A 57,671-nucleotide genomic window follows, 5' to 3' on the forward strand; every position below is an offset into this window, starting at 1 on the left:
GCGGTGACCCCGTGACCGCCGCCGGATGGCCGGATCAGAAGGGGCCGGATCAGTAGGACAGGCCGCCGGGGCTGCCCACGAGCGCCGCGCCGTGGCCGCTCAGCCAGCCCTCGGCCGCGGCGGCGTGCTGGCTGAACGTGTGCATGTCCCGGAAGCGGCGCTGGACCGGCGAGGCGTCCCGGGCCACCTGGCCGCCGCCGGAGCGGTAGCAGGTGTCCACCACCGACAGCGCGGCGTCGGTCACCCAGGTCAGCGTGGCCGAAACTCGTGGGCCGATCGCCGCCAGCCCGGCCGGATCGTTCGAGCACAGCGCCCACACCTCGTCGGCGGTCGACTCCAGCAGCGCCCGCGCGGCCCGCAGGCTGAGGTCGGCCCGGCCCAGGTTCGCCTGGAACAGCTGGCTGTCGGCGAGCCGCGCCCGCGCGTACAGTCGCTGTTTTCCGGATGTGGCGAGCTCGACCGTCGCGTCCAGCGCGCCCTGCGCGATGCCGACCGCGACCGCACCCAGGTGCAGGATGAAATGGGTGAGCGGCGAGGTGAACCCCGGACCGGGGATCGACGGCGTCCCGGCGAACAGATCGAAGGTGTGCTCCTCCGGCACCCGGACCCCGCGGATCTCGACGTCGTGCGAGCCGGTGCCGCGCAGGCCCAGCACCTGCCACGTGTCGACCACCCGCGCCTGCGAGGCGGGCACCAGCACCGAGCGCATCAGCGGCGTCCCCGGGACGGGCCCCGGCCGCGGGTCGCCGTCGGCGCCGAGCACCACACAGTTGCCGAAGATCCAGTCGGCGTGGGTGCTGCCGCTGCCGAACGCCCAGCGACCGTCCACCTGATACTCGTCATTGGCCGGAACGGCCGTGCCTTGCGCGTTGAAGCCACCGGCCACGATCACGTCGGGCCCGGCCGCGTACATCTTGTCGAACGTCTCCCGGTTCAGGAACGCCATCAGCTGCGGCGTCTCCGAGCCGATCATCACGGTCCAGCCGACCGCGGGGTCCGCGGTGGCCAGGGCCTCCAGCACCGCCATCCCGGTGCGCAGGTCGATCTCGTGCCCGCCGTGCGACCGTGGCACGAACATCCGGAAGAAGCCCGCCGACCTCAGCTCGTCGACCAGGTCGGACGGCAGCCGCCGTACCGCGTCCAGCTGCTCGGCCCGGGCCCGCAGCGACGGCGTCAGAGTACGCGCGCGATCGACCAGTTCGTGCATTTCGTTCCCCCCATGAGGTGTCTCCGCTGACCGGCGCTCATCACCGTGGACGAGCGTCCCGGATCGCCGGGGACAACTGTCCCGGCCGGTCGGGATGGAACGGTAGGGACATGTCGGGAAGCTGTCGTCCGCCGTGATACGGATCCGGCCTCACCCGCCGGACGGACCCCGGGTGGGGTCACCGAGAACGGTGACGTCCGGCGCCACCACAGGGTGGGTGGCATTGCCGTGTGCGGTGACGCCTGGTGTGACTGCTGGGTGGGTGGCGTTGCCGTGTGCGGTGACGCCTGGTGTGACTGCTGGGTGGGTGGCGTTGATGGGTGTGGTCACGCTGGTGTGACTGCTGGGTGGGTGGCGTTCGTGGGTGTGGTGACGCCCGGCGTGACCGCTGGGTGGGTGGCGTTGCCGTGTGCGGTGACGCCTGGTGTGACTGCTGGGTGGGTGGCGTTGCTGAGAGCGGTGACGACCGCCGCGACCGCCGGGTGGGTGGCGGCCCCGCGCCGGAACGCGACCCGGGTACGCCGCCGGGTGGCCAACGCGGTCAGCCGGACACCGGCGGGTGGCGGGACGGCCGCCAGTTCGGGCACCAGAGAGACACCCTGGCCCGCGGCGACCAGCGCGAGGACGGTGGCGAAGTCGTCGGCGTGATGACGCGCCCGCGGCGTGAAGCCGGCGGCCCGGCAGACCCGCTGGGTGACCTCGTGGCACAGCGTTCCGGGAGTGGCGAGAATCCACGGCCGGGTCGCTGTTTCCGCCAGCACCCCGCCGGCCGTCTCCGCGGGTTCGGCCAGGAAGACGGTCTCCCTCAGCAGCGGCACCGAGTCCAGCGCCGGATCCGCCTCGGCCGGCGCGATGTCGTAGTCGTGGAGCAGGCCGACGTCGAGGGTGCGTTCGCGCAGCGCGGCCGGAACCGCGACCGGGTCCAGTTCGGTGACCATCAGCTCCAGCGCCGGATGGTCGCGGCCCAGGGCCACCAGCGCCTGGGGCAGCAGCGTGCGGACGGCACTCGGGAAGGCGCCGATCCGGATCGGGCCGGCCGGCCCGGTTCGGACCGCGGCGATCGCGGCATCCGCCTCCTCCAGCGCCGCGAGCACCGTCTCGGCGTGCCGCACCAGGACCTGTCCGGCCGCGGTGAGCGCCACCCGCCGGCCGGTGCGCTCGAGCAGCGGCACACCGGCTTCACGTTCCAGCGCCGACAGCTGCTGGGAGACCGCCGACGGGGTGTACGCCCGGGCCTCGGCCACCGCGGCGATGGTGCCGAGCCGGTGCAGATCACTGAGCAGGCGCAGACGTCGCACATCGAGCATCAGTTCAGCTTACGGTTTCCGGTAGAAACGTGAACTGGACCTTACGCTGCGACCGCCGGAATGCTGGACCGCATGCTGAACGGGATTCTCGTACCCCTCATCACGCCCTTCGACGATGCCGGCGCCGTCGCGCTCGGCGCGCTGGAACGCCTCGCCCACCAGGTTCTCGACGACGGCGCGTCCGGGCTGGTCGCGCTCGGCACCACCGGTGAACCGGGCTCGCTGGACCCCGGTGAACGGCGGGCGGTCGTCGACGTGGCCGCCCGGGTGAGCCGTGAACGCGGAACGACGCTGCTGGTGGGGGCCGGGACGACCCTGCCGGAGGGAGCGATCGCGCTGACCCTCGTGCCACCGTTCGTCCGGCCGGGGGAGGAGGGCGTGGTCGCCCACTTCGCGGCCGGCGCCGGGCCCAGAGTGATCTACCACGTGCCGTACCGGACCGGTCAGGAGCTGTCGGCCGCGACCATCCGGCGGCTGGCCGCCATCCCCGGAGTGCTTGGCATGAAGTACGCGACCGGCGCCGTCGACGCCACGACCATGGCTCTGCTCACGGACCCGCCGCCCGGGTTCGCGCTGCTCGGCGGGGACGACGTGCTGATCTCGCCGATGCTGGCGCTGGGCGCGGACGGCGGGATCCTGGCCTCCGCGCACGTGGCCACATCGTCGTTCGTGGAGCTGTTCGAGACATGGCAGGCCGGAGACGTCAAGGCCGCCCGCGCCCTCGGCGCCCGGCTCGCCGGAGTGTCCACCGCGCTGTTCGCCGAACCCAACCCGACGGTGATCAAGGCGGTCCTGCACGCCCAGGGCCGGATCCCCACGGCGGCGGTTCGGCTGCCGCTGCTGCCCGCCGGACCCCTAACATCGGCTGCTGCGTATCGCCTGGTCAACCGATAGCGGACCGGATCCGGCGCTGGTGCGGTCGTTTCCCGCCGAGCAGCCGTCCGCGGTCGCCGACGCCGGCGATCTGCTCGTCACGCTGACCGAACATCACGAGGACTTCGACTGCCATCTCGGCGACCTGCACGACCGGCGCTGCCCGCCGGCCGGCCTGCGGATCTGGGACAAGACCTCCGGACGGCCGCTGCGGACCGTCTCCGGCGTCAACCCCGGCGGTACGGGCAATCCGATGCTGGTCACGGCCGTTCTCGACGGGCGTACGGTGGCGGTGGTCGGTCTTTGGCGGGAACCGCCCGTGATGCTGGACCTTGCCACCGGCGACCGGATCGGCGTGCTCCCCGGCCACGAGGACGCCATCGACGTGCAGGCGCTCGCCCTAGCCGGAACCGACGTGGTGACCGCCGGGTGGGACGGCATCCTGCGGATCGCCGGCCGCGACGTGGCCTTCGAGACCGGGGAACGCTCGAACGCGCTGGCGGTCCTGGACGTGCCGGGGCGGCGCGCCGCCGTGGTGACCGGGCGCGACGCCGTCACCCTGTGGGACCTCACCGACGGCGCCCCGCTCGGCCGCCTCGACGTCGACGCGCACGCGCTCGCCACCTGGCCCGGCTCGCCGTCGGTGGCCGTTCAGGACCGGGCCGGCGGCATCGTGCTCTGGGACACGGCGACCGGCGCTCACCACCATCCCGCGACGCCACCGGTCCGCGAGTTCGGCCGTCTCGGGGCGGTGACCACACCCGCCGGGCGCCGGCTGCTCACGCTGGACGGCGGCAGCGCGGTCCACCTGTGGGACGTGGCCGCCGACCGGGAGTTCGGGGCGCCGCTGCGCGGACCACTGCTGGGCGCCCAGGTGATCGCCGCCGGACCGGGAACCCTGATCGCCGCGTCCGCGGACGACGACACCGTCTCCCTGTGGCGGCTTGGCGAGAACCGGGCGCCCGAGGAGATACGCAGCCCCGGCGACATCCGCCGGATCGAGGTGACCGCGGACGGCTGGGTGGTCGGCGACGGCGGCCCGGTGCGGTGGCGGGTCGCGGACGGCGTACGCGGGCCCGGTGGTGGTGATTTCCCGTCGGACCAGCCACTTCGTGTCCGGCTGGACGGCGAACTGGTGGCGACCTTCCACGGCTCGCTCGGCGGTGTGCGGCTCACCGGCGACCGTACGATCGAGCATCCCTATCCGCCGCGCGGAGCCGCCGCCGGCCTGCTCGCCGGGCGCCGTGCGATCGCCGTGAACTGGATGTTCGGGCCGTTCACCGTCTACGACCTGGACACCCTCACCGAGATCCCGGCGCCGGCGGACGTGGCGATCGGCGAATCGCCCCGGGCCTGGGCCGGCGACGCCGTGGTGACCGTGCGCCTGGGGGAGGTGCTGGCCCACGACATGCGGACCGGCGTGATCACGCCACTGCAGCCGAAGGAGGACGAGCCGGTCACCGCGCTGGCCGCGTTCGGGACGGTCGTCGCGGTCGCCCGGACCGACGGCACCGTGGCGATCGTGGACGTCCCCACCGCCCGCGAACGTGACCGGCGCACGTTCCCCTTCGCCGCCACCGCCCTGACCTGGGTCCCGACCGGAGAGCTGATCGTGGCCGTCCGCCGCGACCTCTACTGCGCGGTTCCCCTTTTGAACTAGCCTCCTAGGATGCTCTAGGCGATGTGCCCGCTGACGCCGCCGGACCGAAACCGCCAGCCTCGATGGTGACGTGGGGACGGAGGGGGCACCACGGTCTTGGTAGTCAGGTGCGGGCGACAAGGGCTACGGCCTCGGTGGTGACGTGCGGGCGAGGAGGCAACGGTCGGCGGTGACCTGCGGGCCAGGGGGCTATAAGGCCTCGGTGGTGACACGAGGGGCGAGGGGGACCACGGCCTCGGTGGTGAGGCGGTCGCCGGAGAGCCGTGGGCACGGTGGGGCAGTTGGGCTCCTGCGCCGCGAAGGTTTACCCGACATATGCGGTTGGGTGGACTAGAAGGCCTTTAGCATCAATCGGGACTTTTTATCCGTTTTGGAGGTTTCGGTGAGGCGACGGGGCATGCTGGCGGCGGCCGGGGCGGCGGTGCTGGGTTCGGCCGGAGCGCCGGCCGGGGCGGCGCCCGGCGGAAAACGGGCGGTGCGTGTGCGTACCGGAATGGATCTTCTGGCCGCCGAGGGGTGGGCGAGGCTCCGTGGCGAGACCGTCGGGGTGGTGTCGAACCTGACCGCGGTGGACCGTGAGTATCGGCATCTCGTCGACCGGATGCATGCGGCCGGGGTGCGAATCGGTGGGATCTTCGGGCCGGAGCACGGGTTCCGTGGGGCGGCTCCGGTGGGCGGCGGGGCGGCCCGGTCCACCGATGCGCGGACGGGTTTGCCGGTGTTCGACGGCTATCTGGCCACCCCGGAGGACTGGGCGCGGCTGTTTGCCGAGGCGGGGGTCCGGACCGTGGTGTTCGACATGCAGGATGTCGGCGCCCGGTTCTACACCTACATCTGGACGCTGTACGAGTCGATGGCCGGCGCCGCCGCGGGTGGGCTGCGCTATGTGGTGCTGGACCGGCCGAATCCGATCGGTGGGCGGGCTTCCGGCCCGGTGCTGGATCCGGCGTTCGCGTCGAGTGTGGGGCGGAAGGAGATCGTGCTGCGGCACGGGATGACGGTCGGTGAGCTGGCCCGGTTCTTCCAGGGGGAGTGGTTGCCGCGGGTTCGTTTGGAGGTGGTGGCGTGCGAGGGCTGGCACGGTGGTCTTTTCGCCAGGGACACCGATGTTCCGTGGGTGATGCCGAGCCCGAACATGCCGACGCCGGAGACGGCTCTGGTCTACCCGGGGACGTGCCTGTTCGAGGGGGTGACGTCGCTGTCGGAGGGGCGGGGCACGACCCGGCCGTTCGAGCTGGCCGGTGCTCCGGGCCTGGACTTCCGGTGGCGGGACCGGTTGGCGGCGCATGATCTGCCGGGCGCCGAGTTCCGGGAGGCGTACTTCCAGCCGCGGGTGGGGAAGTTCGAGGGCCTGTTGTGTGCGGGCGTCGAGGTGCGGGTCAGTGATCCGGCGGTGTTCGATCCGATCGGTACGGCGGTGGCGATGCTGTACGAGGCTCGGAAGTATCCGGGCTTCGCGTGGCGGAACGACAGTGGTGCGCGCCGCCCGTTCTTCGTGGATCTGCTGGCCGGTGGTTCCCGGTTGCGGACCATGCTCGATGCCGGAGCGACGGTTTCCGACGTGGTCGGCGCTTGGCGATCGGAGACCACGGCGTTCGAAAAGCGCCGTCGTCCCTACCTGCTCTACCGGCGCCCCGCGCGGTAAGCCCCGCCGCGATCTCCGTCAGCTTGCTGTCAGGGCTGTTTCGGAGAGGGCTTGAGGCAGCAATGGGAGCCAGCCGAAGAGGACCGGCTGGCCGTCAGGGCTTTCGGAGGGCGCGAGACATCTCTGGGAGCCGGCCGGAGAGGGCAGGCTGGCTGTCAGGGCTGTTTCGGAGCGGCTTGAGACATCTCGGGGGAGCCAGCCGGACCCGGTGGCCCTTGCGGCTGGTGCCGCACGGTCTGGCTCAGCGCGTACCGGGGAAGGGGGTTGTGGCGATGGCGCTGAGGACGAGGTCGAGGCCGAGCTCGAAGGCGCGGTCGGCTCGTGGCCGGCCCTGGCCGGCGGCTTCGATGGCGGCGATCAGGACGGGGTTGCGTGCCTGGGTGGGGTCCCAGACCTGGTCGGGTGCGGCGATGTCGAGGGCGGAGCCGATGACGAAGCTGTCCAGGACGGTGATCACGTCGAGGAGCTGGGTTGTCGGGATTCCGGCGGTGTGGAGGACGGTGGCCATGTCGTCGTACATGTGAACGACGTCGGGGGAGGAGACGGTGTGTGCGGTGAGCATGGGGATGAGGCGGGGGTGGCGGGCGAAGGCGTCGCGGTAGCGGCGCAGCAGGGCGCGCAGGGTTTCGGGCCAGGTGGGCAGGGTGGGCGCCGCTGGCGTTTCGGCGAAGATGAGGGCGCGCATCGCCTCGATGATCTCGGTTTTTCCGGCGACGTGGTTGTAGAGCGAGGACGGGCGGACGGAGAGGGCGGCCGCGACCTCGCCGAGGGTGAATTCGCCACGGGCGTCGACGAGGGCGAGGGCGGCTCTGGCGATTTTGTCGATCGACAGTTTCGGCGTGGCGGGGCGTGGCATGGGGACCCCTCTTGCGTCGTCGTGCGGGTGCCCACCATAGTAAAACGAATGTCGTTCGTTAATGGTCTGGGTGATCCATGGAACTGATCCGGTCCGCCGTGTTCGACTCTCCCGCTCGTGTCGACGAACCGGTCCGGCCGCCGTTGCGGGTCGGCCTGGTTCAGCACCGGTGGCGGGAGGACGGCGCCGAGCTGCGTCGGGTCCTCGCCGAGGGGATAGCGACAGCGGCCGGATCCGGGGCCCGGGTGGTGTTCCTGCCAGAGTTGACGCTGTCGCGGTATCCGGCGTTCGAGGAGCCCACCGGCCGGCCGGCCGACCTGGCCGAGGATCTGGAGTCCGGGCCGACCGCGGCGTTCGCGGCCGCCATGGCCACCGCGCACGGCGTCTTCGTGCACGCGTCGCTCTACGAGGACGCCGATCTCGGTGACGGTCTCGGCTACAACACGGCGATCCTGGTGGATCCGTCTGGCGCGATCGTGGCGAAGACCCGCAAAACCCACATCCCGGTGACCGAGGGCTATGTCGAGGACCGGTATTTCCGCCCCGGCCCGGCCGAGGGCGCCTATCCGGTGCATCGGTTCCTCGGCGCCGGGATCGGGATGCCGACCTGCTGGGACGAGTGGTTCCCGGAGGTGGCCCGGTTGTACGCGCTGGGCGGCGCCGACCTGCTGGCCTATCCGACGGCGATCGGTTCCGAGCCCGACCACCCGAATTTCGACACCCAGCCGCTGTGGCAGCAGGTGATCGTCGGGAACGCCATCGCGAACGGGCTGTTCATGGTGGTGCCGAACCGCACCGGTGACGAGGGGCGGATCACCTTCTACGGTTCGTCGTTCATCGCCGACCCGTACGGGCGGATTCTGGCCCAGGCGCCGCGTGGCGAGGAAGCGGTGCTGGTGGCCGATCTGGACCTGGACCAGCGCCGGGACTGGCTGACGCTGTTCCCGTTCCTGCGGACGCGGCGGCCGGACACGTACCGGGGTCTGGCATGAGCTGGCGGATGCCGGCCGAGACCGAGCCGCACACCTGTACGTGGATGGCGTGGCCGTCGTCGGGTTACACCCTGGGTGACGACCCGGACGAGGCGCGGCAGGCGTGGGCGTCGGTGGCGCTGGCGGTGGCCGAGTTCGAGCCGGTCCGCATGGTCGTCGACCCGTCGGCCCGGCGGGAGGCGCGCGACTGGCTGGGTGGCGCCGTCGAGTATTTCGAGGCCCCGCTGGACGACGCGTGGATGCGGGACTTCGGCCCGACGTTCGTGGTCGGCCCGGACGGGCTGGGCGCCGTGGACTGGGTGTTCAACGGCTGGGGGCGGCAGAGTTGGGCGACGTGGGAGCGGGACGCGCGGATCGCCCGCCGGGTCGCCGAGTGGGCGGGCGCCACGGTCGTCGGCTCGGAGATGGTCAACGAGGGTGGCGGGATCCATGTCGACGGCCGGGGGACGGTCCTGGTGACCGAGACGGTGCAGCTCGATCCCGGCCGTAACCCCGGGTGGACGAGGCAGCGGGTGGAGGGTGAGCTGCGCCGCACCCTCGGCGTGGCGAAGGTAGTGTGGCTGCCGCGTGGCCTGACCCGGGACTACGGCGAGTTCGGCACGCGCGGGCACGTCGACATCGTGGCGACGATGACCGCTCCGGGGACGGTGTTGCTGCACGTCCAGCCGGATCCGCGGCATCCCGACCACGCGCTCGGGCCGCTTCTGAGGGATGCGTTTCCGCGCGACTGGACGATCGTCGACCTGCCCGCGCCGGAGGGCCTGGAGGACGACGGCGGGCCAGTTGATCACTCATATGTGAATCACCTAGTGTGCAACGCCGGTGTCGTCGCCTGCACGTTCGACGATCCCCGGGACGCCGCCGCGCTCGACATCCTGGCCGCCGCCTATCCCGGCCGCCGGGTGATCGGGATCGACGCCCGGGCGGTCTTCGCGCGGGGCGGTGGCATTCACTGCATCACCCAGCAGGAACCGGCCATACCTGGAGGACTCTCGTGACCAGCGACCCCGACTACGACGTGGTGGTGGTCGGCGCCGGCGTCACCGGGCTGACCGTGGCCAACCGGCTGCGTGCGGCCGGCCGTGACGTGATCGTGCTGGAGGCCCGTGATCGCGTCGGCGGGCGGCTGCTGACCGAGACGGTCGACGGCGTACGTCTGGAGGTCGGTGGCCAGTGGGTGTCGCCGGACCAGACCAGTCTGCTGGCGCTGCTCGGCGAGCTGGGCCTGGAGACCTACTCCCGGTATCGGGAGGGCGAGTCGGTCTACATCGGGCGTGACGGGGTGCGGTGCACCTTCGAGGGCGAGAAGTTCCCGGTGTCCGAGCGGACCGCTGACGAGATGGACCGGCTCACCGTCGTTCTGGACAAGCTGGCCGCGGAGATGGATCCCCTGGAACCGTGGAACCATCCGGACGCCGATCGTCTCGACCGGATCTCGTTCGCCGCCTGGCTGGCCGAGCAGACCGACGACGCCGAGGCGCGCGACAACATCGGTCTCTACATCGGGCCGGCCATGCTGACCAAGCCGGCGCACTCGTTCTCGGCGTTGTCGGCGGTGCTGATGGCGGCGTCGGCGGGCGGTTTCAGCCATCTGGTGGACGCCGATTTCATCCTGGACCGGCGGGTGGTCGGCGGGTTGCAGCGGGTGCCCCTGGCTCTGGCCGGCCGGTTGCCGGCCGGGACGGTGCGTCTCGGTGAGGCGGTCACGAAGGTGGAGTGGGACGCCGACGGTGCGACCGTGTTCACCGGGCGGGGCCGCTACCGTGGCCGGAACGTGGTGATGGCGGTGCCGCCGACCCTGGTGAGCCGGGTGCAGTACGTTCCGGCGCTGCCGCCGGTGCAGGCCCAGATGCGCCAGCACATCTCGTTCGGCCTGGTGATCAAACTGCACATCACGTACGAGAAGCCGTTCTGGCGGGAACTCGGCCTGTCGGGTACGGCGTTCAGCCCGTACGCGCTGGTCCACGAGGCGTACGACAACACGAACGAGGACGTCGCCGGCGAGACCCGGGGGACGCTCGTCGGCTTCGTCTCGGACGTGAAGGCGGACGGTCTGCTGGCCCTGGACGCGGCGGAACGCCGGGCGCGGGTGCTGGAGTCGCTGGCCGCCTACTACGGTGAGCAGGCGCTGAAGCCGGTGCACTACTACGAGAGCCCGTGGATGGCCGACGAGTGGACGGTCGGCGCGTTCGGCACCAGCTTCGACATCGGGTCGCTGACCCGCTACGGCCGCCATCTGCGTTCGGACGTCGGGCCACTGGCTTTCGCCAGCAGTGACATCGCCGGCCTGGGGTTCCAGCACGTCGACGGGGCCATCCGCATGGGTGAGGCGGTCGCGGCCCGTCTGCTCTCCTAGCCCGTCCGGGCCGCGGCGCGGATGCGGGTCGCGGTCCGTGCGGCGGGCGCGGCGCCGTCCACACCAGATCAGACCTTCACGGTACGGGCGCCGCGCGCGTGCGTGTCTTTCTGCCGGCGGTCGAGGTGCTGGCGGTCGAGGTGCCGACGGCCGAGATGTTGACACCGTCAGCCGTGGTGGTGATGGCCGGCGGGGATGGTGCGGGGGACGAGGTGTTCGGTGCCGGGGTCGACGATCACGAACTGGCCCATCATGCCCTTGTCCTCGTGGCGCAGCAGGTGGCAGTGGTACATGTACGGGGTGACCGGGTCGGTGTGGCGGCCGAACCGGACGGCCAGGCGTACCTTGGCGTGCTTTTTCAGGAACACGGTGTCCTTGGGGCCGGCCAGGTGGGCCGGTGGCGGTTGGCCGTCGATGTCGAGGATGGTGAACGCCACCTCGTGGATGTGGAAGTTGTGGGCGTAGGTGGTGTTGTCGATCTCCCAGATCTCCACGGCGCCGGCCGGGACCACCTCGTCGATCCGGTTCATGTCCATGTCCCGGCCGTTGATCTCCGAGCCGGACAGGGTGAACCTGCGGACCCGTGCGCTCGGTGGCGGGATCACGGCGGCTGGGCCGCCGAGTGTCTGCGGTAGTGGCTTCGACGGTTGCAACGCGGCGGCGGCGACGACCTTGAGCAGCTTGAAGTCGTCCTCTTCCGGGTCGTTGGCGTCTCTGCGGTTCTCGCCGATGCTGTCGAGCACCACGGTCTCGCCGGGGGCGAAGCCGGCCACGATCTCGATCCGCTCGCCGGGGCTGATCTTCACCCGGTCGGCCGGCGCCGGGGCCGGCAGCAGGCCCGCGTCGCCGGCGACGACGTGGAACGGACGGTGGTCGGCGAACCCGATCCGGTAGACGCGGGTGTTGGAGGCGTTGAGCAGCCGGAACCGTACCTGCGAGGTGGTCACCTCGACGTACGGGTCGATGGTGCCGTTGATCATGATGGTGTCGCCGAGCAGGCCGAAGGTGCCGTTGTCGACCGGGCCGGTGACCAGCCGCCCGTCGTCGAGGATCTTGTCCTGGACGATCAGGGGGATGTCGTCGATGCCGTAGTCCGACGGGAGGGCCGGCCCGCCCGGTTCGTCGATGAGGAACAGCCCGGCCAGCCCGCGGTAGACGTGCATCGCCGTGCTGCCGTGCGGGTGCGGGTGGAACCAGGTGGTGGCGGCCGGCTGGTCGACGGTCCACTGCGGGGTCCAGGTGGCGCCGGGTGCGATGCTCTGGTGCGGGCCGCCGTCCATCCGGGCCGGCAGGCGTATGCCGTGCCAGTGCAGGGTGGTCGCCTCGGGCAGCCGGTTGGTGACGGCCATCCGTACGCGTTCACCGCGTTTCGCGCGGACCGCCGGCCCGAGATGGCCGCCGTTTATCCCCCACGTTCCGTGGTCTCCGGTCTGTAGGTTCAAATCGAATCGGCGGAATCCGTCCGGGTCGATTCTCGACGGCGCCAGCGGTGGGATGTGCAGCCGGTTGGCAAAGCTCAGCGGCTGTCTATTCGCGTCGGAACAGCCGCTGAGCAGTGGTGCGAGAACGGCCAGGGAAAGGAGACTTCTGCGTTTCACGATTTCTATCGTGGCGTTTCATCAACGTCGGTGAAATCGGTGGTGTCCCGGAAACGCGCGTACATCCCGGGATGTATTCAGGGCAGCCAGCCGGGCCGGATACGACCGGACTCGTAGGCCAGCACCACCATTTGGGCGCGGTCGCGCAGGCCGAGTTTGGCGAGAATCCGGCTGACGTGGGTCTTGGTGGTCGGGTAGCTGATCGCCAGCCGGGTTGCGATCTCCTCGTTCGAGAGGCCGGCCGCGACCAGGTCGAGGATCTCGGTCTCGCGGCCGGTCAGGGCGGCCAGTCGCGGGGCGGGCGGCGGGGTGAGCCGGCCGGCCGTCTCGGCGATCAGGCGGCGGGTCACCGACGGGGCGAGCAGGGCGTCGCCGCGGGCCACCACCCGTACGGCGTGGATCAGCTCGTCCGGTTCCAGGTCCTTGAGCAGGAATCCGCTGGCGCCCGCGCGGATGGCCCCGTACACGTACTCGTCGGATTCGTAGGTGGTGAGGATGACGACCCGGACGCCGGCCAGGTCGGGGTCGGCGCAGATGCGTCGGGTGGCGGCGAGCCCGTCGGCGCCGGGCATGCGGACGTCCATCAGCATCACGTCCGGCCGGGCGGTCCGGGCCAGGTCGACGGCCTGTGTGCCGTCGGCGGCCTCACCGGCGACGGTGATGTCCGGTTCGCCGGTGAGGATGGCGCGGAATCCCGCCCGTACCAGTGCCTGATCGTCGGCCAGGGCAACGGAGATCATCGCGTGCCGTCCTCGGGAAGGGCGAGGGGGATCCGGGCGCGGACCTGGAATCCGCCACCGGGCCGTGGCCCGGCCCGCAGGTCGCCGCCGAGGCCGGTGGCGCGTTCGGCCATGCCGCGCAGACCGTTGCCCTCGGTGACGGCGGCCGGGGCGGATCCGTCGTCGGTGACGGTGACCAGCAGGTCCGGGCCGTCCACGAGCAGGGCGACGTCGGCGCTGCCGGCGGCGGCGTGCCGGATCGTGTTGGTCAGCGCCTCCTGGACGATCCGGTAGGCGGCCGCCTGTACCGCGGCTGGAACCGTGGTGTCCGGCGGCGGCCCGGTGACGTGCACGGGCAGGCCGGCGGCCTCGGTGCGGCCGGCCAGTTCGGGCAGGTCGGCGAGGCCCGGCTCGGTGTCGCGCAGCATGCCGAGTACCGTGCGCACCTCCCGCAGGGCGTCCCTGCCGGCGGCGCGAATGGTGCGCAGCGCCTCGAACGCGCCGTCGGGTTCCCGGGTGTGCAGGGCGGCGCCGGCCTGCACGGTGATCATCGACAGTTGGTGGGCGAGGACGTCGTGCAGTTCGCGGGCGATGCGCAGCCGTTCCTCGGCGGCGCGGCGCAGCGCCTCGCTCTCCCGGCTCGCCTCGGCCAGGGTGGCCCGCTGTTCGGCTTCGGCCACCTGCCGGGCGCGGCCGCGGGCCACCTCGCCGAGCGCCACCGGCAGCAGCAGTATCGGCGTGATCCCGATGAGCGCCTGGATCGGGTCACCGCCGGCCGCCGCGAACACGGCCGTCATCAGGGTCGCGGCGGCGCCGGCCGGGATCGGCCCACGTTCGCGGGCGGTGGTGTAGAGGGCGACGACCAGCGCCAGGATCAGCGGCGCGTCCGGGAAGCCGAGCGGGTAGTAGAGCAGCGTCGCGGTCGCGGTGACGGCCAGCACGGTGACCGGGAAGCGCCGCCGCCACAGCAGCGCGGCGCAGGCGGCGCCGATCAGGGCCGCGCCGGCGGGAAGCAGCGGCCGGGCACTGCCGGCGCCGGTCAGCGCGGCGGCCACGGTGAGCGCGGCCACCGCGGCGGCGATCACGGCATCCCGGGGCGGCCGCACCCGTTCAGAGTCCCATGTGCAGGCGGATGCTGGTGCCGTCCGGGCCGGTGTGGACGCGGACCAGGTCGCAGAGCCGGTTCGCCAGGAGCAGGCCGCGGCCGCCCTCGGCGTCCGGTGGTGGCGGGATCCGCCCGGCCAACGGGTCGGCCAGACAGCCGTGGTCGTCGATCTGGCAGACCAGCCGGCCGGCCTCGGTCCAGATGCTGACGGTGCCGTCGCCGCCGGTGTGGGCGATGGTGTTCTCGGCGAGTTCGTTGACGGCGATCAGCAGGTCGCCGCCACGATCGGGGTCCAGGTGGCCGGCCTCGGCGGTGACGAACCGGCGGACCGCGGCCAGGTCGGTGGCGTGCCGGTAGGTCAGGGTCGCGGCGGTGACCGGCACTTTCGGCAGCGGCTGGTTGAAGGTGGCGGCCGTGGCGTACGGGTCGTCGTACCAAGGGCTGGGCCGCCGGGCACCGTCGACGATCATCACCGGGTGGGTGCGCCACGCGTCGCGGACCCGGGCCGGATCCAGGCGGCCGACGTCGTACGGACAGAGGATCGTCACGTCGCGGGCCGCGAACACCACGTTGATCAGCGCCTCGTGGGCGGCGCAGGCCGGGTACTCCAGGTTGGTGCGGCCGGGCCAGACCGGCTCGCCGACGATCGACACGCGGCGGCCCGGATGGGCGGCCAGGAACGCCAGCAGCACCCCGGGGATGATCCGGCCCGGGTTGCGCCCGGCCACCGTCATGTCGGCGAACGTCACCTGGCCGGCGACGTCGGTGAGCGTCTCGCGCAGCGCCGCCAGGTTCGGTGGCGGCACCGCGACCAGGACGGCCTCGCCGGCGCCCACCGCCTCCCGGACGAAACCGGTGACCGCGGACAGGTATCGGGCGCGGCTGTCGTAGAGCAGGCCGGGATGGTCGAGGACCGCTCCGTCGCCGGTGGCGGTCAGGGTCATGCGTTCGGTTCCACGTTCGTGTCCGGGGCGGTCGATGTCAGTGGCCGGCGCACCCTCGCCGACGGTGCTCCACCGGTGGACTCTACTGCCCGGAACCGGCGGTCACTCGAACGAGGGGTGCCGGAATCCGGCCGGCGCAAGATCGCGACCGTCGGTGCGGTGTGCCGTTGCATGAAGGAGGAGACGAGACGATGAGCCTGCCGGATCTGAGCACCTACACTCCGCAGCGGTCCATGCCGGACGCGGAGTTCGAGGGCACCGCCGTGCCCGGGTTGCGCGCTGACTATTTCCGGCGGGTGGACGGCGATCGCGTCGCGTCCGTCGGCCGGTACCGCTACCGGGGCCGTGATGTGCTGATGGCCTGGGGCTATGCCGACGAGAAGCACTGCCGGCGGCACGCCGTGCACGACCCGGAACGCGGGTGGCAGGACGTCGTCGAGGGCTGCCCGGACGTACGGTTCGTCCGCGACGGCGACGGGCCGGTCGTGGGGGTCGAGGTCCGTGCCCCGGGTGACCGCTGGCTGCGTGCCTGAGCCGCACCTCTCTCGGGGTACGCGCCACGCGTGCCCGGATCCGGCCGACAGTCAGCCGGGTGCCCGTTGCCGGGCGGGCTTCGCCGAGGCGGTCAGCCGTGCCCACCGCCCTGGTGATCCGGGGGATCACCGCGCCGTGCCGAGCCCGTGTCGCCGGTCGTGAATCCGTGGACCGCCTCGGCGAAGACGGCCGCCGCTCGTGCGGCGACCTGGTCGTCCGGGCCCGCCCACAGGTCGTCCAGCCAGGGGCCGGCGAAGAGGCCGACCAGCGTCGGTGTCCCGTCCGCGGCGGTAGCGTCCAGCCATTCGCTCACACAGTTCTCGCCGGGACCGTGCACCCGGTAGTAGCCGGCCGGCCGCACCGGCCAGAACCGCCTGTCGCATCGCAGGATCACCTTCTCCACCCGGCCCATGCCGAGCCGTTCGAGGGCGGTGCGGTGGGTGACGGGAAGCGGCGGGTCGAACGTGATCGCGCCGCCGGCGAGCACCCCGACCGGCGCGGTCACGATCACGGCGTCCACCCGCGGGTCGTCGTCGAGGGTCACGCCCTCCGGGCCGGTGCGGACGAGGTGGACCGGCCGGTTCAGCCGGATGTCGAGGTTTTCGGCCAGGTGGTCGACCAGGAGCCGGTAGCCGCCGACGATCCAGCGGTCGCCTTCGCCGACGCCCGGCTCGAAGCCGTGCCGGGCGCTGAGCCAGGACAGCGGGGCGCCGGAGTCCATCACGATCTCCGCGTCGACGAACCGGCGGATGTCGTCCGGTGTCCACCTGCCGGGATCGGCGAGCCAGCCGTCGAGCACCTCGGCGATGCCGGCCTGCTCGGAGGCGGCGGCCAGGCGGGCCCGCAGCTCGTCCTCCAGACCGTCCGGGATCGTGTAGGGGGCGCCCAGCACGAGCGGGTCGGTGAAGTCGGTCGGGACCATCGGCAGGTCCAGCCGCTCGGCGAGCCGGGCCAGGGTGTTGTCGTGGAACTGCTGCAACCAGTTGGCGCCCAGGTCGAAGCCGAAGCCGCCGACCCGGGCGGGCGCGGTCCGGCCGCCGACGCGGTCGCGGGCCTCGAGGACCCGCGTCCACACGCCACGGTCGGTCAGGGTGCGTGCCGCGGCCAGGCCGGCGATGCCGGCGCCGATCACGGCCACCCGGGAATGTCCCTGCTCGGCGGCCCAGGCTCCGGCGGAGACCCCTTCCTCGTACGCTCCGTGCGTCATCGCCGCGCGAGTGGCATGGGTGGCCTCCCCGGCGATCCGCAGGCGTGATCCGATCGGGGCGCCGAGGTCGGTGCGGTGCCGTGGTGTGCCGCCCCGGCCGATCAGGCTCCACGATCCGCGCGCCCAGGGGTCGTCGCCCCAGCGGGAGACCGCCGACGCAACCACCCCTTGCCAGATCGACATGCTCGGGAGCGTACGTGAAGCGTCATGATGGAGCTGTGGGGCTGCCGGGGCCGCAGTGGCGTGACCGATGACCTGTGCCCGAAGTCTGGGACCTGCGCCCGAAGTCTGGCCAACAACGTACTGGTGAGTAACAATCACTCCGCGTTTTGAACTGACGGCGCGCGTCGAACGTTTTCATGGTCAACATCTACCGAGGAGTCGACGTGGACATCGGTGTAATCAGGGACCCGGATCCGGGCGAGCGGCGGGTTGCCGCCACCCCAGCCACCGTGGCGCAACTGGTCAAACTGGGCTACCAGGTGGTGGTGGAGCCGGGAGCGGGCGCCGCGGCGTCGTTCTCCGACGAGGCGTTCGCCGAGGCCGGCGCCACGATCGGCGACCCGCTGACCGCCGACATCGTGTTCACCATCAACCCACCGCCCGCGTCCCGGCTGGACGCACTCGCGCCGGGCACCACCCTGATCGGGATGCTCAATCCGCGGCTGAGCCCGGAACTGGTCGAGGAGCTGGCCCGCCGCCCGATCACCGCCCTGTCGATGGACGCGGTGCCGCGCATCTCCCGCGCCCAGTCCCTGGACGTGCTGTCCTCGATGGCCAACATCGCCGGATACCGTGCGGTCGTCGAGGCGGCGCACGCTTTCGGCCGCTTCTTCACCGGCCAGGTCACCGCGGCCGGCAAGGTCCCGCCGGCGAAGGTGCTGGTGGCCGGCGCCGGCGTGGCCGGGCTCGCGGCCATCGGCGCGGCCGGCAGCCTGGGCGCCGTCGTCCGGGCCACCGACCCGCGTCCCGAGGTCGCCGACCAGGTCCGCTCGCTGGGTGGCGAGTACCTGTCGGTCGAGGCCGCCGACGTCGAGGTCTCCGCCACCGGGTACGCCAAGGAGATGTCCGACGACTACAACGAGCGGGCCGCCCGCCTCTACGCCGAGCAGGCGAGCGAGGTCGACATCATCATCACCACCGCGCTGATCCCGGGCCGGCCCGCGCCGCGCCTGATCACCGCGCGGATGGTCGCCGCGATGAAGGCCGGCAGCGTGATCGTCGACATGGCCGCGGCCAACGGCGGCAACGTCGAGGGCACGGTCGCCGGCGAGGTGGTGGTGACCGCCAACGGCGTCACCATCATCGGCTACACCGACCTGGCCGGCCGGCTGCCCGCCCAGGCCTCCCAGCTGTACGGCACCAACCTGGTCAACCTCATGAAGCTGATGACCCCGGAGAAGGACGGCCAGCTCGTCCTGGACTTCGACGACGTGGTCCAGCGGTCCATCACCGTGGTCCGCGACGGCGAGCTGACCTGGCCGCCGCCCGCGGTCTCGGTGTCCGCGGCCCCGGTGGCCACCGCCGCCCCGGCCGCCGCGCCCGCGCCGGTCAAACAGCGCAAGCCGTTGCCGAGGCTGCCGCTGATCGGTACCGCCGCGGCCGCGCTGTTCCTGCTCACCGCCCTGGCCCCGGCCGCCCTGCGCGGGCACCTCACGGTCTTCGCGCTGGCCATCGTGATCGGCTACTACGTGATCGGGCACGTGCACCACGCGCTGCACACCCCGCTCATGTCGGTGACCAACGCGATCTCCGGGATCATCGTCGTCGGCGCCCTGCTGCAACTGGGCCACGGCGGCAGCCTCGTGACCGCGCTGTCGTTCGTCGCGATCCTGCTGGCCAGCATCAACGTCTTCGGCGGATTCGCGGTCACCCGCCGCATGCTCGCCATGTTCACCAGGAGCTGACCCGATGACCATCGAAGCCGCGGCGCAGGCCGCGTACATCGTCGCCGCCCTGCTCTTCATCCTGGCGCTGGCCGGCCTGTCCAAGCACGAGACCGCGAAGGCCGGCAACACGTTCGGCATCGCCGGCATGGCCCTGGCCCTGCTGGCCACCGTCGGCCTGGCCGTCGCCGGCACGCTGCGCCCCCTCGACCTGGCCCTGCTGCTGACGGCGGTCGTGATCGGCGCCGCGATCGGCCTCTACCGGGCCGCCAAGGTCGAGATGACCGGCATGCCGGAGCTGATCGCCCTGCTGCACAGCTTCGTCGGCCTCGCCGCGGTGCTGGTCGGCTGGAACGGCTACCTGCACGTCGAGGCGCACCTGACCGGCGCGGAGGCGGTGGCCCTGGACGGGCTCGGCGTGCTCGGCATCCACAGCGCCGAGGTGTTCATCGGCGTCTTCATCGGAGCGGTCACCTTCACCGGCTCGATCGTGGCGTACCTCAAGCTCTCCGCCAAGATCAAGTCGAGCCCGCTGATGCTGCCCGGCAAGAACCTGCTCAACCTCGGCGCGCTGGCCGTCTTCGCGGTCCTCACCACCTGGTTCGTCGTCGACCCGCAACTGTGGCTGCTCGTCGCGGTCACCGTGATCGCGCTGGCGCTCGGCTGGCACCTGGTCGCCTCGATCGGCGGTGGCGACATGCCGGTGGTCGTGTCGATGCTCAACAGCTACTCCGGCTGGGCCGCCGCGGCCGCCGGATTCCTGCTCGAGAACGACCTGCTCATCGTCACCGGCGCGCTGGTCGGATCGTCCGGCGCCTACCTGTCGTACATCATGTGCAAGGCGATGAACCGGTCGTTCCTCTCGGTCATCGCGGGCGGCTTCGGCATCGAGGCCGGTCCGGCCGACGACAAGGAGTACGGCGAGCACCGCGAGATCACCGCCGAGGGCGTGGCCGACCTGCTCGCCGCCGCGAGCACGGTGGTCATCACCCCGGGGTACGGCATGGCCGTGGCCCAGGCCCAGTACGGCGTCGCCGAGCTCACCCGGGTGCTGCGCGACCGTGGCGTGGACGTGCGGTTCGGCATCCACCCGGTCGCCGGCCGCCTGCCCGGCCACATGAACGTGCTGCTCGCCGAGGCACGCGTGCCGTACGACATCGTGCTCGAGATGGACGAGATCAACGACGACCTCGCCGGTACGTCGGTCGTCCTGGTCATCGGCGCCAACGACACGGTCAACCCGGCCGCCACCGAGGACCCGTCGAGCCCGATCGCCGGGATGCCGGTGCTCAAGGTGTGGGAGGCCGAGGACGTGATCGTGTTCAAGCGGTCGATGGCCTCCGGATACGCCGGTGTCCAGAACCCGCTGTTCTTCCGGGAGAACACCGCGATGCTCTTCGGCGACGCCAAGGACCGGGTCGAGGACATCCTGCGGGCGGTGACCGAGCGGGTCGGCTCCCGCTGAGACGACAGCGCCCCGGCCGCGGACAGCGGCCGGGGCGTTTCCGGCGCCACCCCGCGCGCTCAGCCCGGCGGGCGCGGCAGAGGCGTGACCAGCGGCGCGGATCGCGCGGACCAGGCGGGACGGTCCCGGTGCGGTCGGGCGCGGGGTCGCCCGTACCGGATCAAAGGGGGTAACGCCGCGCCAGGACGCCCAGAGCGAGCTCCGCCCAGGCGATGTTCTCGCGTTCGAAGCTGATGCCGCGCTGGAGGGTGAGGTACGGGCCGAGCCGGTTGCCGGTGGCCAGGAACTCGTCGTCGGTGCGGTCGCCGAGGATGTCGCGAAGCCGTTGCTCGTAGCCTTTCAGCCGGCTGCGGCTGGCCTCGCGGTGTTCCACGATCGAGGCCCGCACGCTCGCCACGTCGCCGTGTGCCAGCGCCTCGACCTGGACGAGCAGCTCGTCGCGGACCGTCGTCGGCTTGGGGGAGCGGCGGGAGAAGGCGAGCAGCGCGGCCCGGCCCTCGCCGGTGACCGAGAACAGCCGCTTGTCCGGCCGTTTGTCCTGCTTGACGAGGCGGGCCGAGAGCAGTCCCTCGGCCTCCATCTTCTCCAGCTCGCGGTAGAGCTGCTGCGGCGTGGCCGTCCAGAAGTTGGCGACCGAACTGCGGAACTTCTTGGCCAGGTCGTACCCGGACGACTCACGATCGGCCAGCGCCGCCAGCAACGCATTCCTCAAAGCCACGCCGAAATCCTACGGACGGCTGCGCGGCTGGAACGCCGGCGTGCTCTTGGACATCACGGCCTTGCGCAGGATCTTGGTGTTCGGCAGCGCGAGCAGCCGGATCTGCGCGCGGCGCTCGCGGGCGAAGGTACGCCGTGCGCTGCTGGTCAACGCGCCGTCGACCAGGCGTTTCGCGGCGGCCAGCGCGTCCGGCGACCGGGTCAGCAGGCTCTCGGCGAACGCGGTCGCGGCCTTGACCGGATCGTCGGCCACCTCGGTGACCAGACCCAGCCGCTGCGCCTCGGCCCCGGAGATCGTCTCGGCGGTCATGGTGAGGCGCTTGGCGACATCCGGGCCGGTCACCTCGGTGAGGCTACGGATCCCGGACATGTCGGGGATGATGCCCCACTTGCCCTCGAGCACCGACCACTTCGAATCGGCGGTGGCGTACCGGAAGTCGGCGGCCAGCGCGATCTGGACACCGCCGCCGTAGCAGTGGCCGTGCACCGCCGCGATCACCGGCACCGGGATGCGCCGCCACGCCCAGCAGGCCTCCTGGAAACGGTTGGTGCCACGCCACGGGGCCGGGATGAACGCCTGGACGATGCGACCCGGGGTGCGCATGGCGGCCGCGATGTCCAGACCGGAGCAGAACGAGGGTCCCTCGCCAGCGATGATCACCGCGCGGAGGGTCCGGTCCTTCCTCAGCCGGCGAGCGACGGTGATCAACTCGTCGAGGGTGTCGAGGGCCAGGGCGTTCAGCTTGTCCGGGCGGTCGAGCCGCACCTGAGCGATGCCATTCTCGACGCTTACGCTTACGTATCTCATGACATGTCCGTTTCTTAGAGGCGCGCGGCCAGCTCGGTCGCCTGTTTGATCGCCCGCTTGGCGTCCAGCTCGGCAGCCACGTCAGCGCCCCCGATGACGTGCACGCTCACCCCGCGTTCGGTCAGCGGCGTGGCCAGATCCCGCACGGACGTCTGCCCGGCGCACAACAGCACGGTGTCCACGGCCAGGACCCGCGGCTCACCGCCGACCGTGATGTGCAGACCCTCGTCGTCGATGCGCTGGTACTCCACACCGCGCAGCATCTGCACCCCGGCGTCCTGCAGCGTCGCCCGGTGCACCCAGCCGGTCGTCTTGCCGAGCCCCTTGCCGAGCGCCGTCTCCTTGCGCTGGAGCAGGTGCACCGTACGCCGCGGGGTGATCTTGACCTTGGTGGTGAGCCCGCCGCGGGCGGTCTGCGGATCGGTGACCCCCCACCGCCGCATCCACTCGTCGAGTGGCTCGTTCGCCTCGTGCAGCAGGAATTCCGCCGCGTCGAAACCGATCCCGCCGGCCCCGATGATCGCCACCCGCTCGCCCGCCTCGGCCTGCCCGCTGATCACCTGCTGGTAGGTGACGACCTTCGGGTGCTCGATGCCGGGAATGGCGGGAACCCGTGGCTCGACCCCGGTCGCGACCACCACCTCGTCGAATCCGGCCAGCTCCTCGACGGTCGCCCGGGTGCCGAGCCGCAGCGTCACCCCGCGGACCTCGATCATGTGCCGGTAGTAGTCCAGCGTGTGCGCGAACTCCTCCTTGCCGGGAATCCGCGCGGCGAGCCGGAACTGCCCGCCGATCTCGGCGTCCGCCTCGAACAGCTCGACCCGGTGCCCGCGCCCGGCCAGCTCGATCGCCGCCGCCAGCCCGGCGGGCCCGGCGCCGGCCACGGCGACCCTTTTGACGGTACGGGTGGGAAGCAGCCGCAGTTCGGTCTCGTAACCGGAGCGCGGGTTCAGCATGCAGGTGGCCCGCTGGTTCTTGAACGTGTGGTCGAGGCACGCCTGGTTGCAGGCGATGCAGGTGATGATCTCGCGTTCCCGCCGCTGCTCGGTCTTGACCACCCACTCCGCGTCGGCGAGCAGCGGCCGGGCCATCGACACGAGGTCGGCGTCGCCCGCGGCCAGCACCTGTTCGGCGGCTTCCGGCCGGTTGATCCGGTTGGACGCGACCACCGGCACCGACACTTCGGCGCGCAGTTTCCCGGTGACCCACGTGAAAGCGCCACGCGGCACCGAGGTGACGATGGTCGGGATCCGGGCCTCGTGCCAGCCGATCCCGGTGTTGAAGATCGACACCCCGGCCTCTTGCAGCTGCCTGGCGAGGTCGACGGTCTCCTCCCAGGACTGGGCGTCGTCGACCAGGTCGAGCAGGCTGATCCGGTACTGCAGGATGAAGTCGTCGCCGACCAGCTCCCGGGTGCGGCGCACGATCTCCAGGGGGAAGCGCATCCGCTTGGCCGCCGAGCCGCCCCACGCGTCGGTCCGGTCGTTGGTCCGCGCCGCCAGGAACTGGTTGATCAGATAGCCCTCGGAGCCCATGATCTCGACGCCGTCGTAGCCGCCCCGGCGGGCCAGCAGCGCGGCCCGGGCGAACGCCGTGGCGGTCCGGTCCACCTGCCGGCTCGACATGGCCCGTGGCCGGAACGGCGTGATCGGTGACTTCTTCGCCGACGCGCCCAGGGTGAACGGGTGGTAGCCATACCGTCCCGCGTGCAGCACCTGCAACAGGATCTTGCCGCCGTGCTCGTGCACCGCGTCGGTGACCACCCGGTGCGCCACCGCGTGACTCTCCCGGGTCATCCGGCTGCCGAACGGCGCCAGCCACCCCCGCCAGGTCGGCGCGTAACCGCCGGTGACCATGAGCCCGACCCCGCCGCGCGCCCGCTCGGCGAAGAACGCGGCCAGTTTCGGCAGGTCCTGATGGCGGTCCTCGAGTTTGGTGTGCATCGACCCCATCACCACCCGGTTGCGCAACGTGGTGTGGCGGAGGTCCAGAGGGCTCAGCAGGTGCGGGTACCGGCTCGCGGCGTCAGTGCTGCTCACGGGCGCCAATATACAAAGAATTGCATAGTAAAGAAAGTGACTATGGGCCGGTTCCTCAACTGCCTCCGCCCACCGCCGATCGCACTGGCTGTACCGGAAACGGCGAGAGAAGGGCGGGGCACCGTGGGGGAACTCGTAGCCGTGGCCAATCGGTCACTCTCCGTGGCTACGCGGGGGATCCGAATGCCTTTTCAGGCTGCTGGAGGCCCGAGTCCTGAATCACACACGGTGACATCCGGTGGATTTGTCCCTCAGCCCGACGGATACGCTTCGGCGGCTATGCCGGAAATCCACCAAGATCGAACGGCTGTCCCGAGCCGCCGCAGACTGGCACTCGTCCTCGGTGCGGTGCTCGTGCTCCTGGTCACCGTCAACATCGCGGCCAAGTACGGGCCGCCGCGCACCGGCCTGATTGTCGGGCCGCTCGTGGCCGCGGGGCTCATCCTGCTCGGCCGCCGCGCCGGGCTCACCTGGCACGACATGGGGCTTTCCCGGCGTACCCTCGTCCCCGGTCTGAAATACGCGGTCGGGGCGGTTCTCGCCGTCGCCGTGGTGTACGCCATCGGCGCCGCCCTGCCGTTCACCCGCGGCGCCTTCGACGACGTCCGCTACCACCTGCACCTGCACGCCGCCCTGCTCACCGCCTTCGTCGTGGTGCCGCTCGGCACCGTGCTGCTGGAGGAGGTCGCCTTCCGCGGCGTCCTGCACGGCCTGATCAGCCGCCACCGCGGCGCGATGTGGGCGAGCATCACCTCGTCGGCGCTGTTCGGCCTCTGGCACATCCTGCCGTCGCTGCGCCTCGCCAAGGCCAACCACGGCGTCGGCGCGGTGCTCGGCACCGACGTCGCCGGCCAGATCCTGGCGATCGTCGGTGCCGTCGCCTTCACCGCGGTGGCCGGCCTGCTGCTGTGCGAGCTGCGCCGCCGCAGCGGCAGCCTCCTCGCGGCGGCCGCCCTGCACTGGGCCACCAACGGCCTGGGCCTGCTGATCACCGCCGGCCTCGCCGCCTTCCGCCTCGCCTGACACCGCGCGGCGCCGTTCGGCGCCCGATCCAGGCCGGGACGGAAAAGTTCTCAGGTCGGGCGGCGCGGCTTCGATGATCACGCCATGCGCCCGATCCCCCGAAATGCCGTCGCCGCGGCCGCCGCGTTGGGTGTTCTCCTCGCGCCGTCCACCGCCCTCGCGGCCACCGCCCCGCACACGGCCACCGTGCCCGGCACCTTCACCCGTGTCGTGCTCGACGGTGACCTGTCCACCCCCGGTGGGCAACACACCACCGGCACGGTGACGCAGCCCGTCGTCACGATCGACGGCACCATGCTGCCGCTGCCCGCCGCCGCCGCGACGGGGCTGCGCCCCGACTCCACCGTCGAGGTGACGGTGACGACACCGGCCGGCGTCGACACGCCGGCCGAGGTCGCCGCCGCGGTCGACGACGGGCAGGCGACGATCGTCGACGCCGATCCCGCCCCGGTCGCCGCCGCGCTGCCGGCCGGCAAGGCGGGCGCGCACACCCTGACCGTGCTGCCGGTGTACTGGACCGCTCCCGACTCCCAGACCCCGGCGACGCTGCGTGCGACCGCCGACCGGACGGCCGCGTACTGGGACGAGCAGACCGCCGGCGGGATCACCGTGCCCACCATCGACGTCCGGAACTGGGCGAGCATCGCCGATCCGGGCACGTGCAACTACACGGCGATCGCCAACGCGGCACTCGCCGCCCACGGCGTACCGGCCTCGACCAGCCGCAACCATGTGCTCATCTACTTCCCGGCGTACAGCTCCTGCGGCTGGGCCGGGCTCGCCACGGTGCCGGGCGGCCAGATCTGGATCAACGGATACGGCGCCGCCGACGCCTGGGAGCACGAATTCGGGCACAACCTGGGTCTCGGCCACGCCAACTCCCTCGACTGCACGCAGAGCACGGCCACGGTCGCGCTCAGCACGTCCTGCACGGTCGGCAACTACGCGGACTACGACGTGATGGGCTACGCCCGCTACGGCGACGGGTACACCCTGAACACGGCGCTGTCCGACGTGCTCGGCACGCTGGACGACCCGGTGACGGCCGGCGCCGGAAGCCTGGTCACCCTGCCCGCGGTCACGTCGGTCACCGCGCCCCGGGCGGTCAAGGTGCCGCTGTCCGGATCGACGCTGTACCTGGAATACCGGCCGAGGACCGGCCGGGACGCGAACCAGCCCGCCGGCTGGGCGGGCGTCCAGGTGCGGCAGCTGCTCACCGGCAGCAACCAGTCCCGCATCCTCAACATGAACCCGACCGCGGCCAACAGCCGCGCACTGCCGGTCGGCCTCCGCTGGGCCGTGCCGGACACATCGCTCACCCTCACCGTCGAGCAGATCGACGCCGCCGGGGCCCGGGTGCGCATCGGCAACCTCTACAACGACACCACCGCGCCACCCGCACCGGCCGCTCCGGTCTTCACCGGAACCGCCACCGCCGGGGAGTACGTGTCCGGCGCGGTGACCCTCTCCTGGCCCGCCGTCATCGACCCGGAGTCCGGCATCGCCGAGTACCGGGTGACGGTCAACGGGCAGACGACGACCCTGCCGCGCACCCAGACCACCTTCAAACTGGCCCCGGTCAGCGGCGCCGTCACCGTCTCGGTGACCGCGGTCAACAAGGCCGGCATGGCCGGAGCCGCGAGCCCGGCCGTCACGATCCGCGGTGACAACGCGGCGCCGACCGCTCCGGTCATCGAGGCGCCGGCCGCCGGCCAGACGGTGGGCGCCACGGCGACGCCGCGCTGGACGGCGGCGACCGACGCCGACTCCGGTGTCGCCCGCTACGAGATCGCGCTCGACGCCACCCGGGTGGCGACCGTGAACGCGCCCGCCACCTCGGCGGCCGTGACCCTCCCGCCGCTGCCCAACGGGCAGCACACGCTGACCGTCACCGCCGTCGACCGGGTGGGCAACCGCGGTGCCGCGGCGACGGTCCGGGTGACGCTGTCGCGGACCGCCGTCGGCGCGCCCACCAAGGTCAAGGCGGTGGGCGACCCGGACGGCTCGGTCATCTCCTGGACGGCCCCCACCACCCAGCCGAGCGGCTACGACATCTTCGTCGACGGCACGGCCACGACGACGCTGCCGGCGACGACGACCAGCTGGCGGCTGGCCAACGGTCTCGCCGACGGCACCCACGTGGTGGGCGTCCGGGCCCGCGACGCGATCGGCAACGTGTCCTCCACGGTGACCGCCAAGGCCGTCCTGGACACCACCGCGCCCACCCAGCCCAAGATCTCGGCACCCCGCCCGGGCGCGGTGGTCACCGGCAACAAGGTCTCCGTCTCCTGGCCCGTCGCCGCCGACCCCCAGTCGGGGATCGCCGCCTACGTCGTCGAGGTCGATCACGTGCCGGCCGCCCGCGTGGCCGGCACCACGCGCACCGCGACCGTCACGGTCGCGGACGGGTCCCACCACATCGGCGTCATCGCGGTCAACGGCAACGGTCTGCGCTCGGCGGCCGCCGATGCGCTGGGCGTGACCGTCACGGCCACCCCGACGGCCCCGGCCCCCGCGAAGATCACCTCACCCGCGTCCGGGAAGGCGACCAACGCCGGCCACGTGACCGTCACCTGGACACCGGCCGTGGACGGTGGTGGCCTCGCCCGCTACGAGATCATCCTGGACGGTCAGCCGGCCGCCGCCGTCGACGGCACCACGACCACCGCCACCGTGCCGCTCGGCCCGGGCGTCCACACCCTGGCCGTCCGGGCGACCGACCACAGCGGTCTGGCCGCCACGTCGGCGACCGTGAAGATCACGGCGGATGTCGTGGCGCCCACGGTCGTCGCGCCGACCGTCCGGCTGCGCACCGGATCGGCCGCCGGCGGGGTGCCGGTGACCCTGACCGCCTCGGCGACCGACGCCATCGGCGTGTGCGTGATCACCGCCACGGCGAACGGCACGCCGGTCGCGACAGCCAAGGCCGCGAGCCTGAACGTGTCCACCGTGCTGCCCGACAGCACCAGCCCCACCAGCATCGTGGTCACCGCCACCGACTGCGCCGGCAACGTCGCCACCAGGACCGACGCCGTGTCGCTGACCGCCGTCCCGGAGACCGCCGGACAGCTCAGCGGCGCGTGGGGCACGCTCAGCCGGGCCGAGTACGCCGACGGCGCGGCGACGTCCGCGTCGGCGGCCGGCGCGGCCGCGTCCCTGACGCTGACGGGCACGCAGGTCGCCTGGATCGGGTCCCGCAGCGCGACCTCCGGCGTGGCCACCGTCTACCTGGACGGGCAGAAGGTGGCCACGGTGGACACCCGCGCGACGACGACCGCGCACCGTCAGGTGCTGTGGGCCCGCGCCGTCACTCCCGGCACGCACACGGTCAAGATCGTCGTGGCGGGCACCGCCGGCCGGCCGGCGGTCGTGGTGGACGGCTTCGCCGTGATCTCCTGATCCTCGCCGGCGTCTCACGATCGGGCCACCACCGTCTCGCCGTGGTGGCCCGATCCGTGAACGCCTGCCGGATCGCGGAAGCGGCAGAACCGATCACCGGCGGTGCGGCGGCGCCGCACCGCCAGTTGATCAAGCACGCATATGATGGCGCGATGCTCGATTCCGCCCTTCTCAAAGCCGCCGAGGACGCCAGCGGCTTCATGCCCGCCGACGAGGGCCGGGCGCTCGCCGAGGCGGCGCTCGCCGTCACGGTCGACGGTCCCCTGCTCGAGGTCGGCAGCTACCTGGGCAAGTCGACCCTGTACCTGGCCGCCGCCGCCCGCCCCCGCGGGACGACCGTCGTCACCGTCGACCACCACCGCGGGTCCGAGGAACACCAGGCCGGCTGGGAGTACCACGACCCCACCCTCGTCGACCCGGCGATCGGGCTGATCGACACGCTGCCCGGCTTCCGGCGGACCATCGCGGCCGCCGGCGCCGAGGACGTGGTGACCGCCGTGGTGGCCAGATCCGAACACTTCGCCCGGATCTGGACGACCCCGCTGGCCTTCCTCTTCCTCGACGGCAGCCACACCGACGAGTCCGCCCAGCGCGACCTCGCCGGCTGGGCGCCGCACCTGGCCGTCGGCGGGGTCCTGGCCATCCACGACGTGTTCCCCGACCCGAACGACGGTGGCCAGGCCCCCTACCGCATCTACCGGCAGGCGCTGGCTACCGGTTCCTACTCGGAGCTTGCCGGCCAGGGCTCGCTGCGGCTGCTTCGACGGGACCACTGAAGATCTCCGACCGCGGGTGGGCGCCGTGCAGGGCGTCCACCGCCAGCACCACGGCCGCGGCCGTCCAGGTGGTCCGCTCCACCGGCCACCGCACGCCGTCGGTGAGCACCAGCCCGGTCCAGTACGACCCGTCCGCCTCCCGCAGGTGCTGCATGGCCGAAACCAGCTCCTCGGCGGCGTTCCGGTCACCGACCGCATGCAGAGCCAGGGCCAGCTCGCACGTCTCCGCCCCGGTCACCCACGGCCGGTCGGACACGCAGCGGGCACCCCGCCCCGGCACCACGAACTCGTCCCACCGGTCGCGCAGCCGTTCGCGGGCCGGTTCGCCGCGCAGCGCCCCGCCCAGCACCGGGTAGTACCAGTCCATCGAGAACCGGTCCTTGTTGGCGAACGCCACCGGATGCCGCCGGATCGTGTGCCCGACCAGGTCGGCGGCCAGCTCCCAGTCCGGCTGCGGCTCGCCCAGCCGCCCGGCGATCGCCGCCGCGCAGCGCAGCGCCTGATGAACGCTGGAGTTGCCGGTCAGCAGCGCCACCCGATCCGGTTGGCCGTCCGGGCCCACCGCCCACCAGATCTCGCCACCCGGCGCCTGACAGCCCACCGTGAAGTCCACGGCCCGGCGCACCGTCGGCCACATCCGCTCCAGGAAGGCGTCGTCGCCGGTGCACAGCCAGTGATGCCAGGCGCCGACCGCCACGTACGCCGCATGGTTGGTCTCCGCGGTCGCGTCAGCGACCACGTCGCCCGCCTCGTAGCGTGCCGCCCACGTGCCGTCCGGCCGCTGCGTGCGGCGCAGCCAGTCGTAGGCGGCCTCCGCCTTCGCGGTCTCCCCACCCACGTCCAGCGCCATCGCCGCCTCGACGTGATCCCACGGATCCAGCTGCCCGCCGGCGAACCACGGGATCGCCCCGGACGGCTCCTGCTCGGCGGCGATGCTGGCGACCGTGGCGAGAACGTCGTCGGTGCTGAGCACTCCCGCCAGGTCAGGCAGCGACACCCGCGGCCACCTCCTCCTTACGGAGGTAGATCACCACGCTCTTTCCGATCAGCGGGTTGAGCGCCTGCTCCAGCACCCGGGTCAGCGCCGGCCGGTCCACGATGTCCCAGACCAGAAGCTTGTGGTACGCCCGGGTCGGCGCGGCGTCACCGATCGCGCACTTCAGCCACCAGTACGGGCTGTGCAGCGCGTGCGCGAACCCGTTACCGGTCACGGTCAGCCCCGCGTCCCGCAGCCGGCCGGACAGCTCGTCCTCCTTGTAGATGCGGACGTGGCCACCCTCGTTCGCGTGGTACTCGTCGGACAGCGCCCAGCACACCCGCTCCGGCAGCCAGCGCGGCACCGTCACGGCGGCCAGCCCACCCGGCTTGAGCACCCGGGTCATCTCGGCGATCGCCGTCACGTCGTCCGGAATGTGCTCCATCACCTCCGAGGCGATCACCCGGTCGAAACTGGCGTCCGGGAACGGCAACGCCAGAAGATCTCCGCGTACGGTGGTGGCGCTCGCCGCGGCCGGCGCCTCCCCGGCCATGTCCATGGCCGCGCACCACTGCCGGGTGGTGCCCAGATCCTTCTCGCTGAGATCCAGCGCGACGACGTGCGCGCCGCGCCGGTACGCCTCGAAGGTGTGCCGGCCCTCGCCGCAACCCAGATCCAGGACCCGCATCCCCGGACGCACGTCCAGCCGGTCGTAGTCGACGGTCAACATGTTGTTCCCCTTACCTGCCCTTCGCGGCGATCGCGTCGGCATACCACTGCGCGGTCCGTACCGCCGTGTGCCGCCACGTGAAGTTCTCGACCGCACGGCGGCGGCCTTCAGCGCCCAGCCTGCGGCGCAGGTCCTCGTCGTCGAGCAGCCGCCCGATCGCGGCGGCCAGCGCCCCCGCGTCCCCCGGCGGCACATGCAGCGACGCCAGCCCGTCCGGCCCGGCGACCTCCGGCAGCGCGCCCGCGGTGGTCACCACCAGCGGCACCCCGCACGCCATCGCCTCCACGGCGGGCAGCGAGAAACCCTCGTACCGGGAGGGCACCGCCGCGACCGTCGCTGACCGGAAAAGATCAGCCAGCTCGTCATCACTGATCCCGGAGACGAACCGCACCACCCGATCGAGCCCGAGTCGCGCGATGGCCCGTGCGGCGGCCCCTTCCGGCCGTGCCGAGCCCACGACGACCAGCTCCACGTCCCGTTCGGCGCGCAGCTTGGCGACCGCCTCGATCAGTTCGCTGAGCCCCTTGAGCGGCACGTCCGCGCTGGCCACGGCCACGATCCGGCCCACCTTGGCGCGGTCGCCGGAGGCTCCTCCCTTTCCGGACGGGCCGAATGCGCCAGCCCTCTCGTCCGCGGAGCCGAATGTGTCAGCCCTTTCGTCCGCCAGGCGGAGCGTGCCGGTGCCGGGCTTCTCCCTGGGTACCGGGCTGAACGTGTCGGTGTCGACGCCGACGCCGATCACCCGCAGCCGCTCGGCCCGCACTCCGAAGGCGTCGACGATTTCGTCCCGCGCCGCCCCGGAAACCGTGGTCAGCCAGGGCAGACGCCGGGCCACCCGGCCCTGCATCCGGGTGAACGCATACCACCGCCGCAACGACATCCGCCGCTTCCAGTCCGGCGCGGCGGCCAGTTCGAGATCCCGGTCGACGGTGATCGGATGGTGAATCGTCGCCACCACCGGCGTGCCCGCCCGGCTCAGCGGCAGAAGCCCGTACCCGAGGCACTGATTGTCGTGCACCACATCGAACTCGCCGGCCCGCCTCCGCAGATGCCGCCAGGCCCGCAGCGAGAACGTCAACGGCTCCGGAAACGCGCCCGTACACATCGCAGCCCACTCAAGAGCATCGATGCCATCCTTGAACTCCGACCACGACGGCGTCCGAAACGGATCAGGCTCGCGGTAGAGATCCAGGCTGGGCAGCTCAGTCAGCCGCACCCCTTCATCGAGCACCGGCAGCGGCGGCCCCGAGATCACCTCGACGTGGTGACCCAACGCGACGAGTTCCCGGGACAGGTGCCGGACATAGATCCCCTGGCCCCCACTGTGCGGTTTGCTCCGATATGAGAGCAGGGCGATGCGAAGCGGCTCGGAGATCACCCGATGACCCTAACGAGCGATCACCAGCCCCCCGACATGGGGATTCGATCTTCAAATCCAAACCCCGACCCTCCCCGGTACGCCGACCCGAACCGTCCCCCAAAAGCAGCCCCACCTCCCCACCAACCCGCGCCTCTCCAACCCGCGCCTCTCCAACCCGCGCCTCCCCAACCCGCGCCTCTCCAACCCGCGCCTCCCCAGCCCGCGCCTCTCCAACCCGCGCCTCGCCAACCCGCGCCTCGCCAACCCGCGCCTCGCCAACCCGCGCCTCGCCAACCCGCGCCTCGCCAACCCACCCCCGCCGCGGTCTTAAGCCACCCGGCATCACCACCACCGCCCGCGCCAGCCGAAACACGTCCCGCTGGTGGTGTGACAGCCCGCCCTGCTCACCGCACCCGCCCCAACCCGCCGGCCGACAGGACCAGCCCCAACCGCTTAGCGTGTCGCTTCCACGGTCAAGCTCGCGGCAGCGACCCGTCCCGGCCCGGTCGGAACGGCTCACCACCGCCCTCGACAACAAGCCATGCAAGCTCCGGCGACCTTCCGCGGTCCGGGTGAACGCTGCGCGTCCCGCGCCCATCAGACAGCGCGACCAGGGACCAAGGCACCCACCGCACCGCCGAAGGCCACACCCCACCCGAGACAGCCCGCAACCTCAAACGCTGCAGCCGCGCAATCTTGGACGTTTCCCCACCGCTGAGGGTGGCCGATCGTCCAAGATCACGCCGCATGGGGACGATGTCAGTCGCTACCCGGTCGCGTCGGTCGCGCCGGTCGCGTCTCCGCGATCTTGGGGGCTTCTCCACCGCTAGGGGTAGCTGATCGTCCAAGATCTCGCCTGGCGGGGTGGTGTCAGCGGCTGAACACCCGCGTCTCCAGCTGCTCTCACGGATCTTGGACGCTTTCCTACCGCTGAGGGTGGTCGATCGTCCAAGATCGCGCCTGGGGGTGGTGCCAGCGGCTGAACACCCGCGTCTCCAGCTGCTCTCACGGATCTTGGATGTTTTCCCACCGCTGGGGGTGGTCGATCGTCCAAGATCGCGCCTGGCGGGGGTGGTGCCAGCCGCAGTGGGTCGGGTGCGTGAGCGGCGTTACGGCAGTGAGGCGAGCGATGGGTGCCTGCCATGCCGGAGCGTTGGACTGGTCAGCCGCGTGGCGTGTTGAGCTGTCCAACCGCGTGGCGTGCTGGGGCGTTGGGCTGGTCAGCCGCGTGACGTGCCGGAGTGTTGGACCGGTCAACCGCGCGGCGTGTCGGGGCGGTCATTTCGAGCGTCGCGGCGCCGGCTGGCCTGGAATTTGCACCGGATGTCGGTGCAGGTGGTCGCTCGTCGGCGAGCGGTGGCGCTTCGCCCGGCCGCCGTCGGGCTGTGGCATTACCCCTGCTCCTGTTCGATCGGAAGCCGTGATCGGTGGTCGTCCGGCAGCCCACCGCTCGGGTGCCTTCCAGCCCGATGCCGTGTCCCGTGACCTGGCGGTCGCCATCCTGAACGCGCTGTCTACCGAGCAGGGCTGGCCGTTACCGCCGACCTGCTCGACGGGCGCTTTGCGGGCGGTCGACGAATACTCGCCGACCCGCGACGGTCCTACGGTGCCGGTTCGCGACGGTCAGCGGAACGTCCAACTCTGATTATTGCCGCCGATGCACATGGTCACCACGACGGCGCGGGCCGGCTGGGCTCCTGAGTAGGGATCGGTGAGGCACTGCCCGTTCGAGACGTTGCGCAACACCCCGTTCCCGAACAGCTGCCACTGCCCGGTGGTCCGGGTGTCGCAGCGGGTGAGATGCACGGTGCCGTCACCCACCAGGTAGGCGCACATGTCCAGGACCTCGAGGGTGCGATCCGCGTTGAGCTGCCACCGCTGCGGGCTGGTGCCGTTGCAGTCGTCGACATGAACCTCCTGGTTGTCCTCGGCGGAACCGCCCCGCAGGTCAAGACATAACCCGTTGCCGGTGACGAGCAGGCCACTCCCGGTCGTGATCGGGCTGGGTAGAAGCGAGATCGGCGGGGCCGGAGCCTCTGCCGACTTCGAGGCGCTGGGCGCTGCCGAGGCGGTGGCCGACGCATTCGCCGCCGGTTGCGTCGCGGACTGGCTCGGGCTCCTCGGCGCGGTCGGAGCGGCGCCCCCGTCACCGTCGCCGCCCTCGCCATCGTTCGAGTTCTCCGTCGGGCTCGCCCCGGTGGCTGAACTCGCCGAGTTGGCAGGCCCCACTGCGGCCGGCAGCGACTGAGCGGGCATGGACGCCCAGTGTTCCTGTCCCTCACCCGGCCGGAGCAGCGCATAACCGGCGACGGTAGCGACTGCGGCGACCCCGGCGCCGATCAGCAGAAGCGGCCGGATCCGCCGCTCCTCCCTGGCATCGGAACCATCGGTCTTCCCAGCCGAAACGATCGGCAGCAACTGTGTGGGTGGCTCCTCTGGTGCCCGCTGGGCCGGCCAGGTCGCGGCTGACGGCGCTGATTCGTCGTGGTCCCCATCCGGCAGAACGAACGGACGCACCAACAACGGATCACGATCGTTGCCCCGATCATCGCCCACTTGGCGTTGCCACCCCCCGGTCGAGCACCGGTGACCCAACTTACCGCCATTCGGCCACCGCCGTGGGGGCCCGTTCGGCCGATGCGACCCACTCCCGCATCGCGCCGGGCCGTCCACGCAGGCCGCTTCGCCTTCCCTACGGCCAAATTCCCACGTCGACCAAGCCCGCCACATTGCGCGAACCCAGACCATGCCGTGCTACTCCACGCCAGGTGCGCCCCACCGTGCCTGACCCCACCACCCCGTCACGCCCCGGCCCAGCTTGAGCTCCGGCCCGGCTACGGCTCCGACGCCGACCCCGCCCCGGCCTGGCCGGCCCGCTCCGCCCGGCCCCGGCCCGCCCGGCCCCGGCCCGCCCGGCCTTGGCCCCGGCCCGGCTCCGGGGGGGCGGGCCCGCGCGCGGGGGGGGGGGCCCGGGGGCGGGGGGGGGGCCCCGGGCCCGGGCCGTGGTGCCCGGGACCGTGCGCCGGAGGTCAGGCTTTCCAGAACGGGCGCTTCTTCTCCGGCTTGCCGGCGGCGAACGCCTCCAGAACCCGGAGCGCGGTTGCCCACCTGTCCTCGAGGGACGAGTCCCCGCGGAGGACACCGATCAGGTCGCGGACGGCGGTGAGCTCGGCATCGGTCAGCGGCTCGATCAGCACGGCGAGACGGCTGGCCAGGTCGTCAAGCAGATCGCGACGGTCAAGAGCAGGCTGTTGGGCCGCCTCGCGGAGCCGTGCGACCTCGACCGCGGCCAGTTCCCGGAGTTCGCCGATCGGCATGGCGCTCTGCGCGGACTGTAGCGAGCGGGCACGCCCGCCACGCCCGACCGCGGCCGGTGGGCCGGAGGGGCGTCGTAGCCGGGCGAAGGCACGCGCTGGTTGTGCCAGCTCGATGTTGTCGGCTGCTTCCTCGGTGGTGGCGCCTCCGGTGACTTTCGGTGCGGCGAATGGTTGTGCTCCAGCCGGTGCAGCGCCCCCGACCGGTGCCCCGGACGTCGGTGCGGCACTGCCCGGTGCCCCGCCATACGGACCCTGCGCGCGCTGTGGCGCGAACGCGGGCCGTGCGGGGGCAGGTGCGATAGGCGGCGGCAGCGGTGGCATGCCAGCCGGCGCCGCGGGCGCCGCCTGGTCGGGGAACGGCGACGAGGCGGGTGCGAAGTATTGGGGCATCGGCGCCGCGGGCGCCGGGCTCTCCCAGCCGGACGGCATCTCGACCGGCTGGGTGATCCTGCGTTGGTGACCGCCGTCGTTCACCACACGATCGTCCACCGCGATGTAGGAGGTGAACCGGCAGAGAACCCCGAACCGCAACGACGTCCCGAGGATCTCGGCCTCCAGGGAGCGGTCACCGGCCGCAAACGCATCCTCGAGATCGCGAAGCCGTGCCCGTGCCCAGACCGAGGTGACCGCCGGCTCCGCACTGGGCTGGACCGGCACCGCCGCCCGGAACTCCTGGTCGTCGCGAGTGCGCCCGGTGACCGTGAGCGCACCCTCGACGGCTCCGGTGAACCGGCCGGTGATGACCAGCGGGACTCCGGGGTAGAGGCCTGGCAGACGGGCAGGACTGCGGGTGCCGTCGATCGGGGTGAAGCCGTCGCCGGTGACGGTGAGACCCGTGACGACCGGAGCGCCGATGCGGCGGTGGATCTGCTCCATCGCCTCGTCGAGCCGATCCTCGCTTTCCACCAGCTCGGCCCGGCCCGCGCCGAGTGCGGCGAGCCGGCCGAGGAAGCCGGCATTCACCGCACGGTCGATGCCGACGGTGTGCACCCGAATCGTGCCGATGAGAGGCGCCACCTGCTTGACGATCTGGTCTTCGTTCCCGACCTGACCGTCGGTGACGAGAACCAGGACACGGTCACGGCCGGGGCTGTCGGAGAGCATCGCGAGGGCGGTGGTGAGGGGCTTGAGCAGCTCTGTGCCACCGCGGGCCTGGGCGTGGGTGAGGTGTTCGACGGCTCGGTACCGATGACGGTCGGTGGCCTCGGCCAGGCCGGGGCCGAGGTCGGCCGGCTGGTCGACCTCGTGGTCGAAGGTGAGGACGGCGAAACGGTCGCCGGCGGTCAGGGTGTCGACGACTCGGGCTGCGGCGCGCCGGGCGGCCACCATCTTCCAGCCGCCCATGCTGCCGGAGCGGTCGAGCAGCAGCACCACGTCCTTCGGCCGGGGTGGTGTGCCGGCCTCCGGCGGGAGAACCACGAGCTGGTAGGTGCCCTGATCGCCGTCCTCGTCGGCGACGGCGACCGCGGACTCACCGCCGGCGGCGTAGGCGAGCCGGAGGACGAAGTCACGGTCGGCCCGCTCGCCGGGGTCGATCCGCAGCGTCCCGCCGTGATCGGTGACGGTGTGCAGACTGGACCTGACCTCGCCGAGCTCGAGCCCGGCCGTATCGATGTCGACCGTGAGAGACAGGCGTAACGGGTTGGGGAAGCCCGGCAGAAGCACCGGTGGGGAGATGCGGGACGCGTCGGGCACATCACCGGTGTCGGCCTGCTGCCCGTCGCCGGTGTAGGGCCCCGGCAACGGGTGGCCGGGGACGTATCGCGGTGCCACGACCAGCGGGAAGCGGAAGGTCGCGGCGCCGTCCTCATACGGCAGGGGGCCGGCCAGTCGCAGTCGCACCGTGACCCGCTCGCCGGGCAGGATGTTGCCGACCCGCATGGTGAAGACGTCCGGGCGCTCCTCCTCGGCGATCGACGCCCGCCGGCCGCTCGCGATCGCCTGGTCGTACTGTTCGCGGGCGGCACCGCGTTCGTGCAACTCGGCGGTGACGGTGCGGTCGGCGGCGGTCATCGTCATGCCGGTCACCGCGGCCCGATCGGGCAGGGGGAAGACGTAGGTCGCCTCGAGCGCGGTGTCGTGGGCGTTGACGAACTCGGTGGTCAATTCGGTGCGCATGAGCAGCCCGCTGATCGAGGCCCGGACGTCGAGGCGGTCGAGCGGAAGGTTCCCGCGGTCGGTGCGCAATGCGCCGAGGCCGGCGCCCGGCATGGTCCGGTGACGCTCCAGCTCTGCCGGCCCCATCGGGTTCACTGAAATGCTCATTCGCTTCTCCCATCGGTGAGCCCGCGTGCCGCGAGCAGGTCGAGCAGGGGACGGGCAGCCGCGGCGATCTCGTCGCGGTCGACCTCGGTGACATGGCGGGGCAACAGCAGGATCACGCCTCCGCCGAGAGGCATCCCGGTCAGCAGGGTCTGTGGGCGGTGCGCTGGTGGCGGCGCCGACTCCGGCTCCAAAGCGGCGACGGCCTCGGCCAGCGCCCTGCGGGTGGAGCCGGGAACCGGCTCGGGATCGGCGGGAGCGGCCTTCCAGAAGTCGGGCCGGGCCGGAGCGGGCGCCGCGGCGATCGGATCCTCCAGCAGGCTGCCGGGGATGCGCGCCACCTCGGCCAGTGTCTCCTCCGAAGCGCCGGACAGCTCCTCCTGAATCTCGGCGAGCGTGCGCCCGGAGGCTTGCCGTCGCTTGATCGCCACCAGTTGCAGGAGGTGACGGGGCCCGTACAGAACGGTGCGCCCCCGCGTGCCGAGAGGCCGGTCGACCAGGCCGATGGTCGTATACCACCGGATCGACCTGCGGTCGGGCAGCTCCCGGACGCGGCCGTTGGGGGCGCCCGGGTACTCCGCGGCTAGCGCCGCGCTGACCCGCTCGACCAACTGCTCCATCGTCCACATGTCCCGAGAATGACACTGTCATCGTGACAGTGTCAATGGCATGATGGCGGGGCAGGACGAGACGGCCGGTGGCCGGAGGAAGGAGCGCCATGAACGGGGACGCGCTGCTGGGCGGGTTGCGGCTGGTGACTTTGTCGCACGTCAACGACCCGGCGCGGGTGAGCGTCTATCCGGGCGATCCGCCACCTCGTCTGGAGACCGTGGCCCGGCTCGAGCCGGACGGCTTCTACCTGCAGACGGTGTTCGCCGGCGAGCACACCGGCACCCATTGGGGAGCGCCCGGCCACTTCACGCCGGGTGGGTTGCTCGCCGACGAGCTGACCCCGGAGGATCTGTTCCGGCCCGCGGTCAAGATCGATGTACGGCGCCGGTGCGCCGCCGATCCCGGCTATGCGGTGACCGTCGCCGACCTGGAGGAGTGGGAGCAGGGGCACGGCCGCATCCCCGGCGACTCGTTCGTGGTGCTCTGGACCGGCTGGGAGGAGCGATTCGGCACCGAGGCGTTCCTGCCACATCCGGGGTTCGCGCCGGAGACCGTCCAGTGGCTGGCCGACACCGGCCGGCTGGGCGAGCGCGGTGGCACGGGGACGGACGCGTTCAGCCCGGATGTCAGCACCGACACGAGCTTCGCCGTCTCACGGGCGGTCTACCGGCGCAGACGAATCAGTCTCGAGGTGCTCGCGAATCTTGCGAGTCTGCCCACCACAGGAGCCTGGGTGCTCTGTGGCGGGCAGATCAACAAGGCCGGTTCCGGGTCGACCGCCCTGATCTACGGGGTGCTCCCGCCGTCCTGATTCCCAGCAGCGGGCTGATAGGGCTTGCCATCGACCTTCAAGGTGTAGGGGGCGTAATGAGTCACCGTGCCGGTGGGCTCGTCGTAGGAGATCACCGCGACGACCTTCGGGTAATGGCGGACCCTGGCCTGGCGGTCCAGCGAGACCACTTTGGCCTTGCCGGCGTCGAGGCCGACCAGCGAGACGTGCCAGTCGTGAACCGGCGTGGGATGCACCTCGGTCGGCGACTTCCAACCCTCGAGCGTGTCGGTGGCCAGTTCGGTGGCGCCGACCTTGACCTCGGAAATGTGCCAGCCACCGATGTTCACGGCGCTGTCGCTGACATAGCGGAAGCCCAGGAGCACCCGTTTCCCGGCGTACGCCTTGAGGTCGTAACTCAGGGTGACGTCGGTCCCCTTGCCGGTGATCGCCGGGCCGAGGGGCCCTTTGACCGTGCGCTCACTTTCGAGCATCTGGTAGGTCTTGCCGCCGTCGGCCGAGACCATGACGTATCCGTAGTCGAAACGATCCTCCAGGCCGTAGGTGGTCTTGAAACGCAGGACGGCGTCGGTCTGCGGGATGTCGACGAAGCGCACCGCGCCCTCGTCGGTGTCCGGGGTGTCGCCGGAGAAGAGCTTCCCCGCGTCCAGCGTCCACGCCAGTGGAGTCGGTGGAAGGGTCCGCGCGCCGTCGAAGACCACCGTCCGCCATCCGCGTGGCAGCCGGACGTAATCGGCGCCGTTGGGCGGCGCACCCGCCGATCCGTAGGCGGAGGGGTTGTCGAGGTTCACCGTCGAGTGCACGCTGGCCGAGGTCACCCGGTCCCGGGACGCGCCCTTGAGAATGCTGCCCGCTTCGTCGGTGACCTTGTCGACCAGCGTCATGACCTGGAAATCGTGCAGGACGTCGTAGAGTTTCGTCCCGCTGGGCAGTGCCGCAGCGATCGCGTCCAAGCCGTGATGTTCCTTGTCCTGGTGCAGCTTGGAGTGGAACTCCGCCCCGAAACGGTCGCTCAGGTACAGCATCAACTGGTAGGTCTGACCGTAGTCGGCGAGCAACTCGTCCGGGGTCCCCTCGCTCCAGAGGTTCAGCGAGTTCGCCGGGCCGCCGCATTCGCGCGGGTTCGGATTGAAGTCGGTCTTGACGTTGCCGAAACCCTGGTAGCAGACGATGTGGTTGTCGAAGCCGCGGTGGTAGACACCGATTCTCGAGTCCACATAACCGGTCAGCGTCTGGGCGTAGTCGGCGAGACCCTCATTGATCCACACTTCCTCGTCCGGGTCGGTGTAGTAACTGAGCAGGTGCTGCCACTCGTGGGCGAAGGTCGACTCGTACATCCGCGGCCGGGCCGGCCGGCTGATGCACACGTCGTCGTTGGGCTCATGCTTCGGATTCGCGCCGGTGCGGTGCTCCCAGTCGTAGGCGTCGATCGTGATCACGTTGCGGTCGAAGAGCTCATTGAGCTGCTCGGAGAAGAAGCCCGAGACGTAGGTCTGATGCTCCGGGAACTCGTAGTAGTTGTCGTCGCGGATGTTGTCGACCAGTGTGACGGTCCGGTTGCCCGTGCCGGTGAAATCGCCCGGCAGGCCGGGGTTCGTGCCGTTCCGGTCCGGCGGAGTGCTGAACGCCTTGGTCTCGCGAGGGTAGATGACCTCGTCGAATTCGCGTACCAGCGCGGTGACCTGGGCGTCGGTGATCTCGGTGGAGTTCTTGCGGCAGTCGTTCTCCGGGAAGGCGATGTCCTTCGCGACCCAGACCTCGATGTGCTCCCCGACGCCACGCAACGTGTAGTCCTTGCGGTAGACGTCGCCGTCGATCTCGTTGAGGCCGGCCCAGCTGCGGACCGTGCCGACCGGTGGGGTCTGCACGGCGATCCGCGCGCTGGGCCGTGGTCCGTAACTGGCGGCCGGGAGCGGGCTACCGTCGAGGGTGAGCCGGTCCAGATCCGGTTCCCGTGTCCCCACTCCGAACGGATCGCGAAATCCGGACGGGGTGGGTTGCGGGACGGTCAGTGGCGTGGCCGGTGCCGGGCCCGTGAATAACGGGATAGAAGCCGTTATTGCTGCGAAGGTGGCAAATAGGGTACGCGTCACGTCTCGGCACGCTACCGCTGATCGTCGGATCGTGATGCCAACACCGGCCGTTGTGGATCAGGAAACCTCCCGGCGGAGCACACGAATGGTGCCCAGGACCAGCGGAAGCGCCACCCAGACCCCGACCGAGACAGCCAGTCGGGCCCACTCTCCGGAAGTCATGTCCGGCTCCGTCAGGGCCTGCGAGGTGACATTGAGATCCAGCCACTCGGCCGCGTCACGAAGGCCCTTGATGGTTTCCCCCAGGATCGTCCAGACCGTCGGAAGGGCGAAGTAGATGACGATCGCCAGCGGCGAGTTCAGCAGCAGCGCGCCGAACGCGACACCCATCAGTACGAAGATCACCTGGAGGAGAAGGCTCTGCCAGATCAGCGAGGAATCCAGGGACCACGACCCGTCGCCGCCGAGGGCCGAGGCCAGCACGTTGGCCCCAGCCGCCAGAACGGCGGTCGCAGCCGTGGCGGCGATCGCGATCAGGATGGCTGCGGCGATCTTCGCGATCAAGACCCGGCCACGAGCCGGCACCAGGGTGAAGGTGGCCAGCGCGCTGCGCTGCGACCACTCGCTGGTCACCGAGAGGATGCCGAGCACCGGCAGCAGCACCGACGAGGGGAGCAGGCCGAAGGAGTACAGCGCGCTGAACGTCTGCTCCTCGTCGGCGGCCCACCCCAACAGGACCGCCGAGGTGGCAACGGTGGCCAGACCGATCACGATCAACAGCCAGGACCCGGCGCGGGTGTCGGCGAGTTTGCGCAGCTCCACGACGGTGAGCCGGCTCAGCGGGATGCGTCCGGTCGCGGCCGCCGCGGGGGCGGCCAGCGCGGTGGAGACGGGCACGGTCGCGGTCATCGGAAAACCTCCTGAGCCTGGGCGGTCCCGGGCGCGACAGCCGCGTCCGGGACGACGTGAACAAGCGGGCCAGCGGCCGGCATGGCGTGGGCGGAGCGGTGGGCTGCTGACGTGGCGTGGGCGAGTGGGTGGGCTGGCATGGCGTGGGCGGAGCGGTGGGCTGCTGACGTGGCGTGGGCGAGTGGGTGGGCTGGCATGGCGTGGGCGGAGCGGTGGGCTGCTGACGTGGCGTGGGCGAGTGGGTGGGCCGGCACCGCGTGGGCGAGTGGGTCGGCCGGGATGGCTTGGGCAAGGGAGCTGGCGGCCGGGATGGGGTGCGAGAGCGGGGGAGCGTCTCGGGGCGTGGAATCGAGCGGGTGCGAGCGCCCGGGCCGGCGTGCGACCGGGGCCGTGGAGGCGAAGGGAGGGGCCGCCGGAGGTGCGGTCGTGGAGCCGCTCATCGGGTTGCCGCTCCGGTCTCGGTGCCCGCGGTGAGCCGCAGGAACATCTCCTCCAGTCCGCCCGCGCCGGCCGGGCGCAGTTCCAGCAGCACCACGCCGGCGGCCGCGGCGGCCGGACCGATGGTCTGCGGGTCGGACGGGACCAGGACGCTGCCGTCCGCCGTTCGGGTGCCGGTCAGCCCCATCCGCTGGAGCAGCGCCTCGAGTGCGGCGGGATCCGACGCCCGGACGAGTGTTCCGGCGGCGCCGAGCAGGTCCTCCTTGTCGCCCTCGACGAGGATGCGACCGTTACCGATCACCACCAGGCGGTCGGCGATCACCTCCACCTCCCGCAACAGGTGGGAGGAGAGCAGGACCGTGCCGCCCCGATCGGCGAAATCGCGCAGCAACCCGCGCATCCAGTGGATGCCCTCGGGGTCCAGCCCGTTGGCCGGCTCGTCGAGGATCAGCACCGCCGGGTCGCCGAGCATGGCGTAGGCGAGACCGAGCCGCTGGCGCATGCCCAGGGAGTAGGCCCGGATCCGTCGTTTCGCGGCTGCTCCGCCGAGCCCGACCCGCTCCAGCCGGGCGGACACCCGATGGGTGTCCAGACCCATGGTGAGCGCGGCGAGCGCCAGCACCTCCCGGCCGGTCCGCCCGGCGTGCTGGGCGGAGGCGTCGAGCAGGACGCCGACGTGACGTCCCGGGTTGCCGAGTCGCCGGTAGGGCACCCCTGCCACGGTGGCCCGGCCGGAGGTCGGCGGCGTGAGACCGCAGATCATGCGCATCGTGGTGGACTTGCCGGCGCCGTTGGGCCCGAGGAAGCCGGTCACCGTCCCCGGCTCGCAGATGAACGACACATCGTCGACCGCGCGCTGCGCCCCGTAGGCCTTGGTGAGGTTCTCGACCGTAATCATGCGACTCAGCGTGCGGGCCGGGTGGTGCCGGTCGCTTCGGCCGGCGGTCGACAGCCGCGAACCTTCGTCGATATCGGTACTACGACTTTGGTCGGTATCGGCCGATGGCGGCCCGCCCGTAGAGTCGGCCACGTGGGGAGATCGCCGACGGAGTATCGCTGGTTGTGGCCGTCGGCGCTGGCGGCGGACCCGTCCGGACCGCTGCCCGCCCGTCGTTCCACGCGCGACTGGATCGTCGACGTGCACTGCTTCGTTCTCGCGTTCGGTTTCGCCGCCCTGATCACCAACGACCTGCTCGGCCCCGATCCTTCGGAGGCGGTCGAGTGGCTGGGCATGTCGACCTGGTCGTCGATGACGGACGGTGTGGTCAGCGCCGTCGTCGCGTTCGGCCTGTGGTGGCGGCGCAGATTCCTGATGCCGTTGGCGATCCTCGTCGGCCTGTTGTCGTTCGTCTCCGTCGCCAGCTGGATGACCCAGCTGATCATGGCATTCACCGTCGCGGTGCATCGCCGGTTCGGGATTCTGGCCGCCTACATGGGCCTCACCGTGGTGGGGAACGCGGTATTCGCCCTGATGCGGCCCGAGCTCGGCGTCACCCACTGGGAGACGTTCGGCTGGGGTGTGGCGATGGCGACGATAGCGGCGCTGTGGGGAATGCTCGTCCGGTCACGCCGCCTGCTGATGCTCACCTGGCGGGAGCGGGCCGAACGGGCCGAAGCCGAACAGCAGCTGCGCGTCAGCCAGGCACGAGTGCTGGAACGCACCCGGATCGCCCGCGAGATGCATGATGTCCTGGCGCACCGGATCTCCCTGCTCAGCCTGCACGCGGGGGCGCTCGAGTTCCGGCCCGGCGCGCCACCGGAGGAGATCGCCGCGGCCGCCGCCGTGGTCCGCGCCAACGCGCATCAGGCGTTGCAGGATCTGCGGACGGTGATCGGTGTGCTACGGGCCGGCCAGTCCGACGAGCACCAGGCCCCGGAGCGGCCACAACCCACCCTCAGCGCGCTGCCCGCACTGGCTGACGAGTCCCGGGCCGCGGGCAACCGGGTGCGGCTGGAGATGACGATCGACCCCGAGACCGTTCCGGTGGCGGCCGGGCGGGACGCGTACCGGATCATCCAGGAAGGTCTCACGAACGTGCGTAAGCATGCCCCCGGAGCCAGCGTGCACGTCGTGGTCGGCGGCGAAGCCGGCGACGGCATGACCATCGGAATCCGCAACCCGATGCCGGTCACCGTCCCAGCCGAACCCATCCCCGGGACCGGAGTGGGCCTGATCGGTCTCGGCGAGCGTGCCCGTCTCGCCGGTGGGCGGCTCACCCACGGCCGGGACGGCGACCACTTCATGCTCACCGCGTGGCTGCCGTGGCCGGCATGAGCGCGGTGCGGGTGCTCATCGTCGACGACGACCCGCTGGTCCGGGCCGGCCTGACGATGATCCTCTCCGGGGACGAGGAGGTCGCCGTGGTGGGCCAGGCCGCGGACGGCGCGGAGGTTCCGGCCGCCGTCGCCCGGCACCGGCCCGACGTCGTGCTGATGGACATCCGCATGCCAGGCGTCGACGGCCTGGCCGCCACCGAGGCGCTGCGCCGGCAGCCCAGCGCTCCGGAGGTGCTGGTGCTGACCACCTTCGACGCCGACGAGTTCGTGTTGCGGGCGCTGCGGGCCGGAGCGAGCGGCTTCCTGCTCAAGGACACCCCGCCCGGGCAGATCCGGGAGGCGGTGTTGCGGGTCGCCCAAGGGGAGGCGACCCTGTCTCCAAGCGTCACCCGGCAGCTGATCGCGCACGTCGCGGCCGGTGTGCCACCCGAGCGCGGTCGTGCCGCGGAGATGCTGGACCGGCTGAGCACACGCGAACGGGAGGTGGCGATGGCGATCGCTCAGGGCCGCTCCAACGCCGAGATCTCCGCCGCGCTGTACATGTCGGTGGCCACGGTGAAGGCGCACGTCTCACGAGTGCTCACCAAGCTCGACCTCAACAACCGTGTGCAGGTGGCTCTGCTGGTGCACGACGCGGGTCTCGCCTGAGGAAAACTCGACCGGATGACCCGACTCGATCGGGTTCAGGCGGAAGTCACTCGAAAAGCGAGTGCTTGCGGCCACCCTCAGCGCGCGCACGTGCTCGACGGCGCAACTGGATCACGACGATGTCGCCGGCCGCGAACACCGCCCAGGCGGCCAGCAGCCAGCCCGGAATCGTCCAGCCCGCGCGGAAGAGCAGCACGGACAGGACGGTGCACACCACCAGACCGAACGAAGCCAGCACCAGCCTCAGGTTGAGAGGACTGTACGGCTCCTCGACCGTTCCGCGACGGCCCCGGGGTTGCGCTCCGATGGGCATCACGGCAATCTACCCAACCTCGCGGAAGCGGAAACACGAGTCCCCAGCGCAACACCAAGATCGAATTTTTTCTATATCGCTCGTCCGTTGTGGAGGACATGATGGAGGGCGGTCATCGATTCACCATCGATTCGACACGGGAGGCGCCATGTCCCAGCCGGAGCGCAAGCTCGGCACGTGGCCGATCTTCGTCATCGCGGTCTCCGCCATGACACCGCTCACCGTCGTGGCCGGCGCCCTGCCGCTGGGTTACGGCTCGGTCGGCGAGAAGGGCATTCCGGTGGCGTACATGCTGGTCGCCGCGGTGCTGGGGATCTTCACGGTCGGGCTGGCCGCGATGGCGAGACATGTGCCCAACAGCGGCGCCTTCTACGCGTACGCGTCGATCGGTCTTTCCCGGCCGGCCGGCGTGGGCACCGCCTTCGTGGCGCTGCTCGCCTACAACGCGATGCAGATCGGTCTCTACGGCGCGTTCGGCGTGGCGGCGCACAACGCGTTCGCGATCTTCGGGCTGGAGATCTCGTGGATCGTCTGGGCGCTGCTCGGCTGGGCCGTGATCGCCGCTCTCGGGCGCCTCGACATCGACCTCAACGCGCGGATCCTCACCGTTCTCGTCTGCGCCGAGGTGCTGGTCGTCCTGATCTTCGACGCGGCGATGATCGGCAATCCGGCCGGTGGCACGGTCACCTTCGACACCCTCAACCCCGTCCTGATCGCCAGCGCCGGCGGGGTGTCGCTGCTGGTCGCGGCGATCGCCGGCATGGTCGGGTTCGAAGCCCCGCTGGTGTACGCGGCGGAGGCCCGCGACCCACGCCGCACCGTCGCCCGCGCCATCGGCCTGACCCTGCTGGTCGCGGCGGTGCTCTACGGCGGCACGGCCTGGGCCATGTCGGTCGCCGCCGGACCCGACCAGATCGTCGCGGTCGCCGGCGCGCACCTCAACGACCTGTTCTTCTTCCTGCCCGAACCCTACCTGCCGACGGTGCTGGTCGACCTCGGCCGGATCTTCTTCGCCACCAGCCTGTTCGCCGCGATGCTCGCCTTCCACCACACGGTCGCCCGCTACGGCCTGACCGTCGCTCGGGAGGGTGTCCTGCCGAGCGGCCTCGCGCGTACCCGTGACGGGGTGCCGGTCGGCGCCTCGCTCGCGCAATCCGTCCTGGCTCTCGCCGCCCTGCTGATCTTCGCGGTGGGAGTCTGGAACCCGACGATCGACCTGTTCCTCTTCGGTACCGTCTCCGGCGGTCTCGGCGTGCTCATCCTGATGACCATCGCCTCGATCGCGGTGGTCCGCTATTTCCGCCGCAACCCGCACGGCGAGACCACCTGGCGCCGGGCGGTGGCGCCGTGGATCGCGGCGGTGTTCCTGTCGATCGTGCTGCTGCTCAGCATCGCCTTCTTCAGCGAACTCCTGGACAGCGACAACATCCTCAAGATCTGGTCACCGACGCTGCTGTTCCTGGCCGCCTTGATCGGCGGCATCGTCTGGGGTCGCAAACTGCGTCAAAACCACCCCGAGGTGTACGCGGTGATCGGCACCGGACAGCCACCCCTGCCTCCCGGTGAGACCGTTCCGGCCGCCCCCACCGCCCACGAGCTGCGCACCGGCGAACCAGCCGCCCGGACCCCTGACGCCCCGCGCGACGGTGAGCAGGCCGCGGACGAAACCCCCACAGACGGGGTACGCGCGGCCGCGTCAACCATCGACGAAACCGACGGTGGACAGTCGCTGGACGACGGGCCGGCCCGCCAGGGTGAGTCGGTGGACGAACGCGAGGTGGGGGGCGATTCCGCCGACGATCCCTCCGGGGCAACGACCTCGACGGATCAGCCCGACGCCGGGGAGCCGCGAGTGGAGCCGGCCGCCGGGTCGGAGGCGCGGGCGGAGTCCGCCGAGGTGGAAGAACTGCGCGTGGAGCCGGCTGCCTCCTCGGAGCCGGTGGCGGAGAACGGTGCTACCCCGGCGGTGGCGCCACGGCCCGCCCCGCGGAAGCGGACTCCACAGAAACGGTCGGTGGCCGGATCCAGCGGATCCGCGGCTGACACGACCGCGGCCAAGCCGCCGCCTCGTCGATCGTCGCCACGCCCGACGACCTCCACGAGCGGCGGTGGCACCGGAGCCGCTGAACCAAGTTCCGCGGCCGAGCCGCCCTCGGGGAACGGGGCAGCCGATCCGGAGTCTGCGGTCCGGGCGCCGCGGGCGGTCCGGACACCGCCGGCCACAGGCGGTTCGGCTTCGAGGTCGCGCGGCACGCAGCGTCAGGCTCCTCGGCCGCGCGGATCACAGATGCCGGACGAATCTCCGGCGGTAGAGGACGCCGACGACGACCGCTGATCGATTGCCGGAGAGCTTCGCACGTCGAAGGCTGGGCGGGTGGCCACGGACCAAGCCAAGGGTGACCTATTGCCATGGGCTGAGGGTCTGGCGAGCCGGGTGTCGGTCGGGCCGGGACGCTGCGCAGGTGAAGCGGGTGCTGATCTACGCGGTGGAGCGGGTGTCGGCCGTGTGGGGGTGTTGCGTGGGCGAGGCTGGGTGCTGGTGGGGCGGTGTTGGCCGTGCGGGCGTGTTGCGCTGGTGAGGACGGTGCTGATCTACGCGGGGGAGCGGATGGCGGCGGGGCGGGGGCGGGGCTGGGTGCTGGTGGGGCGGTGTCGGCCGTGCGGGCATGTTGCGCGGGTGAGGTCGGGTGCTGGTGGACGGTGTCCGGCGGGCTAGGCGTGGCGCGTCGGTGAACGGGCGTTTGCGCGGCTTGGCCGGGGTGTGGGTCGAGGGTGCGCTGCGCGGGTGAGGAGGCGAGCGGGGCGCTGTGAGGCGCGGCGGTGGCGGGGGCGGGGCGTTGTGGTTGGGCGCGGAGCGCGTACCGGAAAGGGGGGTCGCTGAGGGCGACCCCCCACCTGGCCGGAGAAGGAGACGGCTAATGCCCGGCGTGATGCTGGTCGGGGGCCGGGTGGGCGCGCAGGCTTCCGGCGTGGGCCTTGAGGGACGGGTCGCGACGGGATTTGATCAGGCTGGCGATCGTGGTGACGATCAGGATGCCGATGATGACGGCCAGCGAGGCGACGGTGCTCACCTCGGGGACCGACTCGCTGATGGACTCGTGGGCCCAGTGCAGGATCAGCTTGACGCCGATGAAGGCGAGGATCAGCGACAGGCCGGTCGACAGGTAGACCAGGCGGTCCAGTAGGCCCTTCACCAGGAAGTACAGCGCGCGCAGCCCGAGCAGGGCGAAGGCGTTGGCGACGAAGACGATGTACGCCTCCTCGGTGACGCCGAAGACCGCGGGGATGGAGTCCAGGGCGAACAGCAGGTCGGTGCCGCCGATGGCCAGCAGGACCAGGAAGAGGGGGGTGACCATCCGCTTCCCGTCGATGCGGGTGATCATCTTGCCTTCGACGTAGTGGTCGGTGACCGGGAGGAAGCGGCGCCCGGCGCGGACCAGGGCGTTGTCCTCGATGCTGGGATCCTCGTCGCGGTGGCGGAAGAGCTGGACGGCGGTGTAGAGCAGGATCAGGCCGAAGATCAAAAACATGAACGAGAACATGCTGAGCAGGGCGGCGCCCAGCGCGATGAAGATCACCCGGAGGATCAGCGCGATGATGATCCCGAAGGTGAGCACCTTCTGCTGGTAGCGGTCGGGTACCGCGAACGTCGAAATGATGATCACGAAGACGAAGAGGTTGTCGACGGACAGGCTTTTCTCGACGATGTACCCGGCGAAGTACTGGGTGCCGTAATCCCAGCCGGCGATGCTTCCGAAGACGACACCGAACGCGATCGCGGCGGCGATGTAGAAGATTGACCAGGCGGCGGCCTCACGGAAGCCGACGACATGTGGACGAAGCACCCCGAGGATCAAATCGAGGGCGAGCAGGGCGACGATGACACCGATGGTGACGGTCCACCCGAGCGCGGAGACCTCAAGCATGCTCATAGGATCTCGAAAGATCCTGCAAGCACGCTGAGAAACGAGGGGATCAGGCGACCTGGAAGGATCTCTTCGCCAGTCCCATCCAGAATCCGTCGATCGGTTGCTCGGGCGCCTGTGACGGATCCCCGGACGCGCCCAGGGTGAGGAACATCGGGGCGAAGTGCTCGATGGTCGGGTGGGCGTAGGGCATGCCGGGGGCACGGTCGCGGAAGTCGGCGAGTTCGTCGACGGCGCCGCGGGCCAGGGTCTCGGCGGCCCAGGCGTCGAATTCCCGGGACCAGCCGGGTGCGGACGCCCCGGGGCGCCAGTCGCGCAGGAACGGCAGCCCGTGGGTGGTGAAGCCGGAACCGACGATGAGCACGCCCTCGTCGCGCAGCGGGGCCAGCCGGCGGCCGATGTCGAGCAGGCGGTCCGGTTCGAGGGTGGGCAGCGACATTTGGAGCACCGGGATGTCGGCGTCCGGATACATGACGGTAAGAGGAACATACGCACCGTGATCGAGGCCGCGGTCGGTGCGGGCGACGGTCTCGGTGTCCGGCATCAGCGCGGCGACCTTGTCGGCGAGGTCGGGCGCGCCGGGGGCAGGATACCGAACCTGGTAGTAGTGCGGCGCGAATCCGCCGAAGTCATACACCAACGGGACGGTCTCGGTGGCGCCCAGCATGAGCGGCGCGGACTCCCAATGTGCCGAGGCCATCAGGATCGCCTTCGGCTTCGGGAGGCCGGCGGCGACGTCGCGCAGCTGCGCCACCCAGGTGGGGTCGTCGACCAGTGGCGGGGCGCCGTGGCTGAGGAAGAGAGCGGGCATCCGCACGATGACCTCCGTTGAAGCTTCAACCTTTTCGACAACGCTACGCCGACTTATTTGATCCCGCAACTAGTTACCTAACGTATCGATTGACGTTTGAAGATTCATCGATATAGACGTCGTTCACAAATGGTCCGAGGTTTCTCGATCGTTAACTGAATTGCCTGACAGAAGGTGTGATCAACTCGGCCCTAAGTGGACTCGCGTTTTGTCCCTTATGGAAGTTGCGTTGATCGACGAGAGCTGGCAGGCTTCCAGCGTCGCGCAGCGGGGAGCGCTACGTAATTGCTTTCGTGAAGGTCACCTTCTCTCTCATGAGCGGGCACCCTCCCCAAACGCGTCGGAAGGAGAACCGGGAGTGGCGTCGCCGCCGCAGCTACCCCCCGCGGATGATCTCTACCTCACCGCTCACGACACGATTCGCGGCAAGTCCCTGCTGTCACCGGCCACCCTCGGTCTCGGTCTCGGCGCGGCCCTGCTCGGCGAGCTGATGTTGTGGCGGCGGATCGACCTCGTGGAGACCGAGCTCGTCATCATCGACGACCGGCCGACCGGGGACGCCGCCAGCACCGCGGTGCTCGAGCAGATCCTGCGGGAGGCCGGCCAGCACGGCGTACGCAACTGGCTCGCCTACCTCTCCACCGGCATCGCCACCGACCTGGTCGAGCGCCGCCTGGCCCGGGCCGCCCTGATCAAACGGGTGGAGAAACGCGGACTGCTCGGCGGTACCAAGGTCTCCTTCGTGCCGGCCGACTCGATGACCGCGGGCTGGCCGGCCACCCGCATCCGTACCAAGGTCACCCGGGACGAGCACCTGGACGTGGCCGACCTGCTGTTGGCCGGCCTGATCCTGGCCACCGGCCTGGACCAGCACGTGCTGGCCACCCTCGACGCCCGGGACAGGGCGGCGCTGTTCGAGCAGTTCCGCAGGCTCTTCCCGGCGATGTTGCAACAACTCGTGTCGCAGGCCGAGGCGGCGGTGGGAGACGCCGTCATGGCCCGTCGTGCCTAACTCCAAACCCCCCTCACTTGTGGAGCCCCTCGTGTCAATATCCGGCACAAAACCCGCGGAAAGTCGCGTCTCCGATACGCTGGCCCGCGACCGCCTCGGCGTCGCCGCGGTCGTCTTCTTCGTCATGTCGGCGGCCGCCCCGCTCACCGTCGTGGCCGGCGTCGTTCCCACCGGCCTCGCGGTCACCGGCCTGACCGGCATCGCCGTCGCCTTCCTGGCGGTCGCCGTGGTCCTGGCGATCTTCTCGGTCGGCTACGTGGCGATGGCCCGGCACATCTCCAACGCCGGCGCCTTCTACGCGTACGTCTCGCAGGGCCTCGGCCGCCCGCTCGGCGTCGGCGCCTCCTGGGTGGCGCTGCTCGCCTACAACATGTTCCAGGTCGCCTCGTACGGTGGTTTCGGCGCGATCGCCGAGCCCCTGTTCGCCGACTGGTTCGGCGTCAACGCCCCGTGGTGGGTGCTCGGCCTGGCCGCCTGGGCGCTGGTCGCCGTCCTCGGCGTACGCGACGTGGCCGTCAACGGCCGGGTGCTGGCCACCCTGCTGGTCGCCGAGATCCTGCTGACCGTGGTGTTCGCGGTCGCCGAGATCACCACCGACGGCTTCGCCGCCTCGAGCGCCCCGCTCGACCCGTCCACGCTGACCGGCGCGGGCGCCGGCGCACTGCTGGTCATGGCGATCACCGGCTTCGTCGGCTTCGAGCAGTCGGTGGTGTTCAGCGAGGAGTCGCGCGACCCGCGGCGTACCGTCTCCCGGGCCACCTACATCGCGATCGCGCTGATCGCCGTGCTCTACGCCTTCGCCTCCTGGGCGATGATCTCCGCGGCCGGCGCCGACAAGGTCGTCGACCGGGCCACCGCCGAGGGGCCGGAGCTGTTCTTCAACCTGGCCGCCGGCCCGCTCGGCGACACCGCCCTGCACCTGGGCCACGCGCTGTTCCTGACCTCGCTGATCGCGGCGATGATCTCGTTCCACAACATCATCTCGCGGTACATGTTCTCGCTCGGCCGCGAGGGCGTGCTGCCGCGCGTCTTCGGCAAGACCGTGCCCGGCACCGGCGCGCCGAAGAACGGCTCGCTGGCCCAGTCGGCGGTCGGCCTGGCGGTCATCGTGGTCTACGCCGTGATGGGCTGGGACCCGCTCGTGCAGCTCTTCTTCTGGGGCGGCACCGGCGGCGGCCTCGGCGTGCTGCTGCTGGTCACCCTCACCGCCTTCGCGGTGATCGGCTTCTTCGCCCGCCACCCGGAGGGCGAGGACCTCCTGCACCGGGTGATCGCCCCGGTGATCGGCGCGGTACTGCTGCTGGTCGTGTCGTACCTGGCGATCGACAACATCGCCACGCTGCTCGGCGTCGAGCCCGGCAGCACCCCGGCGCTGGTGGTGCCGCTGTCCTTCGCGGTGCTCTTCGTGGCCGGCGTCCTGTGGGCCCTCTACCTGCGCGCCGCCCGGCCGCAGATCTACGCCGGCATCGGCCTGGGCGCCCGCAGCGCCGCCAACTCCGGCGGGTTCGCCGCCGCCCTGAACGAGGAGACCCGATGACCGTCATCCGATCCGCCCGCCCGGACGAGATCCCCGCCGTCGGCGCGCTCGTCTCGCACTCGTTCAACGATCTGGCCGCCAACGCCTACCTGGTGCCGTCGCTGGCCGACCGGGAGCGGGTGATGGCCGACTTCTTCACCCTCTACACCGAGCACGCCCACGCCTACGGCCGGGTGGACGTGATCGACCACGAGGACGGCGGGCTGGCGGCCACCGCCGTCTGGTTCGACCGCGCCAACGAGCTGCCGGAGCCCCCGCGGTACGCCGAGCGCCTCCGGGAGCTGGCCGGTGAGTACCTGGAGCGGTTCGACGCCCTGGACGAGGTGTTCGACAAGAACCACCCGCACGAGGAGCACTGGCACCTGGCGTTCCTGGCGGTCCGCCCGTCGGAGCAGAGCCGGGGTCTCGGCGGGGCGCTGATGCGGCACACCCACGAGAAGCTGGTGGCCGAGGGGTTGCCCGCCTACCTGGAGGCGACCAACGAGAACAACGTGCGGCTCTACCGGCGGCACGGCTACACGCCGATGACGCCGTTCGAGATCTACCTGCCGGACGGTACGCCGTTCTACCGCATGTGGCGAGCTGTCTGAAAACGATTACTCCTTGAGGGGCACGGGCCGGACGGCTCGTGCCCCTTGGAGTATTGACGCGGCCGCACGAGCGTAATTACATCGGAACCAGGTCCAACGCAGCGTTGCCGACCGGTCACCCGCCGCTGGAGCATCGCCGGCGGGAGGGGTGCGCATGGCTGACAACGCTCGGGTGAACCCACTGGTCCCGCGGGGCAGTTCCGCGGAGCGGCCGTTCGACGTCTACATCACCCCGGAGATCGCCGGCTGGGAGTACTCCGGACTGCGGGTGGTGCACCTGCCGGTCGGCGGCCGGGCCCGGTTCGCCACCGGCGACGACGAGATGCTGGTCGTGCCGCTGGCCGGCGGCTGCGACGTGGCCTGCGACGACGAGCGGCTCACCCTGACCGGGCGACGGTCGGTGTTCTCCCGCGTCACCGACTTCGCCTACCTGCCGAGGGACACGGTCGTGACGCTGCGGGCGCCCAACGGCGGGCGGTTCGCGCTGCCGGCCGCGCGGGCCGGGCGCACCCTGCCGTTCCGGTACGGCGCCGCCGAGGACGTGCCGGTCGAGCTGCGCGGGGCGGGACAGGCGAGCCGGCAGGTCAACAACCTGTGCACCCCGGAGTCGTTCGAGACGGACCGGCTGATCGCCTGCGAGGTGCTCACCCCGGGCGGCAACTGGTCGTCGTACCCGCCGCACAAGCACGACGAGCAGAGCGAGTGCGAGTCGTCGCTCGAGGAGATCTACTACTTCGAGGTGGCGGCGTCCCCGGCCGGCGGGCACGGCTGCGGCTACCAGCGGGTGTACGGCCACCCGGACCGCCCGATCGACGTGTGCGCCGAGGTGCGCAGCGGCGACGTGGTGCTGATCCCGTACGGCTGGCACGGCCCGTCGATGGCCGCCCCCGGCTACGACCTCTACTACCTCAACGTGATGGCCGGCCCCGGCGAACGCCGCTGGCTGGTCCGGGACGATCCGGCGCACGGCTGGGTGCGCGGGCGCTGGGTGGCCGAGCCGGTGGACACCCGGCTGCCCCTGACCTCGATCAGAGAGAAGAGGCGGTCGTGATCTCGGTCCGAGCGAAGAGGAAGAGGCGCTCGTGAAACAGCGGCTCACCGTCGGGCAGGCCGTCGTGCGCTTCCTGGCGAACCAGTGGACCGAGCGGGACGGCGTCGAGCAGCGGACGGTCGCCGGCTTCCTCGGCATCTTCGGGCACGGCAACGTCGCCGGGATCGGGCAGGCGCTGTTGCAGGCCCAGCGCACCGGCGCGCCGGACATGCCGTACCGGCTGGCCCGCAACGAGCAGGCGATGGTGCACACCGCGGTCGGCTACGCCCGGATGCGCAACCGCCTGTCGACGATGGCGTGCACCGCGTCGATCGGGCCCGGCTCCACCAACATGCTGACCGGCGCGGCCCTGGCCACCGTCAACCGGCTGCCGGTGCTGCTGCTGCCGTCGGACGTCTTCGCCTCCCGGGCCGCCGTGCCGGTGTTGCAGGAGCTGGAGGTGCCGGCCGCCGGGGACGTGTCGGTCAACGACGCCTTCCGGCCGCTGTCGCGGTTCTTCGACCGGATCTGGCGGCCCGAGCAGCTGCCGCAGGCGCTGCTCTCGGCGATGCGGGTGCTGACGGACCCGGCCGAGACCGGCGCGGTCACCCTCTGCCTTCCCCAGGACGTGCAGACCGAGGCGTACGACTACCCGGACGAGCTGTTCACGAAGCGCGTGTGGCACGTGCCCCGGCAGGCCCCCGATCCGCTGGCCGTGGAACGGGCGGCGGCCACCATCCGCGGCGCGCACCGGCCGCTGATCGTCGCCGGCGGCGGGGTGATCTACGCGGAGGCGTCGGCCGCGCTGGACCGGTTCGCCCGGGAGACCGGCATCCCGGTGGCCGACACCCAGGCCGGCAAGGGCGCGCTCAACTGGGACCATCCGAACGCGGTCGGCGGGATCGGGGCGACCGGCAACCCGGTGGCCAACCGGCTGGCCCGCAACGCCGACGTGGTGATCGGCGTCGGCACCCGCTACAGCGACTTCACCACCGCGTCGCGCAGCGCGTTCCAGCATCCCGACGTGCGGTTCGTGAACCTCAACGTGACCGGTTTCGACGCCGGTAAACTGTCCGCGCTGCCGCTGGTCGGCGATGCCCGGGCGGGGCTCAGCGCGCTGCTGCCGGCGTTGCACGGTCGGCGCTTCACCGGGGACTTCCGCGACGACGTGGCGGCGTGGCAGGCGGCCGTCGATCACGCGTACCGGGGCCGGGGAACGCAGGGCGACCTGCCCACCCAGGCCGAGGTGATCGGGGTGGTGAACGAGGCGTGCGGAGCACGCGACGTCGTGGTGCAGGCGGCCGGCAGCCTTCCCGGCGACCTGCAACGGCTCTGGCGGTCCCGGGACCCGAAGCAGTACCACGTCGAGTACGGCTACTCCTGCATGGGCTTCGAGATCGCCGGGGCACTCGGGATCAAGCTGGCCGAGCCGGGCCGTGAGGTGTATACGCTGGTCGGCGACGGCTCCTACCTGATGATGGCGCAGGAGATCGCCACCGCCGTCGCCGAGCACCTCAAACTGATCATCATCCTGGTGCAGAACCACGGGTTCGCGTCCATCGGCGGCCTCTCCGAGCAGGTCGGCTCGCAGCGGTTCGGCACCTCCTACCGCTACCGCAACCCGCGCAGCGGCGACTACGACGGCGCCCGCCTGCCGGTCGACCTGGCCGCCAACGCGGAGAGCCTGGGCGCCTCGGTGATCCGCTGCCGCACCATCGCCGACCTGGTCGAGGGCCTCAAACAGGCCCGTGAGGCGGACCGGCTGACCGTGCTGCACATCGAGACCGACCCGGAACCGTCGGCGCCGTCGGCCGAGTCGTGGTGGGAGGTGCCGGTCGCCGAGGTGGCGACCCTGCACAGCACCCGGCACGCCCGTACCGAATATCTCGCCGGCAAACGCGATCAGCGTCACCACCTGCGACCGGGAGGTCTGTAGAGATGGCCACCATCGAACACTGGATCGACGGCGCCGCGACCGGCGGCGTCTCCACCCGCAGCGCGCCGGTCTTCCAGCCGGCCACCGGCCGGCAGCAGCACAGCGTCCTGCTCGGCGAGCCGGCCGACGTGGACGCCGCCGTGCACGCGGCGACCGTGGCGTTCGCCGAGTGGAGCCAGGCCTCGCTCAGCCGGCGCACCCAAGTCCTGTTCGCCTTCCGGGAGCTGGTCAACGCGCACAGCCGGGAGATCGCCGAAATCGTCTCGGACGAGCACGGCAAGGTGCTCTCCGACGCGGCCGGCGAGGTGCAGCGCGGCCTCGAGGTGATCGAGTTCGCCTGCGGCATCCCGCAGCTGCTCAAGGGCGCCTACTCCGACCAGGCGTCGGCCGGCGTCGACGTGTTCAGCTTCCGTGAGCCGCTCGGCGTGGTCGCCGGGATCACCCCGTTTAACTTCCCGGCCATGGTGCCGATGTGGATGCATCCGATCGCCATCGCCTGCGGCAACACGTTCGTCCTGAAGCCGAGCGAGCGCGACCCGTCGTCGGCCGGGTTCGTGGCGCGATTGTGGCAGCGTGCCGGCCTTCCGGACGGCGTCTTCAACGTGGTGCACGGCGACAGGGTCGCGGTCGACGCCATCCTCGACCATCCCGGCATCGCCGCCGTCTCGTTCGTCGGATCCACCCCGATCGCCCGCTACATCCACCAGCGTGCGTCGGCCACCGGCAAGCGGGTGCAGGCGCTCGGCGGCGCCAAGAACCACGCCGTCGTCCTGCCGGACGCCGACCTCGACTTCGCCGCCGAACACCTGGTGGCGTCGGCTTTCGGGTCGGCCGGCGAGCGCTGCATGGCGATCTCCGCGGCGGTGCTGGTCGGCGACGCCGACCGCCTGGTCGATCTCGTCGCGGCCCGGGCCGCCGACGTCAAGGTGGGCCCGGGCCGGGATCCGGCCAGCGAGATGGGGCCGGTCATCACGGCCGCCGCCAAGGAGCGGATCGAAAACCTGATCACGGTGGGGGAGCGGCAGGGCGCGACGGTCGCGGCCGACGG

The 57,671-nt window shown here is 71.3% G+C and carries 46 protein-coding genes (1 of these 46 running past the window's edge); 22 read left to right on the forward strand and 24 right to left on the reverse strand.

All coding sequences use genetic code 11. The features are described from left to right. Positions 1–49 precede the first annotated feature (49 nt). The 3 genes from J5X75_RS33715 to J5X75_RS33725 form a co-directional block, all read right to left on the reverse strand. Positions 50–1,207 (reverse strand): acyl-CoA dehydrogenase family protein, encoded by a 1,158-nt coding sequence (locus J5X75_RS33715; RefSeq protein WP_208471679.1) that lies wholly within the window; start codon positions 1,205–1,207, stop codon positions 50–52. Between the two features lie 150 nt (positions 1,208–1,357). Next, the gene (locus tag J5X75_RS33720) at positions 1,358–1,537 is read right to left on the reverse strand and encodes a hypothetical protein (protein ID WP_208471680.1); all 180 of its coding nucleotides are present in this window, start codon (positions 1,535–1,537) and stop codon (positions 1,358–1,360) included. Then, complete coding sequence (locus J5X75_RS33725; protein WP_208471681.1) at positions 1,534–2,514, reverse strand: LysR family transcriptional regulator; 981 nt, start codon at positions 2,512–2,514, stop codon at positions 1,534–1,536. Before J5X75_RS33725 ends, J5X75_RS33720 begins: the two co-directional genes overlap by 4 nt. A gap of 72 nt (positions 2,515–2,586) precedes the next feature. Here J5X75_RS33725 and J5X75_RS33730 point away from each other — a divergent pair, with 72 nt between their 5' ends. The 3 genes from J5X75_RS33730 (at position 2,587) to J5X75_RS33740 (ending at position 6,692) form a co-directional block, all read left to right on the forward strand. Then, positions 2,587–3,408 carry a dihydrodipicolinate synthase family protein gene (locus J5X75_RS33730; protein WP_208471682.1) on the forward strand — a complete coding sequence of 274 codons (822 nt, stop codon included), beginning with the start codon at positions 2,587–2,589 and terminating at the stop codon, positions 3,406–3,408. Between the two features lie 19 nt (positions 3,409–3,427). Continuing rightward, on the forward strand, positions 3,428–5,047 hold the full coding sequence (locus tag J5X75_RS33735; RefSeq protein ID WP_208471683.1) for a WD40 repeat domain-containing protein: 1,620 nt from the start codon (positions 3,428–3,430) through the stop codon (positions 5,045–5,047). 382 nt (positions 5,048–5,429) lie between these two features. Continuing rightward, positions 5,430–6,692 carry an exo-beta-N-acetylmuramidase NamZ family protein gene (locus J5X75_RS33740; protein ID WP_307798436.1) on the forward strand — a complete coding sequence of 421 codons (1,263 nt, stop codon included), beginning with the start codon at positions 5,430–5,432 and terminating at the stop codon, positions 6,690–6,692. A 241-nt stretch (positions 6,693–6,933) separates the two neighbouring features. On the opposite strand, the gene J5X75_RS33745 is transcribed toward J5X75_RS33740, so the two are convergent. Continuing rightward, complete coding sequence (locus J5X75_RS33745) at positions 6,934–7,548, reverse strand: TetR/AcrR family transcriptional regulator (protein ID WP_208471684.1); 615 nt, start codon at positions 7,546–7,548, stop codon at positions 6,934–6,936. 77 nt (positions 7,549–7,625) lie between these two features. Between J5X75_RS33745 and J5X75_RS33750 the strand changes: the two genes are divergently transcribed. From J5X75_RS33750 to J5X75_RS33760, 3 genes are read left to right on the forward strand one after another with little or no spacing between them, the layout of a single operon-like run. Continuing rightward, complete coding sequence (locus tag J5X75_RS33750) at positions 7,626–8,540, forward strand: nitrilase-related carbon-nitrogen hydrolase (protein ID WP_208471685.1); 915 nt, start codon at positions 7,626–7,628, stop codon at positions 8,538–8,540. Next, on the forward strand, positions 8,537–9,538 hold the full coding sequence (locus J5X75_RS33755; protein ID WP_208471686.1) for an agmatine deiminase family protein: 1,002 nt from the start codon (positions 8,537–8,539) through the stop codon (positions 9,536–9,538). The genes J5X75_RS33750 and J5X75_RS33755 overlap by 4 nt, the downstream gene beginning before the upstream one ends. Further along, positions 9,535–10,896: a flavin monoamine oxidase family protein gene (locus J5X75_RS33760; RefSeq protein WP_208471687.1), complete on the forward strand. Its 1,362-nt coding sequence runs from the start codon at positions 9,535–9,537 to the stop codon at positions 10,894–10,896. Before J5X75_RS33755 ends, J5X75_RS33760 begins: the two co-directional genes overlap by 4 nt. A gap of 167 nt (positions 10,897–11,063) precedes the next feature. Here the strand turns inward: J5X75_RS33760 and J5X75_RS33765 are convergent, their stop codons facing one another. The 4 genes from J5X75_RS33765 to J5X75_RS33780 form a co-directional block, all read right to left on the reverse strand. Then, a complete protein-coding gene (locus J5X75_RS33765) occupies positions 11,064–12,494 on the reverse strand; it encodes a multicopper oxidase family protein (protein ID WP_208471688.1) in 1,431 nt (476 codons plus the stop codon). A gap of 77 nt (positions 12,495–12,571) precedes the next feature. Next, complete coding sequence (locus J5X75_RS33770; RefSeq protein ID WP_208471689.1) at positions 12,572–13,234, reverse strand: response regulator; 663 nt, start codon at positions 13,232–13,234, stop codon at positions 12,572–12,574. Further along, positions 13,231–14,319 carry a sensor histidine kinase gene (locus J5X75_RS44850; RefSeq protein WP_208471690.1) on the reverse strand — a complete coding sequence of 363 codons (1,089 nt, stop codon included), beginning with the start codon at positions 14,317–14,319 and terminating at the stop codon, positions 13,231–13,233. The genes J5X75_RS33770 and J5X75_RS44850 overlap by 4 nt, the downstream gene beginning before the upstream one ends. 4 nt (positions 14,320–14,323) lie before the next feature. Beyond that, positions 14,324–15,262 carry an anti-sigma factor RsbA family regulatory protein gene (locus tag J5X75_RS33780; protein ID WP_208471691.1) on the reverse strand — a complete coding sequence of 313 codons (939 nt, stop codon included), beginning with the start codon at positions 15,260–15,262 and terminating at the stop codon, positions 14,324–14,326. Between the two features lie 191 nt (positions 15,263–15,453). Between J5X75_RS33780 and J5X75_RS33785 the strand changes: the two genes are divergently transcribed. Beyond that, positions 15,454–15,795 carry a hypothetical protein gene (locus tag J5X75_RS33785; protein ID WP_208471692.1) on the forward strand — a complete coding sequence of 114 codons (342 nt, stop codon included), beginning with the start codon at positions 15,454–15,456 and terminating at the stop codon, positions 15,793–15,795. A 92-nt stretch (positions 15,796–15,887) separates the two neighbouring features. On the opposite strand, the gene J5X75_RS33790 is transcribed toward J5X75_RS33785, so the two are convergent. Then, positions 15,888–17,186: a flavin monoamine oxidase family protein gene (locus tag J5X75_RS33790; protein ID WP_208471693.1), complete on the reverse strand. Its 1,299-nt coding sequence runs from the start codon at positions 17,184–17,186 to the stop codon at positions 15,888–15,890. 203 nt (positions 17,187–17,389) lie between these two features. Between J5X75_RS33790 and J5X75_RS33795 the strand changes: the two genes are divergently transcribed. Together J5X75_RS33795 and pntB are read left to right on the forward strand one after the other, a co-directional pair. Beyond that, positions 17,390–18,910 (forward strand): Re/Si-specific NAD(P)(+) transhydrogenase subunit alpha, encoded by a 1,521-nt coding sequence (locus J5X75_RS33795; RefSeq protein ID WP_208471694.1) that lies wholly within the window; start codon positions 17,390–17,392, stop codon positions 18,908–18,910. A 4-nt stretch (positions 18,911–18,914) separates the two neighbouring features. Continuing rightward, positions 18,915–20,354 (forward strand): Re/Si-specific NAD(P)(+) transhydrogenase subunit beta, encoded by a 1,440-nt coding sequence (pntB, locus tag J5X75_RS33800; RefSeq protein ID WP_208471695.1) that lies wholly within the window; start codon positions 18,915–18,917, stop codon positions 20,352–20,354. Positions 20,355–20,514: 160 nt separating this feature from the next. Here the strand turns inward: pntB and J5X75_RS33805 are convergent, their stop codons facing one another. The 3 genes from J5X75_RS33805 to J5X75_RS33815 are packed head-to-tail and all read right to left on the reverse strand — an operon-like array spanning position 20,515 to position 23,918. After that, positions 20,515–21,072, reverse strand: coding sequence for a PadR family transcriptional regulator (locus J5X75_RS33805; RefSeq protein WP_208471696.1), 558 nt, complete (start codon positions 21,070–21,072; stop codon positions 20,515–20,517). Positions 21,073–21,081: 9 nt separating this feature from the next. Then, a complete protein-coding gene (locus tag J5X75_RS33810; RefSeq protein WP_208471697.1) occupies positions 21,082–21,879 on the reverse strand; it encodes a crotonase/enoyl-CoA hydratase family protein in 798 nt (265 codons plus the stop codon). Positions 21,880–21,893: 14 nt separating this feature from the next. Then, positions 21,894–23,918: an NADPH-dependent 2,4-dienoyl-CoA reductase gene (locus J5X75_RS33815; protein WP_208471698.1), complete on the reverse strand. Its 2,025-nt coding sequence runs from the start codon at positions 23,916–23,918 to the stop codon at positions 21,894–21,896. 348 nt (positions 23,919–24,266) lie between these two features. On the opposite strand from J5X75_RS33815, the gene J5X75_RS33820 reads away from it, so the two are divergent. The 3 genes from J5X75_RS33820 (at position 24,267) to J5X75_RS33830 (ending at position 29,116) form a co-directional block, all read left to right on the forward strand. Beyond that, positions 24,267–24,941 carry a CPBP family intramembrane glutamic endopeptidase gene (locus J5X75_RS33820; protein WP_307798437.1) on the forward strand — a complete coding sequence of 225 codons (675 nt, stop codon included), beginning with the start codon at positions 24,267–24,269 and terminating at the stop codon, positions 24,939–24,941. Positions 24,942–25,025: 84 nt separating this feature from the next. Further along, positions 25,026–28,340, forward strand: a complete 3,315-nt coding sequence (locus J5X75_RS33825) for an Ig-like domain-containing protein (RefSeq protein WP_208471700.1) — start codon at positions 25,026–25,028, stop codon at positions 28,338–28,340. Positions 28,341–28,492: 152 nt separating this feature from the next. Next, positions 28,493–29,116: a class I SAM-dependent methyltransferase gene (locus tag J5X75_RS33830; protein WP_208471701.1), complete on the forward strand. Its 624-nt coding sequence runs from the start codon at positions 28,493–28,495 to the stop codon at positions 29,114–29,116. Here the strand turns inward: J5X75_RS33830 and J5X75_RS33835 are convergent. The 6 genes from J5X75_RS33835 to J5X75_RS33860 all read right to left on the reverse strand — a co-directional run bounded on the left by J5X75_RS33835 (position 29,052) and on the right by J5X75_RS33860 (position 38,390). Then, complete coding sequence (locus J5X75_RS33835) at positions 29,052–30,113, reverse strand: glycoside hydrolase family 15 protein (RefSeq protein ID WP_208471702.1); 1,062 nt, start codon at positions 30,111–30,113, stop codon at positions 29,052–29,054. The genes J5X75_RS33830 and J5X75_RS33835 overlap by 65 nt on opposite strands. Beyond that, positions 30,100–30,822, reverse strand: a complete 723-nt coding sequence (locus J5X75_RS33840; protein ID WP_208471703.1) for a class I SAM-dependent methyltransferase — start codon at positions 30,820–30,822, stop codon at positions 30,100–30,102. Before J5X75_RS33840 ends, J5X75_RS33835 begins: the two co-directional genes overlap by 14 nt. 10 nt (positions 30,823–30,832) lie before the next feature. Continuing rightward, a complete protein-coding gene (locus tag J5X75_RS33845; protein WP_208471704.1) occupies positions 30,833–32,200 on the reverse strand; it encodes a glycosyltransferase family 4 protein in 1,368 nt (455 codons plus the stop codon). Between the two features lie 1,605 nt (positions 32,201–33,805). Beyond that, positions 33,806–34,600, reverse strand: a complete 795-nt coding sequence (locus tag J5X75_RS33850; protein WP_208471705.1) for a ricin-type beta-trefoil lectin domain protein — start codon at positions 34,598–34,600, stop codon at positions 33,806–33,808. 611 nt (positions 34,601–35,211) lie between these two features. Then, positions 35,212–37,764 carry a VIT domain-containing protein gene (locus J5X75_RS33855; protein WP_208471706.1) on the reverse strand — a complete coding sequence of 851 codons (2,553 nt, stop codon included), beginning with the start codon at positions 37,762–37,764 and terminating at the stop codon, positions 35,212–35,214. Continuing rightward, positions 37,761–38,390, reverse strand: a complete 630-nt coding sequence (locus J5X75_RS33860) for a MerR family transcriptional regulator (RefSeq protein ID WP_208471707.1) — start codon at positions 38,388–38,390, stop codon at positions 37,761–37,763. Before J5X75_RS33860 ends, J5X75_RS33855 begins: the two co-directional genes overlap by 4 nt. Positions 38,391–38,479: 89 nt before the next feature. On the opposite strand from J5X75_RS33860, the gene J5X75_RS33865 reads away from it, so the two are divergent. Beyond that, complete coding sequence (locus J5X75_RS33865; RefSeq protein WP_208471708.1) at positions 38,480–39,184, forward strand: cyclase family protein; 705 nt, start codon at positions 38,480–38,482, stop codon at positions 39,182–39,184. Here the strand turns inward: J5X75_RS33865 and J5X75_RS33870 are convergent. The 3 genes from J5X75_RS33870 to J5X75_RS33880 form a co-directional block, all read right to left on the reverse strand. Further along, entirely contained in the window at positions 39,160–41,127 is a 1,968-nt protein-coding gene (locus J5X75_RS33870; protein WP_307798439.1) for an immune inhibitor A domain-containing protein, read from the reverse strand. The two genes, J5X75_RS33865 and J5X75_RS33870, sit on opposite strands and share 25 nt — an antisense overlap. A gap of 186 nt (positions 41,128–41,313) precedes the next feature. Further along, a complete protein-coding gene (locus J5X75_RS33875; protein ID WP_208471710.1) occupies positions 41,314–42,105 on the reverse strand; it encodes an ABC transporter permease in 792 nt (263 codons plus the stop codon). A gap of 436 nt (positions 42,106–42,541) precedes the next feature. Further along, a complete protein-coding gene (locus tag J5X75_RS33880; protein WP_208471711.1) occupies positions 42,542–43,441 on the reverse strand; it encodes an ABC transporter ATP-binding protein in 900 nt (299 codons plus the stop codon). Positions 43,442–43,573: 132 nt separating this feature from the next. Between J5X75_RS33880 and J5X75_RS33885 the strand changes: the two genes are divergently transcribed. Together J5X75_RS33885 and J5X75_RS33890 are read left to right on the forward strand one after the other, a co-directional pair. After that, positions 43,574–44,818: a sensor histidine kinase gene (locus J5X75_RS33885; RefSeq protein WP_208471712.1), complete on the forward strand. Its 1,245-nt coding sequence runs from the start codon at positions 43,574–43,576 to the stop codon at positions 44,816–44,818. Continuing rightward, entirely contained in the window at positions 44,815–45,468 is a 654-nt protein-coding gene (locus J5X75_RS33890; protein WP_208471799.1) for a response regulator, read from the forward strand. The genes J5X75_RS33885 and J5X75_RS33890 overlap by 4 nt, the downstream gene beginning before the upstream one ends. Positions 45,469–45,514: 46 nt before the next feature. On the opposite strand, the gene J5X75_RS33895 is transcribed toward J5X75_RS33890, so the two are convergent. After that, on the reverse strand, positions 45,515–45,781 hold the full coding sequence (locus tag J5X75_RS33895; protein ID WP_208471713.1) for a hypothetical protein: 267 nt from the start codon (positions 45,779–45,781) through the stop codon (positions 45,515–45,517). 148 nt (positions 45,782–45,929) lie between these two features. On the opposite strand from J5X75_RS33895, the gene J5X75_RS33900 reads away from it, so the two are divergent. Continuing rightward, positions 45,930–48,116, forward strand: coding sequence for an APC family permease (locus tag J5X75_RS33900; protein WP_208471714.1), 2,187 nt, complete (start codon positions 45,930–45,932; stop codon positions 48,114–48,116). 580 nt (positions 48,117–48,696) lie between these two features. On the opposite strand, the gene J5X75_RS33905 is transcribed toward J5X75_RS33900, so the two are convergent. Together J5X75_RS33905 and J5X75_RS33910 are read right to left on the reverse strand one after the other, a co-directional pair. Then, positions 48,697–49,707, reverse strand: coding sequence for a TerC family protein (locus J5X75_RS33905; RefSeq protein WP_208471715.1), 1,011 nt, complete (start codon positions 49,705–49,707; stop codon positions 48,697–48,699). A 49-nt stretch (positions 49,708–49,756) separates the two neighbouring features. Next, positions 49,757–50,518, reverse strand: a complete 762-nt coding sequence (locus tag J5X75_RS33910; protein WP_208471800.1) for a dioxygenase family protein — start codon at positions 50,516–50,518, stop codon at positions 49,757–49,759. Between the two features lie 358 nt (positions 50,519–50,876). Between J5X75_RS33910 and J5X75_RS33915 the strand changes: the two genes are divergently transcribed. The 6 genes from J5X75_RS33915 to J5X75_RS33940 form a co-directional block, all read left to right on the forward strand. Continuing rightward, positions 50,877–51,530: a GOLPH3/VPS74 family protein gene (locus tag J5X75_RS33915; protein WP_208471716.1), complete on the forward strand. Its 654-nt coding sequence runs from the start codon at positions 50,877–50,879 to the stop codon at positions 51,528–51,530. Between the two features lie 31 nt (positions 51,531–51,561). Then, complete coding sequence (locus J5X75_RS33920) at positions 51,562–53,067, forward strand: APC family permease (protein WP_208471717.1); 1,506 nt, start codon at positions 51,562–51,564, stop codon at positions 53,065–53,067. Further along, on the forward strand, positions 53,064–53,657 hold the full coding sequence (locus J5X75_RS33925) for a GNAT family N-acetyltransferase (RefSeq protein WP_208471718.1): 594 nt from the start codon (positions 53,064–53,066) through the stop codon (positions 53,655–53,657). The genes J5X75_RS33920 and J5X75_RS33925 overlap by 4 nt, the downstream gene beginning before the upstream one ends. Positions 53,658–53,811: 154 nt before the next feature. Further along, positions 53,812–54,708, forward strand: coding sequence for a 5-deoxy-glucuronate isomerase (gene iolB, locus J5X75_RS33930; protein WP_208471719.1), 897 nt, complete (start codon positions 53,812–53,814; stop codon positions 54,706–54,708). A 31-nt stretch (positions 54,709–54,739) separates the two neighbouring features. After that, positions 54,740–56,623, forward strand: coding sequence for a 3D-(3,5/4)-trihydroxycyclohexane-1,2-dione acylhydrolase (decyclizing) (gene iolD / locus J5X75_RS33935; protein WP_208471720.1), 1,884 nt, complete (start codon positions 54,740–54,742; stop codon positions 56,621–56,623). 2 nt (positions 56,624–56,625) lie between these two features. Further along, positions 56,626–57,671: the 5' portion of a CoA-acylating methylmalonate-semialdehyde dehydrogenase gene (locus J5X75_RS33940; protein WP_208471721.1), read on the forward strand. It continues 448 nt past the right edge of the window; only the first 1,046 of its 1,494 coding nucleotides appear in the window; the start codon lies at positions 56,626–56,628; its stop codon lies beyond the right edge, outside the window.

Source organism: Actinoplanes flavus (assembly GCF_017592555.1).
Classification (GTDB): Bacteria; Actinomycetota; Actinomycetes; order Mycobacteriales; family Micromonosporaceae; genus Actinoplanes; species Actinoplanes flavus.

Excerpts from the sequence above, each read along its gene's own strand:
- J5X75_RS33715 (WP_208471679.1), bottom strand. The coding sequence starts at position 1,207 with ATGCACGAACTGGTCGATCGCGCGCGTACTCTGACGCCGTCGCTGCGG.
- J5X75_RS33725 (WP_208471681.1), bottom strand. The coding sequence starts at position 2,514 with ATGCTCGATGTGCGACGTCTGCGCCTGCTCAGTGATCTGCACCGGCTC.
- J5X75_RS33730 (WP_208471682.1), top strand. The coding sequence starts at position 2,587 with ATGCTGAACGGGATTCTCGTACCCCTCATCACGCCCTTCGACGATGCC.
- J5X75_RS33745 (WP_208471684.1), bottom strand. The coding sequence starts at position 7,548 with ATGCCACGCCCCGCCACGCCGAAACTGTCGATCGACAAAATCGCCAGA.
- J5X75_RS33750 (WP_208471685.1), top strand. The coding sequence starts at position 7,626 with ATGGAACTGATCCGGTCCGCCGTGTTCGACTCTCCCGCTCGTGTCGAC.
- J5X75_RS33755 (WP_208471686.1), top strand. The coding sequence starts at position 8,537 with ATGAGCTGGCGGATGCCGGCCGAGACCGAGCCGCACACCTGTACGTGG.
- J5X75_RS33770 (WP_208471689.1), bottom strand. The coding sequence starts at position 13,234 with ATGATCTCCGTTGCCCTGGCCGACGATCAGGCACTGGTACGGGCGGGA.
- J5X75_RS33780 (WP_208471691.1), bottom strand. The coding sequence starts at position 15,262 with ATGACCCTGACCGCCACCGGCGACGGAGCGGTCCTCGACCATCCCGGC.
- J5X75_RS33785 (WP_208471692.1), top strand. The coding sequence starts at position 15,454 with ATGAGCCTGCCGGATCTGAGCACCTACACTCCGCAGCGGTCCATGCCG.
- J5X75_RS33790 (WP_208471693.1), bottom strand. The coding sequence starts at position 17,186 with ATGTCGATCTGGCAAGGGGTGGTTGCGTCGGCGGTCTCCCGCTGGGGC.
- pntB (WP_208471695.1), top strand. The coding sequence starts at position 18,915 with ATGACCATCGAAGCCGCGGCGCAGGCCGCGTACATCGTCGCCGCCCTG.
- J5X75_RS33810 (WP_208471697.1), bottom strand. The coding sequence starts at position 21,879 with ATGAGATACGTAAGCGTAAGCGTCGAGAATGGCATCGCTCAGGTGCGG.
- J5X75_RS33825 (WP_208471700.1), top strand. The coding sequence starts at position 25,026 with ATGCGCCCGATCCCCCGAAATGCCGTCGCCGCGGCCGCCGCGTTGGGT.
- J5X75_RS33830 (WP_208471701.1), top strand. The coding sequence starts at position 28,493 with ATGCTCGATTCCGCCCTTCTCAAAGCCGCCGAGGACGCCAGCGGCTTC.
- J5X75_RS33840 (WP_208471703.1), bottom strand. The coding sequence starts at position 30,822 with ATGTTGACCGTCGACTACGACCGGCTGGACGTGCGTCCGGGGATGCGG.
- J5X75_RS33855 (WP_208471706.1), bottom strand. The coding sequence starts at position 37,764 with ATGAGCATTTCAGTGAACCCGATGGGGCCGGCAGAGCTGGAGCGTCAC.
- J5X75_RS33860 (WP_208471707.1), bottom strand. The coding sequence starts at position 38,390 with ATGTGGACGATGGAGCAGTTGGTCGAGCGGGTCAGCGCGGCGCTAGCC.
- J5X75_RS33865 (WP_208471708.1), top strand. The coding sequence starts at position 38,480 with ATGAACGGGGACGCGCTGCTGGGCGGGTTGCGGCTGGTGACTTTGTCG.
- J5X75_RS33875 (WP_208471710.1), bottom strand. The coding sequence starts at position 42,105 with ATGACCGCGACCGTGCCCGTCTCCACCGCGCTGGCCGCCCCCGCGGCG.
- J5X75_RS33880 (WP_208471711.1), bottom strand. The coding sequence starts at position 43,441 with ATGATTACGGTCGAGAACCTCACCAAGGCCTACGGGGCGCAGCGCGCG.
- J5X75_RS33890 (WP_208471799.1), top strand. The coding sequence starts at position 44,815 with ATGAGCGCGGTGCGGGTGCTCATCGTCGACGACGACCCGCTGGTCCGG.
- J5X75_RS33895 (WP_208471713.1), bottom strand. The coding sequence starts at position 45,781 with ATGCCCATCGGAGCGCAACCCCGGGGCCGTCGCGGAACGGTCGAGGAG.
- J5X75_RS33900 (WP_208471714.1), top strand. The coding sequence starts at position 45,930 with ATGTCCCAGCCGGAGCGCAAGCTCGGCACGTGGCCGATCTTCGTCATC.
- J5X75_RS33905 (WP_208471715.1), bottom strand. The coding sequence starts at position 49,707 with ATGCTTGAGGTCTCCGCGCTCGGGTGGACCGTCACCATCGGTGTCATC.
- J5X75_RS33910 (WP_208471800.1), bottom strand. The coding sequence starts at position 50,518 with ATGCCCGCTCTCTTCCTCAGCCACGGCGCCCCGCCACTGGTCGACGAC.
- J5X75_RS33925 (WP_208471718.1), top strand. The coding sequence starts at position 53,064 with ATGACCGTCATCCGATCCGCCCGCCCGGACGAGATCCCCGCCGTCGGC.
- iolB (WP_208471719.1), top strand. The coding sequence starts at position 53,812 with ATGGCTGACAACGCTCGGGTGAACCCACTGGTCCCGCGGGGCAGTTCC.